Annotated in this window: 44 protein-coding genes and 2 pseudogenes; 15 read left to right on the top strand and 31 right to left on the bottom strand. The window is 67.6% G+C overall.

Annotation, left to right across the window (positions count from 1 at the left end; translation table 11 throughout):
* A partial coding sequence (locus JMF86_RS02850; RefSeq protein ID WP_201316702.1) for an outer membrane protein assembly factor BamE occupies positions 1–561 on the bottom strand: 561 nt, incomplete at its 3' end.
* Positions 562–702: 141 nt separating this feature from the next.
* Between JMF86_RS02850 and fur the strand changes: the two genes are divergently transcribed.
* Positions 703–1131, top strand: coding sequence for a ferric iron uptake transcriptional regulator (gene fur / locus JMF86_RS02845; RefSeq protein ID WP_006400349.1), 429 nt, complete (start codon positions 703–705; stop codon positions 1129–1131).
* A gap of 93 nt (positions 1132–1224) precedes the next feature.
* Here fur and JMF86_RS02840 read toward each other — a convergent pair whose 3' ends face one another.
* The 3 genes from JMF86_RS02840 to JMF86_RS02830 form a co-directional block, all read right to left on the bottom strand.
* Positions 1225–1758, bottom strand: a complete 534-nt coding sequence (locus JMF86_RS02840; protein WP_011544566.1) for an ureidoglycolate lyase — start codon at positions 1756–1758, stop codon at positions 1225–1227.
* 14 nt (positions 1759–1772) lie between these two features.
* A complete protein-coding gene (gene alc, locus JMF86_RS02835) occupies positions 1773–2780 on the bottom strand; it encodes an allantoicase (RefSeq protein WP_125380850.1) in 1008 nt (335 codons plus the stop codon).
* A 103-nt stretch (positions 2781–2883) separates the two neighbouring features.
* Complete coding sequence (locus tag JMF86_RS02830; RefSeq protein WP_077179149.1) at positions 2884–4203, bottom strand: C4-dicarboxylate transporter DctA; 1320 nt, start codon at positions 4201–4203, stop codon at positions 2884–2886.
* 210 nt (positions 4204–4413) lie between these two features.
* On the opposite strand from JMF86_RS02830, the gene JMF86_RS02825 reads away from it, so the two are divergent.
* Positions 4414–5136 carry a FadR/GntR family transcriptional regulator gene (locus JMF86_RS02825; protein ID WP_027812438.1) on the top strand — a complete coding sequence of 241 codons (723 nt, stop codon included), beginning with the start codon at positions 4414–4416 and terminating at the stop codon, positions 5134–5136.
* Between the two features lie 30 nt (positions 5137–5166).
* On the opposite strand, the gene cynR is transcribed toward JMF86_RS02825, so the two are convergent.
* A complete protein-coding gene (gene cynR, locus JMF86_RS02820; protein ID WP_011544562.1) occupies positions 5167–6057 on the bottom strand; it encodes a transcriptional regulator CynR in 891 nt (296 codons plus the stop codon).
* Between the two features lie 312 nt (positions 6058–6369).
* Here cynR and JMF86_RS02815 point away from each other — a divergent pair, with 312 nt between their 5' ends.
* Positions 6370–7569 carry an MFS transporter gene (locus tag JMF86_RS02815; protein ID WP_201316701.1) on the top strand — a complete coding sequence of 400 codons (1200 nt, stop codon included), beginning with the start codon at positions 6370–6372 and terminating at the stop codon, positions 7567–7569.
* Between the two features lie 125 nt (positions 7570–7694).
* On the opposite strand, the gene JMF86_RS02810 is transcribed toward JMF86_RS02815, so the two are convergent.
* Positions 7695–8753 carry an L-idonate 5-dehydrogenase gene (locus JMF86_RS02810; RefSeq protein WP_201316700.1) on the bottom strand — a complete coding sequence of 353 codons (1059 nt, stop codon included), beginning with the start codon at positions 8751–8753 and terminating at the stop codon, positions 7695–7697.
* A gap of 13 nt (positions 8754–8766) precedes the next feature.
* Complete coding sequence (locus tag JMF86_RS02805; RefSeq protein ID WP_069616843.1) at positions 8767–9540, bottom strand: SDR family NAD(P)-dependent oxidoreductase; 774 nt, start codon at positions 9538–9540, stop codon at positions 8767–8769.
* A 152-nt stretch (positions 9541–9692) separates the two neighbouring features.
* Here JMF86_RS02805 and JMF86_RS02800 point away from each other — a divergent pair, with 152 nt between their 5' ends.
* Positions 9693–10583 (top strand): LysR family transcriptional regulator, encoded by an 891-nt coding sequence (locus tag JMF86_RS02800; RefSeq protein ID WP_175781238.1) that lies wholly within the window; start codon positions 9693–9695, stop codon positions 10581–10583.
* 159 nt (positions 10584–10742) lie between these two features.
* Complete coding sequence (locus tag JMF86_RS02795) at positions 10743–11432, top strand: hypothetical protein (RefSeq protein WP_201316699.1); 690 nt, start codon at positions 10743–10745, stop codon at positions 11430–11432.
* A gap of 246 nt (positions 11433–11678) precedes the next feature.
* On the opposite strand, the gene gap is transcribed toward JMF86_RS02795, so the two are convergent.
* Positions 11679–12689, bottom strand: a complete 1011-nt coding sequence (gene gap, locus JMF86_RS02790) for a type I glyceraldehyde-3-phosphate dehydrogenase (protein ID WP_201316698.1) — start codon at positions 12687–12689, stop codon at positions 11679–11681.
* 91 nt (positions 12690–12780) lie between these two features.
* Positions 12781–14853 (bottom strand): transketolase, encoded by a 2073-nt coding sequence (gene tkt / locus JMF86_RS02785; RefSeq protein WP_006485709.1) that lies wholly within the window; start codon positions 14851–14853, stop codon positions 12781–12783.
* A gap of 215 nt (positions 14854–15068) precedes the next feature.
* Between tkt and speE the strand changes: the two genes are divergently transcribed.
* The 3 genes from speE to JMF86_RS02770 all read left to right on the top strand — a co-directional run bounded on the left by speE (position 15069) and on the right by JMF86_RS02770 (position 17216).
* Positions 15069–15926 carry a polyamine aminopropyltransferase gene (speE, locus tag JMF86_RS02780; protein WP_011544557.1) on the top strand — a complete coding sequence of 286 codons (858 nt, stop codon included), beginning with the start codon at positions 15069–15071 and terminating at the stop codon, positions 15924–15926.
* Positions 15927–16014: 88 nt separating this feature from the next.
* Positions 16015–16431 (top strand): glyoxalase/bleomycin resistance/extradiol dioxygenase family protein, encoded by a 417-nt coding sequence (locus JMF86_RS02775; RefSeq protein WP_011544556.1) that lies wholly within the window; start codon positions 16015–16017, stop codon positions 16429–16431.
* Between the two features lie 17 nt (positions 16432–16448).
* The gene (locus JMF86_RS02770) at positions 16449–17216 is read left to right on the top strand and encodes a 16S rRNA (uracil(1498)-N(3))-methyltransferase (RefSeq protein WP_201316697.1); all 768 of its coding nucleotides are present in this window, start codon (positions 16449–16451) and stop codon (positions 17214–17216) included.
* Between the two features lie 153 nt (positions 17217–17369).
* On the opposite strand, the gene JMF86_RS02765 is transcribed toward JMF86_RS02770, so the two are convergent.
* From JMF86_RS02765 to JMF86_RS02755, 3 genes are all read right to left on the bottom strand, one after another.
* On the bottom strand, positions 17370–17933 hold the full coding sequence (locus JMF86_RS02765; protein WP_006476945.1) for a barstar family protein: 564 nt from the start codon (positions 17931–17933) through the stop codon (positions 17370–17372).
* A gap of 16 nt (positions 17934–17949) precedes the next feature.
* Positions 17950–18381: a ribonuclease domain-containing protein gene (locus JMF86_RS02760; RefSeq protein ID WP_006476946.1), complete on the bottom strand. Its 432-nt coding sequence runs from the start codon at positions 18379–18381 to the stop codon at positions 17950–17952.
* A gap of 375 nt (positions 18382–18756) precedes the next feature.
* The gene (locus JMF86_RS02755; RefSeq protein WP_012327882.1) at positions 18757–21099 is read right to left on the bottom strand and encodes an NADP-dependent malic enzyme; all 2343 of its coding nucleotides are present in this window, start codon (positions 21097–21099) and stop codon (positions 18757–18759) included.
* A 134-nt stretch (positions 21100–21233) separates the two neighbouring features.
* On the opposite strand from JMF86_RS02755, the gene thiL reads away from it, so the two are divergent.
* Genes thiL through JMF86_RS02740 form a run of 3 tightly spaced genes read left to right on the top strand, consistent with a single transcriptional unit; the run spans position 21234 to position 23299 of the window.
* Positions 21234–22232 (top strand): thiamine-phosphate kinase, encoded by a 999-nt coding sequence (gene thiL / locus JMF86_RS02750; protein ID WP_201316696.1) that lies wholly within the window; start codon positions 21234–21236, stop codon positions 22230–22232.
* Positions 22222–22767: a phosphatidylglycerophosphatase A gene (locus JMF86_RS02745; RefSeq protein ID WP_006476949.1), complete on the top strand. Its 546-nt coding sequence runs from the start codon at positions 22222–22224 to the stop codon at positions 22765–22767. The genes thiL and JMF86_RS02745 overlap by 11 nt, the downstream gene beginning before the upstream one ends.
* Before the next feature lie 31 nt (positions 22768–22798).
* A complete protein-coding gene (locus JMF86_RS02740; protein WP_011544551.1) occupies positions 22799–23299 on the top strand; it encodes a CinA family protein in 501 nt (166 codons plus the stop codon).
* Positions 23300–23337: 38 nt separating this feature from the next.
* On the opposite strand, the gene JMF86_RS02735 is transcribed toward JMF86_RS02740, so the two are convergent.
* From JMF86_RS02735 to mpl, 18 genes are all read right to left on the bottom strand, one after another.
* Positions 23338–24396: a haloacid dehalogenase-like hydrolase gene (locus JMF86_RS02735; RefSeq protein ID WP_124476077.1), complete on the bottom strand. Its 1059-nt coding sequence runs from the start codon at positions 24394–24396 to the stop codon at positions 23338–23340.
* Positions 24397–24620: 224 nt separating this feature from the next.
* Positions 24621–25448 carry an orotidine-5'-phosphate decarboxylase gene (gene pyrF, locus JMF86_RS02730; protein ID WP_011544549.1) on the bottom strand — a complete coding sequence of 276 codons (828 nt, stop codon included), beginning with the start codon at positions 25446–25448 and terminating at the stop codon, positions 24621–24623.
* Between the two features lie 39 nt (positions 25449–25487).
* Positions 25488–26549: an aldose 1-epimerase gene (locus JMF86_RS02725; RefSeq protein WP_201316695.1), complete on the bottom strand. Its 1062-nt coding sequence runs from the start codon at positions 26547–26549 to the stop codon at positions 25488–25490.
* Between the two features lie 50 nt (positions 26550–26599).
* Complete coding sequence (locus tag JMF86_RS02720) at positions 26600–27415, bottom strand: SDR family NAD(P)-dependent oxidoreductase (protein WP_053525679.1); 816 nt, start codon at positions 27413–27415, stop codon at positions 26600–26602.
* A 27-nt stretch (positions 27416–27442) separates the two neighbouring features.
* Entirely contained in the window at positions 27443–28459 is a 1017-nt protein-coding gene (gene araH, locus JMF86_RS02715; RefSeq protein WP_011544547.1) for an L-arabinose ABC transporter permease AraH, read from the bottom strand.
* Between the two features lie 78 nt (positions 28460–28537).
* Entirely contained in the window at positions 28538–30049 is a 1512-nt protein-coding gene (gene araG, locus JMF86_RS02710; RefSeq protein WP_201316694.1) for an L-arabinose ABC transporter ATP-binding protein AraG, read from the bottom strand.
* A 67-nt stretch (positions 30050–30116) separates the two neighbouring features.
* Positions 30117–31112: an arabinose ABC transporter substrate-binding protein gene (locus JMF86_RS02705; RefSeq protein ID WP_006476957.1), complete on the bottom strand. Its 996-nt coding sequence runs from the start codon at positions 31110–31112 to the stop codon at positions 30117–30119.
* Positions 31113–31223: 111 nt separating this feature from the next.
* Complete coding sequence (locus JMF86_RS02700) at positions 31224–32003, bottom strand: SDR family oxidoreductase (protein ID WP_201316704.1); 780 nt, start codon at positions 32001–32003, stop codon at positions 31224–31226.
* Complete coding sequence (locus tag JMF86_RS02695; protein WP_201316693.1) at positions 32003–32680, bottom strand: 2-dehydro-3-deoxy-6-phosphogalactonate aldolase; 678 nt, start codon at positions 32678–32680, stop codon at positions 32003–32005. Before JMF86_RS02695 ends, JMF86_RS02700 begins: the two co-directional genes overlap by 1 nt.
* 22 nt (positions 32681–32702) lie before the next feature.
* A complete protein-coding gene (locus JMF86_RS02690; protein WP_006476960.1) occupies positions 32703–33728 on the bottom strand; it encodes a 2-dehydro-3-deoxygalactonokinase in 1026 nt (341 codons plus the stop codon).
* Positions 33725–34624, bottom strand: a complete 900-nt coding sequence (locus JMF86_RS02685) for an IclR family transcriptional regulator (protein WP_011694140.1) — start codon at positions 34622–34624, stop codon at positions 33725–33727. Before JMF86_RS02685 ends, JMF86_RS02690 begins: the two co-directional genes overlap by 4 nt.
* Before the next feature lie 350 nt (positions 34625–34974).
* Complete coding sequence (locus JMF86_RS02680; protein WP_053525896.1) at positions 34975–35379, bottom strand: EF-hand domain-containing protein; 405 nt, start codon at positions 35377–35379, stop codon at positions 34975–34977.
* A gap of 79 nt (positions 35380–35458) precedes the next feature.
* Positions 35459–37069, bottom strand: a complete 1611-nt coding sequence (locus tag JMF86_RS02675) for a S10 family peptidase (protein ID WP_069232163.1) — start codon at positions 37067–37069, stop codon at positions 35459–35461.
* Between the two features lie 423 nt (positions 37070–37492).
* Positions 37493–38230 carry a monofunctional biosynthetic peptidoglycan transglycosylase gene (mtgA, locus tag JMF86_RS02670; protein ID WP_011544539.1) on the bottom strand — a complete coding sequence of 246 codons (738 nt, stop codon included), beginning with the start codon at positions 38228–38230 and terminating at the stop codon, positions 37493–37495.
* A 14-nt stretch (positions 38231–38244) separates the two neighbouring features.
* A complete protein-coding gene (aroE, locus tag JMF86_RS02665; protein ID WP_011544538.1) occupies positions 38245–39111 on the bottom strand; it encodes a shikimate dehydrogenase in 867 nt (288 codons plus the stop codon).
* On the bottom strand, positions 39108–41198 hold the full coding sequence (locus JMF86_RS02660; RefSeq protein WP_074801332.1) for a ribonuclease catalytic domain-containing protein: 2091 nt from the start codon (positions 41196–41198) through the stop codon (positions 39108–39110). The genes aroE and JMF86_RS02660 overlap by 4 nt, the downstream gene beginning before the upstream one ends.
* Before the next feature lie 80 nt (positions 41199–41278).
* Positions 41279–41848 (bottom strand): YqiA/YcfP family alpha/beta fold hydrolase, encoded by a 570-nt coding sequence (locus tag JMF86_RS02655; RefSeq protein WP_011544536.1) that lies wholly within the window; start codon positions 41846–41848, stop codon positions 41279–41281.
* Complete coding sequence (gene mpl / locus JMF86_RS02650; RefSeq protein WP_229773051.1) at positions 41845–43323, bottom strand: UDP-N-acetylmuramate:L-alanyl-gamma-D-glutamyl-meso-diaminopimelate ligase; 1479 nt, start codon at positions 43321–43323, stop codon at positions 41845–41847. The genes JMF86_RS02655 and mpl overlap by 4 nt, the downstream gene beginning before the upstream one ends.
* 153 nt (positions 43324–43476) lie before the next feature.
* Here mpl and JMF86_RS02645 point away from each other — a divergent pair, with 153 nt between their 5' ends.
* The gene (locus JMF86_RS02645) at positions 43477–44121 is read left to right on the top strand and encodes a UDP-N-acetylmuramate--alanine ligase (RefSeq protein WP_201316692.1); all 645 of its coding nucleotides are present in this window, start codon (positions 43477–43479) and stop codon (positions 44119–44121) included.
* A 1-nt stretch (position 44122) separates the two neighbouring features.
* Here JMF86_RS02645 and JMF86_RS02640 read toward each other — a convergent pair.
* Positions 44123–44725, bottom strand: a pseudogene (locus tag JMF86_RS02640) (RNA-guided endonuclease InsQ/TnpB family protein); the annotation flags it as partial.
* A 38-nt stretch (positions 44726–44763) separates the two neighbouring features.
* Between JMF86_RS02640 and JMF86_RS02635 the strand changes: the two are divergent.
* The 3 genes and pseudogenes from JMF86_RS02635 to JMF86_RS02625 form a co-directional block, all read left to right on the top strand.
* The gene (locus JMF86_RS02635) at positions 44764–45315 is read left to right on the top strand and encodes a TlpA disulfide reductase family protein (protein ID WP_201316703.1); all 552 of its coding nucleotides are present in this window, start codon (positions 44764–44766) and stop codon (positions 45313–45315) included.
* Positions 45316–45509: 194 nt separating this feature from the next.
* Positions 45510–45962: a type II 3-dehydroquinate dehydratase gene (gene aroQ / locus JMF86_RS02630; RefSeq protein ID WP_006476970.1), complete on the top strand. Its 453-nt coding sequence runs from the start codon at positions 45510–45512 to the stop codon at positions 45960–45962.
* Positions 45963–46028: 66 nt separating this feature from the next.
* Positions 46029–46268, top strand: a pseudogene (locus JMF86_RS02625) (acetyl-CoA carboxylase biotin carboxyl carrier protein); the annotation flags it as partial.

The following is a 46268-nucleotide window of genomic DNA, read 5'->3' as shown; positions in this document are numbered from 1 at the left end:
CGCCGCGCGCGCCGCCTGGGCGTTCGCATCCTGGTCGACCACCGCGCCGGACGCCGGCACCGTGGCCGGGCTCGCGGCAGCGGCAGCCTGCGCGGCGCTTGCGGCGCTCGCGGCCGCAGCGGCTTCGGAAGCCTTCTTCGCCGCGGCAGCGGCCTTCGCCTTCTTGCCGCCGCGATCGCCGTCGATGTCGGCCAGCAGGTCGAGTTCGGACGGCAGGTTGTCGGCGCCGGTCCAGCTCGCGACGCGATCGCCGGAGAAGTTGACCACGAGGTCACGCTGCTGGACGATCGACGTCGAGCCGCGCTTGAAGTAGAAGAGGTAATCCCAGCGATCCGCGTGGAACATGTCCGCCAGCAGCGGCGTGCCGAGCAGCGCGCGGACCTGCTCGCGCGTCATGCCGGCCTGCAACTGTGCGGCTTTCTCCTGCGACACGAAGTTGCCCTGCACGACGGTGATCCGATACGGCGTGATGCTCTGCGCAATGCGCTGCGTCACGCTGTCGTACGACGAACAACCCGCCAGCGCGACAACGGCGGCGGCAGCGATGATGGCACTCCGCATGCGACTCCTCTGAAAGTGCGAAAGCGATTCTGGGATCATTTCCTTCACCGTGCTGGCCCGCGTGCAGGCCGCGCGTATATCTGGAACGGCGAAAAGCCGGTAACATTGAAGCCCTGCATTGTACTCTAGGGATGCCTAGCCATGACCAATCCGACGGATCTCAAGAATATCGGGCTAAAGGCCACCCTACCGCGCCTCAAGATTCTCGAGATCTTCCAGCAGAGCCCCGTGCGCCACCTGACGGCCGAAGACGTCTACCGCAACCTGCTCAACGAGCAGCTCGACATCGGGCTCGCCACCGTCTACCGCGTGCTGACGCAGTTCGAGCAGGCCGGCCTGCTGTCGCGCAGCAACTTCGAATCCGGCAAGGCGGTGTTCGAGCTGAACGAAGGTTCGCACCACGACCACCTCGTGTGCCTCGATTGCGGCCGCGTCGAGGAATTCTTCGACGCCGAGATCGAGAGCCGCCAGCAGGCGATCGCGAAGGAGCGCGGCTTCCGGCTCCAGGAGCATTCGCTCGCGATGTACGGTTCGTGCACGACCGAGAACTGCCCGCACCGCAAGCACTGAAGCGCGCCACCCGTACACGCGGCACGGCCCGGCCGGCATCTCGCCGCCCGGGCCGTCTGCTTTTTCGGCGCGCCTGCCGCGCGCCCGGCATGCTTACGAAAGCCCTTCGGCGCCCGCGCAGGCCGGCTCGAAATCGAGCGCCCACGCGCGTTCCAGCGGGATCTCGTCGCAGTTCGGCTGCGGGCCGCCGCGATCGACGATCACGAAATCGCTGACCGCGTCGAGCGCGAGCAGCGGATGGTGCCAGACGCCCTTCGCATAATTGACGCCCTGCCAGCCCTCGGCCAGGAACGCGCGCATCGCGTCGGGCCGGAATTCGCCGGCCGGCGCGACGACGATCGCGTAGCGCGACACGGCGGCCAGCGGAATGAACGCCTGGCTGCCGTGCGGATGACGCTCCATCAGCGTGACCGCGACCGGCAACGCGCGCGGCTGCGCGCGAAACACGCTGACGAGCGGCCGGCCGCCGTCCGCGCAGACGTCGATCGTCGCGAGATCGTGAAAGCGCTCGGTCGTGCCGCCGTTGATCGGGAAATGCCGCGCGCCTTCGAGCGCGATCACGTCGCCGAACGGCGCGAACGCTTCGCGGGTCAGGCGCTCGACGCGCAGGATCGGAGTTCCGCTCATGCCGCTGCCCTCCTTCAAGCCGGCTCGCCCCACAGACGCAGGCGCGACACGCCGCCGTCCGGGAAGATGTTGAAGCGCACGTGCGTGACGGGGCCGAGCGCCGCGAGCGCGTCGAACGTGTGGACGTGGTCCATCTGCAGCTTCTGCTCGCCGAGCAGTTCGGCCCAGAACATCGCCTGCGTGACGAGCGAATCGTCGGTGCCGCCCGTGACGTGCGCGGCCTGCAGCGAGCAGCGGTCGGGGAAATTACCCTTGAAGAACGCCGTGTCGACCTCGACGCGCCGGATGATGCCCGGCCGCGCGAGCGCGACGATCGCCCAGTCGTTGCCGGGCTCGCGGCGCCGCCGCGTTTCCCAGCCGTCGCCCATGTTCACGCCGCGCCCCGGCATCAGCATCTGCGACGCCGGGCCGAAGTGCTGGTTGTTCGCGGCCACCAGATAACCGCCGTTCTCGATCGCCGCGAGATCGACGAGCTCGCCGGCCGGCACGTGGCGCCAGTCGCGCTGCGGCTGGCCGTACACGCGCAGCCGCGCGAGCCCGCCGTCCGGGTACAGGTTCACGCGCAGGTGCGTGACCGGCCGCGCGTCGTCGACGCTCACGTAGTGATGCGAATTGCCCTGCAGCGTCGTCGCGGGAACGATCGTGCGCCATTCCGCGTCGTCCGGCGGCGTGTCGCCGTCCACCGCGCAGGCCTCGATCGACGCGGCCGGCGGGAAGTTGCCGGTGAAGTGGCTCGTATCGAGATCGACGCCGACAATCACGCCCGGCCGCGCCAGACGCACCATGCAGAAGTCGTGGCCGGTCGTACGCTTGCGGCGCGTTTCCCAGCCGTCCATCCACTTGCCGTGGTCGTCGTACTTGCCGGGAATGAACACGGCCGGCTCGGGATTGAGCATGCGCTCCTTCGGCGCGAAGAATTCGTCGCTCGCGAAGAGCGCCTGCGCGCCCAGGCGCGGATCGGCGAGGTTCATGTAGCGCCGCGTGAAAGCCGGCGCGTTCGGATCGAGGATGGGGGCTGCCATATCGTCTCCATTATTTTGAAAAGGCCGGCGCGTCATCGCGCCAGGCGCAGGAAATTCGATCGCGCGAGGCGGCCGGGGAAGCCGCGCCGCGCGCGTGTCGGGTTCAGAGCGCGTGGGCCTGATCGCCCGCGACCGGGGCGGCGCCGCCCGGCGCGTCGGCCACGTAGCGCAACTCGCGGTTCAGCACGCGTTTCGCGCGGGCACGGTCGATGTCGTTCTCCCACACCGCGACCACCACCGTCGCGACGCAGTTGCCGATCAGGTTGGTCAGCGCGCGGGCGATGCCGACGAACCAGTCGACCGGCAGGATCAGCACGAGGCCGAGCACAGGAATCGCGGGGATCGCCGACAGCGTCGCCGCGAGAATCACGATCGCCGAGCCGGGAATCCCGTGCGCGCCCTTCGACGTGACGAGCGACACGAGCAGCACGACGATCAGGTCGTGCGTGGACAGCGGCGTGTTGGTGGCCTGCGCGATGAACAGCACGGCGAGCGTCAGGTAGATCGAGAAGCCGTCGAGGTTGAACGAATAGCCGGTCGGGATCACGAGGCCGACCGTCGAATCCTTGATCCCCATGTATTCGAGCTTGCTCATCACCTGCGGCAGCACCGCGTCCGACGACGCCGTGCCGAGCACGATCGACAGTTCCTCGCGCAGGTAGCGGATCAGCTTGAACACCGAGAAGCCCGCGAGCCGCATCACCGCGCCGAGCACGACCGTGACGAACACGAAGCAGCTCAGGTAGAACACCGCGACCAGGTAGCCGAGCTGCTTGAGCGACGCGACGCCGTACTTGCCGGTCGTGAACGCGATCGCGCCGAGCACGCCGAGCGGCGCGAGCTTGATGATGAAGCCGATGATCTTGAAGAACACGTGCGACAGCTCCTCGATCAGGCTGTTCACGCGCTGCGCCTTGTCGCCGAGCAGCGACAGCGCGGAGCCGAACAGCACCGCGAACACGAGGATCTGCAGGATGTCGCCCTTCGCGAACGCGTCGATCGCGGTCTCGGGAATGATCTTCATCAGGTAGCCGGCCGTGTCCTTCAGGCTTTCGGCGTTCTTCGCGTACGTCGACAGCGACGCCGCGTCGAGCGAGCGCAGGTCGATGTTCATCCCGACGCCCGGGCGCGTGACCCACGCGAGCACGAGCCCGATGCCGAGCGCGAGCGTCGTCATCACCTCGAAGTAGACGACGGCCTTCAGGCCGACCCGGCCGACCTTCTTCAGATCGCCCGCATTGGCCATCCCGCTGACCACGACGCAGAACACGATCGGGCCGATCACCATCTTGATGAGCTTCAGGAAACCGTCGCCGAGCGGTCGTAGCGACTCGGCGACGTGCGGGAAGAACGCGCCGAGCGCGACCCCCAGTATCAATGCGACGACTACCCGGCCAAACAGCGAATTGAGGAATTTCGACACGGCGCTCTCCCGATCCAACGGTTGCAGTTTCGTCTGTTCATACTGGTAAGACCAGTGATGTTATGGTGGATAGTAGGAAGCCGATATAGTGGCGTCAAGGACGGACAAAATAGGGATTTCCCGCCCCTGCGCGCCGTTTGCGCGCCCCGCAAAGGGGCGGATCGTGGCTTTCCCGTAGGGTGGTCATGCACCGCCCGCGTGCGGATTACAATGCCGGTCAGACCGGCCATCGCTCACATCATGAAAAATGTTCCGCATACCGTGACCGACGCCGCCATCGCGACGATCCGCGACCGGATCGAGGCAGGCGTCTATCCGGTCGGCAGCCTGCTGCCGGCCCAGCGCCAGCTCTCCGAGGAGCTGGAGATCAGCCGCGCGTCGCTGCGCGAGGCGCTGTCGACGCTCGAGGCGCTCGGGATGCTGCGCATCCGCGCGGGCAAGGGCGTGTACGTCGAAAGCGCGCAGGCGTCGGCCGCGCATCCGTGGCAATTCGCCGAGCAGTCGTCGCCGCCCGATACGTACCAGATGCGCTATGCGCTCGAAGGCTTCGCCGCGCGGATGGCCGCGCACGTCGTCAGCGACGAAGACATCGCGTGGTTCGAGGACAATCTCGCCGACCTGCACGTCGCGCTGACCGAAAGCGCGCTCGACGAGGCATCGCGGCTCGACTTCGACTTCCACATGCGGATCATCCATCTGGCCGGCAACGCGGCGATCGAATCGATCCTGCGCAGCAGCGCGGACATCATGAAGGAAAGCCAGCGCATGCCGTTCTACCGGCGCGAGCTGCTGCTGTCGACGTGGCACGAGCACCGCGCGATCGTCGACGCGCTGATCGCGCGCGATGCGGCCGCCGCCGGCACCGCGATCGAAACGCACATCGCGAACGCGGCGCAGCGCGCGGGCGTCTTCTTCCCGACGCCCGGCGCGTAATCCTCCCGCGCCGCCGCCCGGCCGGTCCGGTCACCGTTCCGACGGATCGCGATACGCGAGCACACGCTCGATGAATGCGCGCGCCGCGACACTGCGGTACGCGCCCTTGCGCGTGAGCAGCGCGGCCGTGCGCGTCGGCAACGGCGGATCGATCTCCAGCGCGCACAGGTCGCCGCTCTCGCGCGCGACCGCGTCGGGCAGCACCGTCGCGAGCCGGCCGCGCCGCACGAGTTCCAGCACCGAAGTGACCGTATTCGTCTCGATCGCGACCAACGGCCGCGCGCCGTGCTCGACGAAATACCGGTCGATGCGCTCGCGCGTCGCGAACGCGCGGCTCAGCAGCACCAGCGGCTCGCCGCCGAGCTCGGCCGGCGTGAGCGCACGGCGCCGGCGCGCGAGACGGTGCGTGCGGCCCGTCACCAGCGCGAGCGGCTCGTCCCACAGCGGCAGCGCTTCGATGTCCGGCGCACGCGGCGGCATGAACGCGAAGCCGGCGTCGAGCCGGTCGTCGGCGAGCAACGCCTCGATGCGCTCCTGCGGCATCGCGTCGATCGTCAGCGCGACGTTCGGATGGTCGGCATGGAATGCGTCGATCAGCGAGCCGCTCAGGTAGGCCGCGAAAGTCGGCATCATCGCGAGCCGCAACGAGCCGCTGCCAAGCTCGGCGACGTCGTGCAGCGCGCGCTGCCCGATATCGAGCGCGTGCAGGGCGGCGCGCGCGTGGCGTGCATAGACCTCGCCGAATTCGGTGAGCTGCACCGTGCGGCCCGAGCGGTCGAACAACTGCACACCGAGCGTGTCCTCGAGCTGACGGATCTGCTGCGACAGCGTCGGCTGCGACACGTGCAGCGCGTCGGCCGCGCGCGTGAAGCTGCGCTGCTCGGCGACGGCAAGGAAATAGCGGATGTGGCGGAGAAGCATCGCGGCCAACGTATTGGTTTTGCCAATGGAGACCATAACGATCCAGTCTTGGACGCTATGAGTCGATGCCCGCATCATACGCACATCCGCTTCCGTGCGACGCCATTGCCGGCGCACCGGAGCGGCACGCCCGGGCCTGCCCTGCCTTCGCCCGCCGCACGACGATCCGCCGCCCGCCCGATCCGGGTCCGGCCGCGATCCGCCCGGCGCGCATCGGCTCACCGCCGATCCGTCGACGCCGGCCCCGATTTCCGTCACCCCGCGCAGCCGACGGCCCCGTGCCGCCGGTCGGCGCCGCCGTTTTTCGCGACCATGGAACCGCATCACGACAACCACCCTCCCCTCACCCGCGGCATGACGCTGCTGTTCGCGTGCGCATGCGGCATCGTCATCGGCAACATCTACTACGCGCAGCCGCTGCTCGCCGCGATCGCGCACAGCTTCGGGCGGGCGCCGACCGAACTCGGTTATCTCGTCACGCTGACGCAGCTCGGCTATGCGGCCAGCCTGCTGCTGATCGTCCCGCTCGGCGATGCGGTCAACCGCCATACGCTGATCGTGCGGCTGCTGATGCTCAACGTCGTCGCGCTGGTCGCCGTGACGTTCAGCACGAACTTCACGATGTTCGTCGTCGCGAACGTCGCGGTCGGCTTCGTCACCTGTTCGACGCAGCTGCTCGTGCCGTTCGCGGCGTCGCTCGCCGACGCGCGCTCGCGCGGCCGCGCGGTCGGCACCGTGATGAGCGGCCTCCTGCTCGGCATCCTGCTCGCGCGTGTCGCGGCCGGCGCGATCGCCGACGGGTTCGGCTGGCGCGCGGTGTACGGCATCGCCGCGGCGATGGTGCTCGCGCTGACCGTCGTGCTCGCCGTGAAGCTGCCGAAGGATCGCCGCGACGCGCGCGTCGACTATCCGGCGCTGATGACGTCGCTCGTCGCGCTGGTGCGCGCGCAGCCGCTGATCGCGCTGCGCTCGACCTACGGCGCGCTCGTGTTCGCGTGCTTCAGCCTGTTGTGGACCGGCCTCACGTTCCTGCTGAGCCAGCCGCCGTACAGCTACTCCGAAGGACAGATCGGCCTGTTCGGCATCGTCGGCGCGGTGGGCGCGCTCGCGGCGACGTCGGCCGGCCGGCTCGTCGATCGCGGCCACGGCAATGCGGCCACCGGCCTGTTCGCGGCGGCCGTGCTCTGCTCGTTCGCGCTGTTCGCGACCGGCGCGCATTCGCTCGCGGCGCTGATCGCCGGCATCCTGCTGCTCGACGTCGGCGTGCAGGGCATGCACATCTCGAACCAGAGCGTGATCTATGCGCTCGCCGGCCAGGCGCGCAGCCGCGTGACGACGATCTACCTGACGAGCTACTTCATCGGCGGCGCGCTCGGCTCGTTCGCGGCGAGCGTCGCGTACGGCCTCGACGGCTGGCGCGGCGTGTGTATCGCGGGTGCGGCGCTATCGGGCGTGCTGATCGCGCTGTGGCTCGCATCGCAGCGCGTCGGCTCGCGGCAAGTCACGCAGTGAGGCGGTAGACCGGCAATCCGGCGATCCGTTTGCGCCGCACGACGAAAAAGGCACGCGCCGCGCATCGCGGGCGTGCCTTTTTGCCGGGGGCGCCGCCGCCGTCGCGACGCGCTAGCGCCGCACCGTCACGCGGCCTCGTTCGCGAAATCGATCAGCACCTTCATCGCACGCTGACGGTCGCCCGCCAGTTCGAATGCGAGGTTCGCGTCGCGCATCGGGAACACGCGCGTGACGGCCGGCCGCAGGTCGACGCGCCCCGCGTTGATCAACTGCACCGCGAGCGCGAATTCCGCGTGGAACCGGAACGAGCCGCAGATCGACAGTTCCTTCGCGACCACCACGTTCTGCGGCAGGCTCACGTCGCCGCCCAGCCCGAGCTGCACGACGACGCCGCGCGGACGCATCACGTCCAGCCCGTCGCGCAGCGCGCGCGCATTGCCCGAACACTCGATCATCACGTCGAACGTGCCCTTGTCGGCGCCGTAGCGCTCGACCCAGCCGGCATCGGCCGCCACATTGATCGTGCGGTCCGCGCCGAGCGCGCTCGCCACTTCCAGCGGCGCCTCGACGACGTCGGTCGCGACGATCTCCGCGGCACCGTGCACGCGCGCCGCCGCGACCGCCAGCACGCCGATCGGCCCGCACCCCGACACGAGCACGCGCTTGCCGATCAGCGGGCCCGCGCGCGACACCGCATGCAGCCCGACCGCGAACGGCTCGGCGAGCGCCGCGAGCGACAGCGGCACGTGATCGGCGACCTTCACGCACTGCACCGCGTCGCACACGAGCGCGTTGCGGAACGCGCCCTGCACGTGCGGCATCCGCATCGCGCTGCCGTAGAAGCGCATGTCGAGACACTGGTTCGGCAGCCCTTCGAGACAGTAGCGGCACGCGCCGCACGGCCGGCTCGGATTGACCGCGACGCGATCGCCGACCTTCACCGACGTCACGTCCGGCGCCACTTCCGCGACCGTGCCGGCGACCTCGTGGCCGAGCACCATCGGCTGCTGCAGGCGGATCGCGCCGAAGCCGCCATGCCGGAAATAATGCAGGTCGGAGCCGCAGATGCCGCCCATCGCGACGTCGACGCGCACCTGGCCCGGGCCGATCTCGCCCGCGTCCTGCTCCTCGACCCGCAGGTCGTTCGGCCCGTGGATCACCACACACATGCAACGCAACCGCATGACGCGCTCCTGGTTAGACGGCACTGGTCAGCCCGCCGTCGACGAACAGCGTCTGGCCGTTTACGAAATCGGACGCGGCCGACGCGAGGAAGATCGCCGCGCCGCACAGCTCGTCGACCTGCCCCCAACGACCGGCCGGCGTGCGCTTGCACAGCCAGTCCGAAAACGCCGCGTCGTCGACCAGCGCGCGATTCAGTTCGGTTTCGAAATAGCCGGGCGCGAGGCCGTTCGCCTGGATGCCGTGGCGCGCCCAGTCGGCGCACATCCCTTTGGTCAGCATCCGCACCGCGCCCTTGGTCGCCGCATACGGCGCGATCGTCGGCCGCGCGAGTTCGCTCTGCACCGAGCAGATGTTGATGATCTTGCCGCGGCCGCGCGCGATCATGTGCCGCGCGACGGCCTGCGCGACGTTGAACACGCCGTCGAGATTCACGCGCATCAGTGCATGCCAGTCGTCCGGGTCGAAAGCGTCGAGCGGCGCGCGGCGCTGGATGCCCGCGTTGTTCACAAGGATGTCGATCGCGCCGACGCGCGCCTCGAAATCGTCGACCGCCGCACGTACCTGCGCGTGCTCGGCCACGTCGAACACCGCATGGTCGGCCGCGAAGCCTTCGTCGCGGAACTGGCGCGCGAGCGTCGCGGCCTTCTCTTCATTGCGATCGTTGATGACGATCGCCGCGCCCGCTTCCGCGAGCCCGCGGGCGAGCGTCAGCCCGATCCCGCGGCCGGAACCGGTAATCAGCGCGCGGCGGCCGTCGAGGCGGAATCGGTCAAGCGCATGGGTCATGGAGGTCTCCTCGTGCCAGTCGAGCCGGCTGCCTTGTCGCGGCCGGTCTCGCGTTCACGCTATCTTCGGCCGTCGGCCCGGCCCGCGCCAATGGTCTTTTTTGATCCGGTTATCATGAAAATTGATTACCGCTCTCTCTCGCCCGCCGCCACATGGAACTCAAGCAATTGCGCGCCTTCGTCACGCTCGCGGAAGAACTGCATTTCGGGCGCGCCGCGCAGCGCCTGTGCATCGTGCAGCCCGCGCTGAGCATGCAGATCAAGGCGCTCGAGGCGGAACTCGGCGCACGCCTGTTCGAGCGCGACCGGCACAAGGTCGAACTGAGCGACACCGGGCGCGTGTTCCTGCCGGAAGCGCGCGCGACGCTGCAGCAGGCCGCGCGCGCGGAGCAGTTGGCGCGGCTGTCGAGCCGCGGCGAAATCGGCACGCTGCGGATCGCGTTCGTATCGTCGGTGTTGCCCACGCTGCTGCCGGCCGTGCTGCGCACGATGCGCGAGCGCTATCCGCTGATCGTGCTCGAACTGAAGGACATGCCGACGCCCGACCAGATCGCCGCGCTGCGCGACCGGCGGATCGATTTCGGGATGATCCGGCTGCCGGCCGCGTATGCGGGCATCGACACGCGGGTGGTGCTCGAGGAAGGCTTCGTCGTCGCACTGCCGCTGGACCATCCGCTCGCCGCGTACGATACGATCGCGCCGGCCGCGTTGCGCGACCACCCCGCGTTCGTGCTCGCGCGCCGCTACGCGCCCGGCTTTCACGACGACATGCTGCTCGCGCTGAGCCGCGCGGGCACGACGCTCGAGATCGCGCAGGAATTCGGCGAATTCACGACGATGCTCGCGCTCGTCGCGGCGGGGATGGGGATCGGGCTGATTCCGGCGCAGGCGGCCAACGCGCTGCCGCCGAACGTGCTCGCGCGACCGCTCGACCTGGCCGGTCACCGCAGCGGCATCGGGCTCGCGTGGACCGATCTCGACAGCCCGCTGAAGCGCGCGTTCGTCGATGCGGTCGAGCACGTGACGGCCGATTCTCAGCCATAAAAAAGAGCGTGCGCAAATTTCCGTAGATGTCGCACAACGAGGCACATCAATCGTCCAAGTAAGCACAAGTTTCGCCTACGCACGAAAACGGCTAGGGCGCATATGAACTTCCTTCGGTATCGGTACGGCAATCTCACTCGAAAAAACCATAGACCTAACATGGCAACCAACGAAAACATCAGAGAACGAAATTTTTATTCGGGTTCCAAATCCCAGTTACCGTATTTAGTTGAACAGTACAGTACGTTCCAACTTCCTCATCCCCCTAGCATCCCTGGCTTAATCAACGGCGTGCTGGTTGCAGTCGAAATCGAGAATCGCCTTCGACATCTGGCCATGTTAGTTGATACGGCAACCGATGCCTATCAAGCCAAGGACATATTTAAATACTTTTTCACGGTCGAAGCGGTGCTCCTGTCCATGCGGCGGGTAATCGACGATCTTGTCATGTCGCTTTACTGCAGATCTCGGTCGGAAGAAGTAGCAAAAACTCGGCGCATTGAGGTTGACGGATATGGGATGCTATTTCGTTCCGGCAGCCCGACCGCGTTTGGCGCTGAAATTATCCGTGAGTACATTCAACCGAACGAAGAAATCGCGGAGATCCTCATAGAGTTATCGAATTCGTATAAGCACAGCTATCTACTGCCCGAAGCACGCGCCTGGGGCGCCGATGGTCCGACAGTACTTGCTATCTATGCCCATCGAAACGACTATTCAAAGTCCATAACCATTCACAATCACAGCTTGGGGCAGCTGGTCATTGGTTTCAATTCACTCATTCAGCGAATCGTACAAAACTCGCGCAAGCATAATGTCTCGGAAAACGAAGGCAAGGAAGCTATCTAACGCCTAGCTTTTCAATCGATGCGGATGGTTACCGGCAGACCTACGCCCAACTCCCGTGCGCCGGTCACCTTGGCGTCAAATGTTCGTTCTTCTAGACGACCACCATCAATTTTTGACCGAACGCGGACAACCCACCCCTTGCTCTCCGAGAATTTACGCCGGGCAATAAAAAACCCGGCCGGGAAACCCCGGGCCGGGTTCGTTCGCCACGCCGGCCGCGTTGCCGCGGCCGCGCGACGTGCGGGATTACTTCGCGTTCGCGAATGCGATTGCCGTATCCAGCATGCGGTTCGAGAAACCCCACTCGTTGTCGTACCAGCTCGATACCTTCACGAGGCGGCCCGACACCTTGGTCAGCGTCGCGTCGAACGTCGACGAAGCCGGGTTGTGGTTGAAGTCGATCGACACCAGCGGTGCGTCGTTGTAGCCGAGGATGCCCTTCAGCGCGCCTTCCGATGCTTCCTTCATGATCGCGTTGACTTCCTCGACCGTCGTGTCGCGCTTCGCGATGAACGACAGGTCGACGATCGACACGTTGATCGTCGGGACGCGGATCGCGTAACCGTCGAGCTTGCCGTTCAGTTCCGGCAGCACGAGGCCGACGGCCGATGCGGCACCCGTCTTCGTCGGGATCTGGCTGTGCGTGGCCGAACGCGCGCGGCGCAGGTCTTCGTGATAGACGTCCGTCAGCACCTGGTCGTTCGTGTACGCGTGGATCGTCGTCATCAGGCCGGTTTCGAGGCCGATCTTGTCGTTCAGCGGCTTGACGAGCGGCGCGAGGCAGTTCGTCGTGCACGATGCGTTCGAGATGACCGTGTGCTCGGCCTTCAGCACGTCGTGGTTCACGCCGTAGACGATCGTCGCGTCGACGTCCTTGCCGCCCGGCGCCGAGATGATCACCTTCTTCGCGCCGCCCTTCAGGTGCGCGCCCGCCTTTTCCTTCGTCGTGAAGAAGCCCGTGCATTCCATCACGACGTCGACGCCCAGCTCGCCCCACGGCAGTTCGGCCGGGTTGCGGTTCGCCAGCACGCGGATCTTGTCGCCGTTCACGACGAGGTAGTCGCCGTCGACCGACACTTCGCCCGGGAACTTGCCGTGCGCGGTGTCGTACTGGGTCAGGTGCGCGTTGGTCTTCGCATCGCCCAGGTCGTTGATCGCGACGATCTCGAGATCGTGCTTCTTGCCGTTTTCATAGAACGCGCGCAGCGTGTTGCGGCCGATACGGCCGTAGCCGTTGATTGCGACGCGAATCGTCATGGTCTATCTCCTGATGGCTGAAAAAATTCGTTTCGTGCAGCTTCACGGTGCGACGCGCGCAACGGGTGGCGCGCGCCGCGTATGCTTTTATTTAGGCCAGCACGGCCTTGGCCGTCTCGACGACGTGCTCGACGGTGAAGCCGAAGTACTTGAACAGCACGCCGGCCGGCGCCGACTCGCCGAACGTGTCGATCCCGACGACGCCGCCTTCGAGGCCGACGTACTTGTGCCAGAAGCTCGTCACGCCCGCTTCGATCGCGACGCGGCGCACGCCGTGCGGCAGCACGCGTTCGCGGTATTCGGCGTCCTGGCGGTCGAACACGTTGGTCGACGGCATCGACACGACGCGCGCCGCGATGCCCTGCTGCGCGAGCGGCTCGACGGCCTTCATCGCGAGTTCGACTTCCGAGCCCGTCGCGATCAGGATGATCTTGCGTGCGACGATTTCCTCGTCCCAGTCCTTCAGCACGTAACCGCCCTTCTCGATGTTGGCGATCTGCGCATCGGTACGCGGGTTGAACGCGAGGTTCTGGCGGCTGAAGATCAGGCTCGACGGACGGTCGGCGGCGACCGCGTGGGTCCACGCGACGGCCGTCTCGACCGTGTCGGCCGGACGCCAGACGTCGTGGTTCGGGATCAGGCGCAGGCTCGACACGTGCTCGATCGACTGGTGCGTCGGGCCGTCTTCGCCGAGGCCGATCGAATCGTGCGTGAACACGAAGATCGACGGCACCTTCATCAGCGCGGCCACGCGCAGCGCGTTGCGGCTGTAGTCGGAGAACGTCAGGAACGTGCCGCCGAACGGCTTGTGGCCGCCGTGCAGCGCGAGGCCGTTGATCGCCGCGCTCATGCCGAATTCGCGCACGCCGTAGTTGATGTGGTTGCCGAGCAGCACGCCCGCGCCTTCCGGATTCGCGCGCACCGCCTTCGACGCCTTCCAGTTGGTCAGGTTCGAGCCGGTCAGGTCGGCCGAGCCGCCGAGCAGCTCCGGCAGCGCGGCGGCGAGGCCCTCGATCGCCTGCTGCGACGCCTTGCGGGTCGCGACCGTCTCGGCGCGCTCGTTCGCACCGGCGATGATCGCCGCAGCCTTCTCGGCCCAGTCGGCCGGCAGCTTGTTGGCCATCCGGCGCTCGAATTCGGCGGCTTCTGCCGGGAACTTCGCGCGATAGGCGGCGAACGTCGCGTCCCACTCCGACTCGGCGCGCTTGCCGGCTTCCTTCGCGTCCCAGGCCGCGTAGACTTCCTGCGGAATCACGAACGGCTCCCACTTCCAGCCGAGCGCTTCGCGCGTCTTCGCGATTTCTTCCGCGCCGAGCGCCGCGCCGTGCACGTCGTGGCCGCCGGCCTTGGTGGCCGCGCCCTTGCCGATCACCGTCTTGCAGCAGATCAGCGTCGGCTTGTCCGACAGCTTCGCCTTCGCGATGGCCGCGTCGACCGCGTCGACGTCGTGGCCGTTCACGTTCGGGATCACGTTCCAGCCGTACGCTTCGAAGCGCTTCGGCGTGTCGTCGTGGAACCAGTTGACGACGTCGCCGTCGATCGAGATGCCGTTGTCGTCGTACAGCGCGATCAGCTTGTTCAGCTTCAGCGTGCCCGCGAGCGAGCAGGCTTCGTGCGAGATGCCTTCCATCAGGCAGCCGTCGCCGAGGAACACGTACGTGTGGTGATCGACGATCTTCGCGCCGTCACGGTTGAATTCGTCGGCCATCAGCGCTTCGCCGAGCGCCATGCCGACCGCGTTCGCGAGACCCTGGCCGAGCGGGCCGGTGGTCGTCTCGACGCCCGGCGTGATCCCGTATTCCGGGTGGCCCGGCGTCTTCGAGTGCAGCTGGCGGAAATTCTTCAGCTCTTCGATCGGCAGGTCGTAGCCGGTCAGGTGCAGCAGCGAGTACAGCAGCATCGAGCCATGGCCGTTCGACAGCACGAAACGGTCGCGATCGGCCCAGTGCGGATTCGTCGGGTTGTGCTTCAGGTGGCGCGACCAGAGTGCGACGCCGATTTCGGCCATGCCCATCGGCATGCCGGGGTGGCCGGAGTTCGCTTGCTGGACGGCGTCCATCGCGAGCGCACGGATCGCGTTGGCCATCAGGGTGGTGGAGGCGGGAGACGAAGTCGTCATGTCGAGTCCGGAGAACGAGTCGAGGAAACGGGGGCACGGCGGCATCCGGAAGCTCGAGCGTCAATCGTTCCCGGCGCGCGGTGCGGCGCCTGACGGACGCGAAGCGGACGGAGCCAACGGACGGGGCTGCAAAGCTCGTCATTTTAACAGATGGGCTGACATTTCCCTTGTCGGCGCGTAGTGTTCCGGCACGGTTTTCCGCCAAACCGCCTGCCTCCTATAATTCAGGCGTCGGAACTGCCTGCCCCAGCGGCCCGCTCGTGAGCACCACCCTTCTCTTTCACCCGACGCCCGACGCCACCTACGGCTTCCCGAACGCGCGGCGGCTCGCGCACGTCGCGTCCCCGCACCAGCAGATCGAAGTCTGGGAAACCCCGCAGCTCGGCCGGCTGTTCACGCTGGACGGCCGGCCGATGACGTCGGTCGGCGACGAATTCGTCTATCACGAGTGCATGACGCACCCGGCCGCGCTCGCGCATCCGGCGCCGAGGAAGGCGCTCGTGCTCGGCGGCGGCGACGGCGGCGCGGCGCGCCAGCTGCTCAAGCACGCGTGCATCGAGCGGATCGTGATCGCCGAACTCGACGACGAGGTGGTCGGGATGGCGCGCCGCTATCTCGACGACGTGCACCAGGGCGCGCTCGACGACCCGCGCGTCGAGGTCGTGATCGGCGACGCCGCGCACTTCGTCGATTCGACGATCGAACATTTCGATCTCGTCGTGTTCGACCTCACGCCGCCCGATTCGCCGGCGGCCGGCCTCTATACGCGCGCGTTCTACGCGCGGCTCAAGCGAATCCTCACGCGCTGCGGCGCGATCTCGATGCATCTGGGCTCGCCGGTGTTCCATGCCGCGCGCATCGCCGCGCTGCTCGACGACCTGCGCGCGAGCTTCGCGGTCGTCGATCCGCTGTCCGCGCACGTGCCGCTGTACGGCTCGCAGTGGCTGATGGCGATCGCGAGCGACACGCTCGACGCGGCCGCGCTGTTCGCGCACGACGTCGACGCACGGCTCGCGGCCCGCCGCGTCGACGGCCTGCGCTACTACGATGCGCGGCTGCATGCGTCCCTCTTTGCCCTGCCGCGCGCGCTGCGCGATACACTGGGCGTTCGCCGCTGAACAGCCGGACGGTCGCAACGTTCCGTTGTTCCAGCATGAGACCGGCGCAGGCGCGAGAAGCGCCGACACCGTGCAACAGGAGATTTTCATGACCGATCCACGTCCGGCCAACGTGCCTTGGTTGACGCCCTACCTGGCCGTACGCAACGCGCGCGCGGCCATCGACTTCTTCCAGGCCGCATTCGGCTTCACGCTGCGCGACGTGCACGACGAGGACGGCGTGATCATGCACGTCGAGATGGCCTATCGCGGCCAGTTGATCGTGATGTTCGCGCCCGAAGGCGCGTTCGGCTCGCCCGCGCTCACGCCGAAGCGCGCGAACGCCACCGCGCCGCAATCGTTCTATCTGTATGTCGACGACGTCGACGCTACCTGGCAGCGCGCGCTCGACGCGGGCGCGAAATCGCTGAGTGCGCCGCAGGATCAGTTCTGGGGCGACCGGTTCGCGCAGATCGAGGATCTCGACGGTTACCGCTGGGCGCTCGGGTGCCGTCTCGACGCATGACCGCAACCGCCACACGCATGAACGAAACCACCACCACCGCGGCCGTGCCGCGCTTTTTCGTCGACGCCGCGCTGCGCGCCGACGCCACGCTCGCGTTGCCGGCCGACGTCGCGCGCCACGTGCAGGTGCTGCGCCTGCAGCCCGGCGACGTGCTCGCGCTGTTCGACGGCACGGGCGGCCAGTACCGCGCACGGCTCGTCGAAGTCGACAAGCGAAGCGCGCTCGTGCAGGTCGATACGTTCGAGCCCGCCGAGGCCGAGCCGCCCTATCGCGTGACGCTCGCGCAGGGGATCGCCGGCGGCGACAAGATGGACTGGGTGATCGAGAAAGCCGTCGAGCTCGGCGTCGCGGCGGTCGTGCCGCTGTCGACCGCGCGCGGCGTCGTGAAGCTGTCCGGCGAGCGGGCGGACAAGCGCGTCGCGCACTGGCGCGGCGTCGTGCGCGCGTCGTGCGAGCAGTGCGGACGCAACCGCGTGCCCGACGTCGCGCCGGTCGCCGGCTTCAACGCGTGGCTCGACGCGCTGCCGGCCGCGCCGGCCGACGGCGAGCTGCGGCTACTGCTGTCGCCGCGGGCGAGCAGCCCGTTCGCGTCGCTGCCCGACGCGCCGCCCGCGGCTACCGTCACGCTGCTGATCGGCCCCGAAGGCGGGCTGTCGCCCGACGAGGAACATGCGGCCCGCGCACGCGGGTTCACCGCGCTGTCGCTCGGGCCGCGCGTGCTGCGCACCGAAACCGCCGGCGCGGCCGTGCTCGCGGCGCTGGCGGCGCGCTGGGGCGGGTGGTAAAGCGCGTCGGCGCGCCGCGTTCAACGGCTCGACCCCGCACCTGCTTCGCGCGCCACGCCATGCAGCCGAGCGCGAATCGCAGACACAAAAAAGCCCGCTCGAAGCGGGCTTTTGACCGGTCGTTCGGCGAATCGGCCACGCGGGCCGATGCGCTTACGCGAACGAGTAGAACACCCGGAACGCGACCTTGCGCTCGGCCCAGAATTCGGCCGCCTCGCGGAACACGTCGAGCAGCGTTTCGCGCCCTTCCTTGTCGAATTTCTGCGCGATCGGCAGCCCTTCGAGGACGATCACGAAACCGGGCTGCGCGCCCGCCTTCGCGACGAGGTCGGTGAGGCAGTCGTACAGCGCGTCATAGTTCTTCCCGAAATGCTTCGGAAACAGGAACGAGGTCGCGATCGTTTCCATCACTTCCTGCTTCGACTGGGCGGCGCCGCAATACGCATACAGGAAATGCTGGCCGAGCCGACCGGCTTCGTCGGCGAGATCCTGCACGCGGAACGCGCGGATCGACTGCACGAGATTGGGTCGCACGGTCGTGAAAAGGCTCATAGGCTCCTCGTTCGATGAAAGCCCGGGCTCGGCTTCCTGTTGCTCCGGCGTGCCGCCGGCCTGCGCCGCCGCGTGCAGCTGAATCACACGCTGAAACAGATTGCCGTCGCCGGCCGCGAACAGTTCCGCCGCCGCCGTATCGTGCGCGTAGATGGAGTCGCTCATGCCATTCGTCCCGAAGTCATTCAACAATACGTTTAAAACTGTTGTAGTGGTCGCCCGTGTAATAACAGTTGTCGATCCGGCGCAACGGCCCGCCACAGACGATCCGGCGCGCGCCGCGATTGCGCGCACGCGGCGTCGGCACCGTGTACTCATGGTAGTAGCCGCGCTTCGCCTTCGGCAGGATTCGCTCGCGATTGCCGAATACGACGCCGTCTTTCTCGTACGGATAGGGGCCGCCGGCGCCGATCAGGCCCAGCGTGGTCACGGCCTCGCGCGGAAGACTGGCAGTCGGGATCGTATCGAGCCCGCTGGCAGCCACGTCGGCCGGAACGGCCTCCCGTGCGTAAGCGGCGGAAACCAGACTGCCCGTCGGCGTGCCGACGATACCCATCGCGAACATCGCGAAGACGGACGCGAGCGCGCCGTTGCGGAGCCACTTGCGTGCCATGAACCAGGGTTCCCGCTGTTAAATCAAGTAGTTGACGACCAACAAAGGCGTTAGCGTAGCGTTATTGGCCGCGCGAATCAATGTCCGTTTGGGAATCGAAAGCCTCGTGATGCACCGGATACCGTATTTCTTACCGAAATCACACTACATTTATCTTACATAAGATAAAATGCGTGCGGCACCTCTCGGTTGGCAAGAACTGCCTCCTTGCCTCGCTCGCTGCCTGGAGTGGAGAGATGCTGCTGTTGCTTTGCGGGAAGCGCGTGTGCGCCCTGCCCGGCGGCGTGCCCATTGCGGGCACGCCTCTTTTTGCTTTTGTTTACAATTTTCCCGCGCGCGCCGAGCCGTTCGACCGGCTGGCGCGTTCGTTTTGGCTCAGCGCGCGGCGTTCACGTCGGCCACCAGCAGCGCCGCCATGTTGACGATGCGACGAACGGTCGCCGATTCGGTCAGCACGTGCACCGGCTCCGCGGCGCCCAACAGGATCGGCCCGATCGCGATGTTGTTGCCGGCGGCCGTCTTCAGCAGGTTGTACGCGATGTTGGCGGCGTCGATGTTCGGCAGGATCAGCAGGTTCGCGTCGCCTTCCAGCGTCGATTCCGGCAGGATTTCCTTGCGCAGCGCCGCGTCGAGCGCGACGTCGCCGTGCATTTCGCCGTCGACCTTCAGTTCCGGCGCGGTTTCCTGCAGGATCGCGAGCGTATCGCGCATCTTCTTCGCCGAAGGTGCATTGCTCGTGCCGAAATTCGAGTGCGACAGCAGCGCGACCTTCGGCTCGATGCCGAACCGGCGCACTTCTTCCGCGGCCATGATCGTGATCTCGGCCAGCTCTTCCGGGGTCGGATCGACGTTCACGTGCGTATCCACGAGGAAAATCTGGCGGCCCGGCAGCACGAGGCCGTTCATCGCCGCGTACACGCTGCAGCCCGGACGCTTGCCGATCACCTGGTCGATGAAGTGCAGGTGGCGGTGCGTGGTGCTGATCGTGCCGCAGATCATCCCGTCCGCTTCGCCCTTCTTCACCAGCATCGAGCCGATCAGCGTCGTGCGGCGGCGCATTTCGACGCGCGCGAGCTGCTCGCTGATGCCCTTGCGCGCCATCATCTTGTGGTACGTCTGCCAGAAGTCGCGATAACGCTCGTCGTGCTCGGTGTTGACGACCGTGAAATCGGTGCCCGGCGTGAGGCGCAGGCCGTAGCGCTGGATACGGTGCTCGATCACCGACGGGCGGCCGATCAGGATCGGCTTCGCGAGTTTTTCGTCGACGATGATCTGAACGGCACGCAACACGCGCTCTTCTTCGCCTTCCGCGAACACGACGCGCTTCTTCTCTTCCGGCGCGGCGCGCGCGATCTGGAAGATCGGCTTCATCGTCGTGCCGCTGTGATACACGAATTGCTGCAGGTGGACGCGGTACGCTTCCATGTCCTCGATCGGGCGCGTCGCGACGCCGCCGTCCATCGCGGCCTGCGCGACGGCCGGCGCGATCTTCACGATCAGGCGCGGATCGAACGGCTTCGGAATCAGGTATTCGGGCCCGAACGACAGATCCTGGATGCCGTACGCGGTCGCGACGATGTCGCTCTGCTCGTGCTGCGCGAGCTCGGCGATCGCATTGACGGCCGCGATCTCCATTTCACGCGTGATCGTCGTCGCGCCGACGTCGAGCGCGCCGCGGAAGATGAACGGGAAGCACAGGACGTTGTTGACCTGGTTCGGGTAATCGGTGCGGCCGGTGGCGAGCACGGCGTCCGGGCGCACTTCGAGCGCGAGCTCCGGCAGGATTTCCGGCGTCGGATTCGCGAGCGCGAGGATCAGCGGGCGCTCGGCCATGCCCTTCACCATCTCCTGCTTCAGCACGCCGGCGGCCGACAGGCCGAGGAAGATGTCCGCGCCGTCGATCACTTCGGCCAGCGTGCGGGCGTCGGTTTCGCGCGCGAAACGCTCCTTGTCCGGGTCCATCAGCTCGGTGCGGCCCTTGTAGACCACGCCGGCCAGGTCGGTCACCGTGATGTTCTCGAGCGGCAGGCCGATGTCGACCAGCAGGTCGAGACACGCGAGCGCGGCCGCGCCGGCGCCCGACGCGACGAGCTTGACCTTCTTGATGTCCTTGTTGACGACCTTCAGGCCGTTCGTGACGGCCGCGGCCACGACGATCGCGGTGCCGTGCTGGTCGTCGTGGAACACCGGGATCTTCATCCGCTTGCGGGCTTCGCGCTCGACGATGAAGCAGTCCGGCGCCTTGATGTCTTCGAGGTTGATCCCCCCGAAGGTCGGCTCCAGCGCGGCAATCACGTCGACGAGCTTGTGCGGGTCCGATTCGTTCAGTTCGATGTCGAACACGTCGATGCCCGCGAACTTCTTGAACAGCACGGCCTTGCCTTCCATCACCGGCTTCGACGCGAGCGGGCCGATGTTGCCGAGACCGAGCACCGCCGTGCCGTTCGTCACGACGCCGACCAGGTTGCTGCGCGCGGTGAAGCGCGCGGCGTTCAGCGGGTTCTCGACGATCTCCTCGCACGCGTACGCCACACCCGGCGAATACGCGAGCGCGAGATCGCGCTGGTTGATCATCTGCTTGGTCGGGGCGATCGCGATTTTGCCGGGAGTCGGAAATTCGTGATAGTCGAGCGCGGCTTCGCGGAGCTTGGCTTTGGAGGAGGCTTGGGTGGACATGTGTCTCGAGACGGGCGGATTAGAATAACTGTTCGACGGCATTGTAGCGCCAATCATCGGCCGCCAGACCGGCGATTCGGGTGCAACAGTCGCGACAAAAATGAACTGGACGGTACAGGAGCGCCGTCGCCCGCCTCGTACAATGCCGTTCCTTCAACCGTTTCGGATCGCCCGCCGTGCCAGCCGCCCTCTCCGAGTTTTCGCTGATCGAACGCTTCTTCACGCGCCGCGCCGCGCTGGGCGCCCGCGCGTCGACGCTCGGCATCGGCGACGATTGCGCACTGATTGCACCCCGATCCGGGAAATTGCTGGCCATTTCGACGGACATGCTGGTGGAAGGCCGTCATTTCTTCCCCGATGTCGCGCCCGATGCGCTTGGCCACAAGACGCTCGCGGTCAACCTGTCAGACCTCGCGGCGATGGGCGCCGAGCCGCGCGCGTTCACGCTCGCGTGCGCGCTGCCGCGCGCCGACGCCGCATGGCTCGAGGCATTCAGCAACGGGCTGTTCGCGCTGGCCGAGCGATACGGCTGCGAACTGATCGGCGGCGACACGACGAGCGGGCCGCTGAACCTGTGCGTGACCGTGTTCGGCGAAGTCGCGCCCGACGCGGCGCTGCGGCGCGATGCCGCGCGCGACGGCGACGACGTATGGGTATCCGGCACGCTCGGCGATGCGCGCGCGGGCCTCGGCGTCGCCCGCGGCGAATGGACGGCCGGTGCGGATGAAGCTGCCGCGTTCCGGCGCGCGCTCGAGCGGCCCGAACCGCGCGTCGCGCTCGGCCTGGCGCTCGCGGGCGTCGCGCACGCGGCGCTCGACCTGTCGGACGGCTTGGCCGGTGACCTCCAGCACATCCTGACGCGCTCGAACGTGCGCGCCGAGATCGACGCCGACGCGGTGCCGCGCTCGGCGGCGCTCGCGACGCTGCCGGCCGACGTGCAGCGCCGCTGCACGCTGGCGGGCGGCGACGACTACGAACTGTGCTTCACCGCGCCGGCGGCGGCCCGCGCGGCGGTCGAAGCGGCCGGCGCCGCGGCCGGCGTGCGGGTCACGCGAATCGGTACAATACGCGCGTTGTCCGCGCCGTCGGCGCACCCCGCCATCGCGTGGCGCGACGCCGCCGGCGCGCCCCTCGCTCTCACGTTGCACGGCTTCGACCACTTCCATGCAGACTGATCCGACGCCCGCACACGCCGCGGCCGAGCCCGGCGCCGCGCCGCCCGCGCCGACCCGCGTGACGGCCCGCTTCATGCTGTCGCACCCCGCGCATCTCGTGTCGCTCGGCTTCGGCAGCGGGCTCGCGCCGATCATGCCCGGCACGTTCGGCTCGCTGTTCGGCTGGCTCACGTTCGTCGTGCTCAACCGCTACCTGACGGTGCCCGAATGGTGGGCGCTGATCGCCGTCGGCTTCGCGGCCGGCACGTGGGTGACCGGTTTCACCGCGAAGAAGGCCGGCGTGGCCGATCCGGGCGCCGTCGTCTGGGACGAGATCGTCGCGATCTGGCTCGTGATGCTGTTCGTCACGCCCGCGACCTTCGTCGGCCAGTTGTGGGCGTTCGTCGCGTTCCGCTTCTTCGACATGCTCAAGCCGCCGCCAATCCGCTACTTCGACCGCCGCCTGAAAGGCGGGCTCGGCATCATGGTCGACGATCTGGTCGCCGCGTTCATGACGCTGCTCGTGATCGCGCTGTGGCGCTCCGTCGTCGGCTGACCGATTTCCCGACTCCCGTTTCCCGACGCGCATGCCAACCGATTCCGTCGTCCACCAGCTTGCGATCCGCGCAGGCAACAAGCTGCGTGACGAGCATCTCACGCTCGCCACCGCCGAATCCTGCACCGGCGGGATGATCGCCACCGCGATCACCGACATTTCCGGCAGCAGCCAGTGGTTCGAGCGCGGCTTCGTCACGTACTCGAACCAGGCCAAGATCGAGATGATCGGCGTGCCGGCCGACCTGATCGACAAGCACGGCGCCGTCAGCGAGCCCGTCGCGCGCGCGATGGCCGAAGGCGCGCTGCGCAACAGCCGCGCGCAGGTCGCGCTGTCCGTCACCGGCATCGCGGGCCCGGGCGGCGGCAGCGAGAAGAAGCCGGTGGGCACCGTGTCGTTCGCGTGGAGCAACCGGCTGCATACCGATGTCGAGACGCGGGTGTTCAAGGGCGACCGCGAACAGATCCGCACGCAGGCAGCCGCGCATGCGCTGCGCGGGCTGCTGAAGCTGCTCGACGAGCGCGAAGGCTGATCGGGCCGGGCGCACGTGTCGCGCCCGCCCTCGCTTCCTTACTGGATCGCGTCGGGCTTCACGACGATCCAGTTCTTGTCCGCCGTCACCGGCAGGCCGAGCGCCTTCTGCTTCGCGGCCGATTCGTCCGACCACGCGCGGATCTGCGCCATCTGCTTGTCCTTCTTGTTGACCCACACGCGCACGCCGCCGCGCGCGACATCGGTCGCGTTCAGCAGCATGTAGCCGTCGGACGTCGGCGTGTCGCCCGCGACGAGCACCGGCTTCTTCCACTGGTCGATCCAGCCGACGATCGAACCGAGCTTGCCTTCGTACCACGTCATCGGGTTCATCAGGAACGGCGTGATCACGAGGTCGCGGTTCGCGGCCTCGTCGTACTTGCCGGCCTTGATCTGCAGCCGCGACGTGGTCAGCGCGCCGGTCGCCGGGTTGCGCAGCAGCGTCGTCACGCCGATCACGTTCTGCGGCTTCACGTTGTAGCCGTACTTCGGGTCGGCCAGCACGAGCCGCGCGAGCTCCTCGTGCGCGGCCGTCATCACGTAGACCTCGATACCGTTCTCGCGCAGCGCGTTGTACAGCTCCTGCATCCCGCGAAAGAAGCGCGGCGGGTTCACCGTACCGTCGACGACCTTGTCGCCCTGCCAGTAGCGGATCGGGATCGGCTTGCCGTCGGCGAGCATCGCGTCGATGTGGCGCTTCAGGTCGGCGAGCGACTGGCCGGCGAACGCCTGCGCGATCCACGGATAGCAGACCAGATCGTCGATCTCGCACAGCCGGTAGTAATAGCTCGTCAGCGATTCCTTGTAGTCGGCGGAATCCTTGAACGGGATCAGCTTCAGCGACGGGTCAAGCGAGTCGCGCGTCAGCACGCCGTGGTTCTCGAGGTACGGCAGCAGTGATTCCTCGAGGTCGTAGCGGTAGGTCGTGTTGTCGGCGTCGAACACCGCGTAGTCGCCGCGGTTCGCGTGCGCGGCGATCATCGCGTTCAGCGCCTTCGCGCTGTCGGCGGGCCAGTGCGACAGATCCGCCGCATGGGCGAACGTCATGCACAGCGACGCGGCGAATGCGCTCAGAAGACGGCGGGAAAGCTTGGGCATGGCGTCGCTCCTTTTCTTGACATTTTTGTGACGGATCGGTGACAAGCGGCAGCATCGCGCGAATAAATTGCGCCCATGCGATACGGAAGCGACGGAAAGTTGTTCGCGTGCGCCAGGGAGAATCGAGGAAAGCGAAGGGGGAATGCGAGAGGCGGCGCCGGCCCTCGGCGCGGGGCCGGCGCCAACCGCCCGGCGGGCCCGCCGGGCGGTGTCGTGCGATTCGATCAGCGATGCGCGTTGATCGTGTCGCGGGTCTTCTGCGCGGCGAGCGCCGCGGCTTCGGCGAAATCCTCGCCCTTGCTCGCGTACAGGATCGCGCGCGACGAGTTGATCATCATCCCGGTGCCGTCGGCCGTGCGGCCTGCGTTGACGGTCGCCTGCACGTCGCCGCCCTGCGCGCCGATGCCGGGGATCAAGAGCGGCATGTCGCCGACGATCCCGCGCACGATCTCGATTTCCTTCGGGAACGTCGCGCCGACCACGAGGCCGAGCTGGCCGTTCCGCGCGTTCCACTTGTTCGCCGCGAGGTCGGCGACGACCTGGTACAGCGGCCGGCCGTTGGTGTCGAGGAACTGCAGGTCCGAGCCGCCCGGGTTCGACGTGCGGCACAGCACGATCACGCCCTTGCCTTCATGCTCGAAGTACGGCTCGACCGAGTCGTAGCCCATGTACGGGTTCACCGTGACGGCGTCCGCGCGATAGCGCTCGAACGCTTCGCGCGCGTACTGCTCGGCCGTGCTGCCGATGTCGCCGCGCTTCGCGTCGAGGATCACCGGCAGGCCCGGATGCTGCAAATGGATGTGCGCGATCAGCCGCTCGAGCTGGTCTTCCGCGCGATGCGCGGCGAAGTACGCGATCTGCGGCTTGAACGCGCTCGCGTACGGCGCGGTCGCGTCGACGATCTGCCGGCAGAATTCGAAGATCGCGTCGGGCTGACCGTCGAACTGCACGGGAAAGCGCGACGGCTCGGGATCGAGGCCGACGCACAGCAGCGAATTCGTGCGCTGCCACGCGGCGCGCAGCGATTCAATGAAAGTAAGCGGGGAAGACATGGCGGGTACTCGCGGCAAACCGTTGGTAGACCGCGTATTTTACCCGCGTCGCCGGGCTCCCTCGCGGGTCGTGGCATTGCTGCGCGCATCGGCGCGCTCGACGGTGAACGCGAAGCGCCGCGTGAGCCGCTCGCCGGGCGCGAGCAGCGTCATCCCGTGCGCGGCCGCGCCGCCCGGCAAGTTCACCGCATTGATCGGATGATCGACCGGCTCGAAGCAGAAGAAATCCTCGCCCGGCGGCGTATAGAGCACGTACGCGTCGGCGTCGGCCGCGACGGTCAGTAACAGCCGGCGGCGCGGCCAACTCACCGTCGCGTGGCCGCCCCAGCCGGTGAACGCGTGATTGACGAGCGTGGCCGGCAGCGGATACGCGACGCCGAACTGCCAGGCCGGCGGCACGCTCACGTGCCGCACCGGCAGGAAATCGGCGCCCGACAGCCACAGGCCGCCCGCCGCCGCGGCCAGCTCGGTCACCGCATCACGCACGAGGAACGGATGCACGCCGAGCCCGAACGGCAGCCGCGTGCGTCCCGCGTTCTCGATCGTCAGCGCGATCGACAGCGTCGCGTCATCGAGTTCGAACGACTGGATCGCGCGGAACGCATACGGCGTGCCGCCGGCACGGTCGAGCGACAGTTGCAGCGACGTGTCGGTCGCATCGTCCACCTGCCACCGCGCGAGCCAGCCGTCGCCGTGGATCGGCAGTGGCTCGTCGCGGCGGTTGCGCGGCACCGCGACCTTGCGCCCGTCGCATTCGAAGCGCCCGTCGCCGATCCGGTTCGAGTACGGCAGCAGCGGATAGCACGCGAGCTCGTTCGGGTCCGTCGCCGTCTCCGGGTGCTCGCAACGGCGAAACACCGGCACCAGCGCGCCGTTCTCGCCGCGCCAGTCGAAGCGCGCGATGCCGCCGCCGAGGTGCGGCAGCACGTCGAGCCGCAGCGACGCGTTCGACAGCGTGACGGCCGCCGCATGCGCGGCGCCGACGCCCTGCGCGAACACGGCCGTCTGCGGGCCGGGGCTGACCGGCTGGGCGGCGGCGGCCAGGCGCGCGCGGCGCGACTGGCTGGTGGACGACGATGCGCGCGAGGACGTGGCGGTCATGGTGAGCTCCTTTCCTTCGTCGAAGAAACGATGCAGGTCGGTGCGAACGGTCAGGCCCAGCCGCCATCGACGATCACGTCCTGCGCGGTGATCATCCGGCTGTCGTCGGCCGCGAGAAACAGCGCCATCCGGGCGAGGTCGGCCGGCAGCAGTTCGGCGTCGAGGCACTGGCCGGCCTTGATCGCCGCGCGGCCCGCGTCGTCGAGCCACAGCCGGCGCTGCTTGTCGGTCATCACCCAGCCGGGCACCAGCGAATTCACGCGGATGCCGAACGGGCCGAGATCGCGCGCGAGGCCGCGCGTGAGGCCCTGCACGGCCGCCTTCGCCATCACGTAGACCGGATAGCCGCCGTTCTTCAGCATCCAGCTGATCGAGCCGAGATTGATGATCGCGCCGCCGCCCTGCCGCTTCATGTCGTCGATCACCGCCTGTGCGGCGAAGAACTGGTGACGCAGGTTCACCGCGATGCCCGCGTCGAACGACGCGGGCGTCACGTCGCCGATCGCGTGGCGCGCGTCGTTCGCCGCGTTGTTCACGAGTACCGCGATCGCGCCGATGCGCGCGCGGATCGCATCGATCGCATGGCGCAGCGCGTCGACGTCGGTCAGGTCGCACGACAGGAACAGCGGCGCATGGCGTACGTGCGCGAGGCGTTCCGCGAGCGCGGCGCCGGCCGCCGCATCGAGGTCGACGAACGCGACGCGCGCGCCCTGTTCGGCGAAGTGCTCGACGAACGACGCGCCGATGCCGGTCGCGCCGCCCGTGATCAGCACCGCGCGATCCTCGAGGCTCGGGTAGCGCGCGAAACGCGCGTCGCTCGCGGCGTGCGTAGCCTGCGAGTCAGGCGCGGAAGTATCGATGGTCATGCGGGTCGTCTCCGTGGAAACAGTCGGTCAGTCGCGTACGCCGCGGTTCTTCAGCTGGTCGAGCAGCACGGCCGCGAGCAGGATCGCGCCACGCACCAGGTACTGGTAGAACGCATCGATGTTCAACAGGTTCATCACGTTCTCGACAGTGCCCATGATCAGCACGCCGATCACGACGCCCGAGATCGTCGCGCGGCCGCCCATCAGCGACACGCCGCCGAGCACGCACGCGGAGATCACGTTCAGCTCGAAGCCCTGCGCGGCGTTCGGCTGGCCCGACGTGATGCGCGACGCGAGGATCACGCCCGCGAGCGCGGTGACCGCACCCTGGATCAGGAAGATGTACACGCGCGTGCGTTCGACGTTGATCCCCGCGAGCCGCGACGCTTCCGGATTGCCGCCGATCGCGAGCGTGTTGCGGCCGTACACGGTCTGGTTCAGCAGCACGCCGAAGCCGATGAAGCACAGCAGCGTGACCCAGATCGGCAGCGACACGCCGAACATCGACAGCCCGCCGAGCGCGATGAAGGTGTCCGACGACACGCCGACCGCCTGCCCCTTCGACACGATGAAGCCGAGCCCGCGCACGATCTCCATCGTCGCGAGCGTCGTGATCAGCGCGTTGATGCGCAGGTACGCGATCACCGCGCCATTCACGAAGCCGATCGCGGCGCCGGCCGCGACCGCCGCGACGATCGCGACGAACGTGTTGTCGGTCGCATTCAGCACCATCGCGCACAGCACGCCCGAGAACGCGACGGTCGAGCCGATCGACAGGTCGAAGTCGCGCGACGCCAGGCAGAACATCATCGTGCACGCGACCATGCCGATCTGCGAGATCGACAGCGCGAGGCCGAGCATGTTGTCGATCGAGAAGAAGTGATCGACGGTCAGCGACATCGTGATGAACATCACCGCGAAGATCGCGATCAGGCTGTATTCGGTCAGATGCTGCCACCACTTCTGGCGGTCGCTCTGCTGCGGAACCAGCGCGTCGGCCGACGGCTTCCCGGCGGCGCTGGCAAGGTTTTCGTTGACTTGCATGGTGTGTCTCCTGCTCCTGCATCGCGCGGCCCGCGCCGCGCGTGTTCGATTCGAATGTTCCGGGTGTATCCGGCCGCGTCAGGCCGCCTCGACCGCGCTCGTCTGCGGCAGCGCGAGGTTCAGCACCGCGTGCTCGTTCGCCTCGGCGCGCGGCAGCTCGCCGGCGATCCGGCCTTCGCGCATCACGACGATGCGGTCGGACACGCCGAGCACTTCCGGCAGTTCCGACGACACCATCACGATCGCGCAGCCGCGCTCCGCGAGCCGGTAGATCACGTCGTAGATCTCGTGCTTCGCGCCGACGTCGATCCCGCGCGTCGGCTCGTCGAGGATCACGACCTTCAGGTCGGGCTCCGCGAGCCAGCGCGACAGGATCGCCTTCTGCTGGTTGCCGCCCGACAGGAAGCGGATCTTCTGGCGCCGGTTCGGCGTCTTGATCTTCAGCCGCTGGATGAAACGGTCGGCCGTTTCGCTTTCGGTCTTGCCGTTGATGAACAACCCCGCGCGCAGCGAATGGCGGCGGCAGCTGATGTTGATGTTCTCGGCGACCGACGCGATCGCGATGATCCCTTCTTCCTTGCGGTCCTCGGGGCACAGCACGATGCCGTGGCGGATCGCGTCGCCGGTGCGCTTCACGTCGATGCGCTTGCCGTCGAGCGTCAGCGTGCCCGCGCGCCGGCGGTCCGCGCCGTACACGAGCCGCATCAGCTCGCTGCGGCCCGCGCCGACGAGCCCGAAGAAGCCGACGATCTCGCCCGCGCGCACCGAGAAGCTCGCCGGTTCGCGCAGCGCCGGGCCGTCGATGCCTTCGGCGGAGAACCGCACGTCGCCGAGCGCGCGCGGCGCGTAATGGTAGATGTCCGCGATCTCGCGCCCGACCATCTCGGCGACGAGCCGCTCGCGCGGCACGTCGGCCAGCGCTTCGTGCGACGCGATCTTGCGCCCGTCGCGAAAGATCGTGCACGCGTCGCACAGCCGATAGATCTCGTCCATCCGGTGCGAGATGTAGATCAGCGCGCGGCCCTGCGCGCGCAGATCGTCGACCAGCTTGAACAGCACTTCCGTCTCGCGATGCGACAGCGAGCTCGTCGGTTCGTCGAGCGCGATCACGCGCGCGTTGCGCATCAGCGCCTTGCAGATCTCGACCATCTGCCGCTGCGCGATCGACAGCCGCCCGAGCCGCGCGTCGGGATCGAGATCGACGCCCATCTCGGCGAGCCGCTCACGCACGTAACGCTTCGCCTCGCGCTTCTTGACCCAGCCGAACGCGTTCGGCAGGCGGCCGAGCAACAGGTTCTCCGCGACCGTCAGGTCGGGCACGTACTGCAATTCCTGGTGAATCACCGCGATGCCGGCCGCGATCGACGCGGCCGCATTCGCGAACTGCACGGGCCGGCCGTCGACCAGCACGCTGCCCGCATCGGGCTGGTATTCGCCGCCGAGAATCTTCAGCAGCGTCGACTTGCCCGCGCCGTTCTCGCCCATCAGGCCATGCACCTCGCCCGCATGCACGTCGAACGAAATGCCGTCGAGTGCGCGCACGCCGGGAAATACCTTGCCGATATTGTCAAAACGCAGTGCCGCTGACACGTCGTCTCCCCACTTCCAGATCGATCGACCGCCGGCCGCCGCATCGCCGCGGCAGCCGGCGGGCCGCTTACTTCGATGCGAGCCCCATCTCCTCGCGCACCTTCGCCACGTTGTCGCGCGTCGCGAGCATGCCCGTCGTCAGCGTCAGCGGCGGCGGCGCCTTGCCCTGCGTGATCCACGTGTACATCAGGTCCGAAGTTTCCTCGCCGTGGCGCTTCGGGCTGATGATCACGGTGCCGTAGAAGCCCGTCGGCTGCGGCTTCTTGAACTCGTTCAACGCCGAATCGGAACCGCCGATGCCGATACCGATCATGTTGTCGGCCTTGAAGCCGCGCCCTTCCGCCGCGCGCACCGCGCCGAGCACGGCCTCGTCGTTCAGGCCGTACGCGACCCAGTGCTTGAACTGCGGGTTCTTCGTGAGCGCGATGTTCGCCGCGTTGAACGCGTTCTCCGTATCGGTCTTCGCCTGCGGCGCGGCGATCACGTTCGCCTTCGGGAAGCCCGCGGCGACCAGCGCGTCGGTCGCGCCGCTCGTGCGGTCGTGCGCGGTCGGCAACTGCTCGTAGGTGATGTCGATCGCGCCGACGTCCTTCATGTCCCAGCCGCGCTTCTTGATCTCGGCCGCGATGCCGTCGCCGACCTGCTTGCCGATGTTGTACGCGGAAATCCCCATGTGCGGCACCGACTCGATCGGCTTGCCCGCGCCGTCGACGAGGCGGTCGTCGACCGTCATCATCTTCAGGTTGTGCGACTTCGCCTTCGCGACGATGCCCGGCCCGAGTTTCACGTCGGGCGTGCAGATGACGAAGCCCTGCGCCTTCTGCGCGGACAGGTTGTCGATCGCGCTCATCACCTTCTCGCCGGACGGCGCGCCGATCTTCACGAGCGTGAAGCCCTTCTGCTTCGCGGCGATCTCGGCGAATTTCCATTCGTCCTGGAACCACGGTTCTTCAGGCTGCTTCACCAGGAAGCCGATCTTGACCGGGTCGGCCGCGTGCGCGACCGGGCTGCCCATCACCACCGCCGCCGCGGCGGCCAGCGTTACGAACGTTCTGCGTTTCATCTCCAGTGTCTCCTTGTTTTCATCGAACAGGATGCAGCCGCTTGTTGGTTTCGACGCAGCGTGCGCGCGGCCGTCGCACATGCGGTCTTTCGAATCGTTACGTCAATCGTGTCAGTCGTGATACAGCGCCGCGCGCCCGCCATCGACGGTGATGCACGCGGCATTGATGAACGGCGCCTCGTCGGACGCCAGGAACACGGCCGTCATCGCGACCTCCTCCGGTTTCCCGATCCGCTTCATCGGCTGCAGCGCGAGCGTCTCCGCGCGCGCGGCGGCCGGATCGGGCTGCGCGTCCCACCAGTCGCGCGTCAGCTGCGTCTCGATGTAGCCCGGGGCGATCGCGTTCACGCGCACGTTGCGCGCCGCGTATTCGATGCCGAGCGCGCGCGTGAGACCGAGCACGCCGTGCTTCGCGACCGGGTACGGAAAGCAGCCCGGGATGATCCTGAATGCATGCGTCGACGCGATGTTCACGATGCTGCCGCGGCCGCGCTCGACCATGCCCTCCAGCGCCGCGCGACAGCCGTGCCATACGCCGTCGAGATCGACCGCGAAGCAGCGCCGCCAGTCGTCGTCGGTCATCGTCAGCGGATCGGCGAATACGTTGATGCCCGCGTTGTTCACGAGCACGTCGAGCGGGCCGAACGTCGCTTCCGTCCGCGCGAGCGCCTCGCGCACCGCCTGCTGCCGCGCAACATCCGCCTGCAGCGGCAGCACGCGCGCGCCGTCGCATTCGTGTGCGATCGCGGCAGCCGTCTGCTGCGCCTGCGGGAAGTCGAGATCGACGAGCGCGACGGCCGCGCCTTCGCGCACGAACGCACGCGCGATCGCGGCGCCGATGCCGCGGCCCGCGCCCGTCACCATCGCGACCTTGCCCGCGAGGCGGCCCATCATGCGGCTCCGCCGCGCGCGACGCGCAAGCCGGCCTGGAACGCGCGCGCATGCGCCGCGGTCGTGTCGGCCGACTGGCCGGGACGGTACAGCGCCGAGCCGAGCCCGAAGCCGTTCGCGCCGGCGTCGAGGAACGGCTGCATGTTGTCCGGCGAAATGCCGCCGACCGGGATCAACGGCACCGCGCGGTCGACCACCGCGCGCCACGCCTTCACGACCGTCACGCCGAGCTGCTCGGCCGGGAACATCTTCAGCACGTCGGCGCCGTTCGTCAGCGCCGCGAACGCTTCGGTCGGTGTCGCGACGCCCGGCGCGCTCGCCAGCCCGCGCTCACGGGCGCGGCGGATCACGGCCGCGTCGCTGTGCGGCATCACGATCAGCGCGCCGCCCGCGTCCTGCACGCGATCGACGTACTCGGCGCGCAGCACCGTGCCCGCGCCGACGATCGCATCGTCGGGCAACGCACGGCGCAGCGCCGCGATGCTGTCGAACGGATCGGGCGAGTTGAGCGGCACCTCGACGATCCGGAAGCCGGCTTCGTACAGCGCGCGGCCATGGTCGGCCGCTTCGGCGGGCGTGATGCCGCGCATGATCGCGATCAGCGGACACGCGTCGAACGCACGCATCAAGGCGGCGTGGGGCGTGTACGGTGCGGGCAATGTCAGGTCGGACGGCATCGAGAATTCCTCTGCAAGCAGTTCATTGATCGGCGCAGACGGGCTCGCCGTCCGCGCGCACGAGCCCGGCGCGCGACGCGATCCGCCACAGGCCCAACTCGGTCGCATGCGCGGCGACCCGCGCATGCGCATGGCCGAATACCCGGAGCGCATCGACGTAGCGCGAACACAAGCCGTCGTCGCCGATCAGCAGCAGCGGCTGGTCCGCGAGCGCGATGCCGCGCTCCGCGAGCATCGCGTCGAGCGCATTGAGCTCGTGACCGATCAGCAGGCCTGACAAGTAGTCGCCCTGCGCATCGGGCGCGAGCCGGTCGGTCAGCCCCAGTGTGCGCGTGCTGAAAATCGTCGCGAGCAGCCCTGTGTGCCGCGCGCCGCGTGCGACCGATACGCCGCGCACGAACGCGTCACGATCGGGCGACGCCCCCGTGCGCATCGTGCGGCCGAGGATCGTGTGATCGCGTAGCACCGCGAACAGCTCGCCCGTCATGAAGGTCTGGAAGCGCTCGATCAGTCCGTCCTTCACCCACGCCCATTTCGCATGCGTGCCCGGCAGGCCGATCAGTACCCCTGAACGATCGGCGCCAAGCGTGGGATCGCTCGCGAGCGCACCGACGATCTGCGTTTCTTCGCCGCGCATCACGTCGGGCAATTCGCCCGTCGCGATCACGCCCGGCACGATCGAGACCGTCGCGCCGCGCGCCGTCGTCACGGTGATGAGGCCCGCGACAAGCGCGTCGGCGCCGGCCGGCACCGCGACGTACGGCGCCTCGCGCCAGCCCTGCGCGCTGCCGACCATCCCGGCGGCGAGCACCGGCAGGCCGGGCGTACGGTCGAGCCAGTCGCCGCACGCTTCCTCGAACACCGCGTCGAACGCGCGCGCGCCGCCGCCCGGCACGTGCATCACGCCGGCCGGCCGGCTGCGCGTGTCGATCGGCACGCCGTGCGCGTCGTACAGATACGCGCGCAGCGACGTGGTGCCCCAGTCGAGCGCGATCAGCGACGGGGAGGCGGAACTGGCATCCGGAGCGGGCCGGGTCGAAGTCGTCATCGTTTGATCCTGCGGGTACCCTGCGGCGGGCTCCAGCCCAGTTCCGCGGAAATGGCTCGCGCTTCGCGCTGCACGAGCGGAATCAGTTCGTCCATGCGGTCGTGCGGCATGTACGGAATCGTGCTCGCGACCGACACCGCCGCGACGATCGCGCCCGACGCGTCGCGGATCGGCGCGGCCACGCAGCGGATCGACGCCTCGTTTTCCTCGAGATCGAACGTATAGCCGCCGGCCGCGTAGTGGGCCATGCGCTGCAGGAACGCGCTCGTCTCGGGCCGGTTGTCGGGCTTGAAGTTGACGCCGGCCAGCGCGCGCCGCGCGGCTTCGAACAGCGAGCGCCACAGGTCCGGATCGAGGTCGAGCATCATCGCCTTGCCGATGCCGGTCGACGCGAGCGGCATCCGGTGGCCGACGCGCGAGCGCATCTCGAGGCCGCGCGTACCGGGAATCTTGTCGATGTACAGCACGTCGTCGCCGTCGCGCACGCCGAGATGGATCGTGTCGAGCGTCGCTTCCGCGAGCGCTTCCAGATGCGGACGCGCCACCGCGGTGAGCGGCATCTGCTCGAGCGCGATCGTGCCGAGCTCGATCAGCTTCGGGCCGAGCAGGTAGCCGCCCTGCACCTGGCGCAGATAGCGCGCCTGCACGAGGCTGCTGACGAGCCGGTGCGTCGTGCTGCGCGTCGTGCCGAGCGCGGCGCCGATCGCGCGCATGTCGCGCGCGCCATTGGCGATCGCCTCGAGGATCGCGAGGCCGCGCAGCAATGTCTGCGTGCCGGCCTGCTGCGCGGCGAGGTCGAGCGGCGTGCTGGTCGCGCCGATGCTGTCGGTCAGCGACGTATCGGCCGGCATCGCGCGCCGGGCGTCGAGGGCAAGAGAGTCTGGCATCTTGGTCATGGGACGGGGCTTCTTCAACGGAATCGGTGAAGCCGCTCGCGCGGCGCCGGAACTGCGTCCGATGCGGCGGCGTGGCGGCGGTCGATGCACCGAGTAAAGCGCCCGGCGAACTTCATGGAAGGTGTCTCCGTGTGCGACGGGCGCCGCGCGATGCGTGGGTCCGAAGCTGTCGATGTGCTTCGGATTGTAGGAGCGCACGCACTCGTCTCCAATATTTGAATGCGTTGTCCAGATAATGAGAATACCGACGTGATTGGCTGCGGGTTCGACACGCCGGCCGCGCCATGCGCACGGGGGCGGAACCCGCCCTGTCGCAGGTTCCGCCCCCGTTTGCTCACCGCGTGCGGCGCTTACTGCTGGCTCGTGCTGCTGCGCGCCTGCATGTAACGCTGTACGTCGGCGAACGACACGCGGCCGTTGCCGCTCGCGTCGATCTGCCGGAAGTGGTTCGCGACATAGCCGAGGCCGGCCGCGCGCGCCTGCGACTCGGTGATCGACCCCGTGTTCTGCGTGTCGGCCGCGCTGAACTGCCGCGCGAGCTTGCGCACCACCTGCGCGTGCAGCGCGGCCCCGGTCGTCTGCGTGCCGGCGGTCGCGTGGCGCGCGGCCGGCGGCACGTACGGATCGCCGAGCTGTGCCTGGCGCGCACGCGCCGGCGCGGCGGCGGCGTCGCTCGCCTGCGCAAACGCGGAGAGGGATGCTGCGGCGCCGACGCATGCGAGCGCCGCGGCAACGACGATGAAACGATTCTTCATGTCAGGCTCCAGTCTGGAATGAGGTCGTCGACGGCCGGCGAGCGGCACCGCGAAGGGCGCCCGTCGCCGGCTGGGCGCGTCAGTGCGCGGCCGCGTTGTAGAAGGTCACGAGGTCGGCTTTCTCCTGCGGACGCGACGTATCGTCGAGATAGACCATGTGCCCGCCCTGATAGTCCTTGATCGTCAGGTTCGGCTGCGTGCCGAGCCGCGCGAGGTCGAGCTCGGTCTGGTAGAACGGCGTCGCGATGTCGTGATACCCGTTCAGCGACAGCACCTTCAGCTGCGGATTCAGCGTCAGCGCCGCGGCCAGATCGGGGATCGTGTCGGGCATCGCGAGGCCGTCGTGCGTCCAGTCCCACGTGTTGATCGCATTGCTGCTCACCGAGTAGGCCGACTGCGCGGTGTACTTCAGCTCGTTCGGCAGGTAGCTGCCGATCGTGTCGGTGAACGGTTTCGTGATGAACGAGCTGGACGGATCGCCGTCGGCCGCGAGCGGGCTCGACACGGGCACGTTCACGCGTGCGTCGTAGCGGCCGATCAGCGTGCCCGGCACCAGCGACAGCTGGAAGCTGTTGTCGAAGAAGGTCGGGACCACGTTGAAGTCCGCATTCCACAACGCCTGCTTCACGCCGGTCGAATTCGCCATCGTCGTGACGAGATTCGGCGGCGGCGGCGTGTGGCTCGCGAGGTACGCGTTCACGGCCGGCGCGTAGCTGCCGGCCGTCAGCAGGCGCATCTGGTCCGCATACTGCGGCAGGTTCGACGGGTTCGGGTTGTCGAGCTGGTAATACGCGCCGACCGTGCCGTACGACGGCACGAAGCCCGCGCAGCTCACCGGGCTCGCGCCGTTGTTCGAGTTGCCGACATAGTCGCTCGCCATGTCGCAGTTCGTGTTGTAGTTCAGGATCGACGACTGCAGCACGATGCCGTCGAGCTTCACGCCGGCCGTCTCGAGCAGGTTCGCGAGCACGTCGGTGCGCGGCGTGCCGTACGACTCGCCGAACAGGTATTTCGGCGAAGCGCTGCGCTGGTTCACGCTCAGGTAGCGCGTCACGAAATCGCGGAACGCGCCGGCGTCCTGATCGACGCCCCAGAACGTCTGGTTCGTGTTCGGCGCGACCGCTTCGGAGAAGCCGGTGCCGATCGCATCGACGAACACGAGGTCGGTCGTGTCGAGCAGGGTTTCCTGGTTGTCGACGAACGGGAACGTCGACGTGTTCGCGTTCGGGTCGCCGGTCTGGATCCGGCGCGGGCCGAACGAGCCGAGGTGCAGCCACACCGAGGCCGAACCGGGGCCACCGTTGTACAGGAACGTGACGGGCCGCTTCGCCGCGGGCTGGTTGTCGGCCGTGTAGGCGACGTAGAAGAACGAGGCTTCGGGCGCGCCCGTCTGCGGATTGCGGGCGACGAGGTGGCCGGCGGTGGCCGTGTACCGGATCGTCTTGCCGTTCAGCGTGATCTGATGGTGCGTGACGGCGGCCTTCTCGACCGCGGCGGATGCGTCGAGCGACGCGTTCGCACTCGACGAATAACTGTTCGGATCGTTGTACGCGCGGTCGACCTGACCGGCAGGATCGGCTGAATTCGCGGCGCTCGCTGCAGACGACGACGTCACGTCGTCATTGCAGGCCGTCAGAATCAGCGAAGAACACACCACTCCCAACAACAGCTTCGCTTTGCTCGCTGGCATCGTTGCGTTCCTTCTTCTCGGATGTTTTTTGTGTCGAGCAGCCGGATAAGCCACCCCCCGCCTCGATTGCGGCCGATGAGCCGAGGCGCTGGCCAATATACGCGAGCCGATCAGCTTTGAAAAATTTGGAAATATTTCGCACGCAAGCGGTGCAGCGCACACCTTTCAGGAATGCTTCGATTCGTGAAACGTTTGCATTTCACGTCGCTTTCAGCGACTTTCGCGTTTACCCGCAGCGGCTAAAAATGCACGGATTTCGTGCGATGCCGGTCAACAAAATCGCGCGGTCGCCGGTATTGCTCAGCAAAGCGAAATAGACGGATTCGTCTAACGGATGTGACCCGAAATGGTCGCGACACGCATGCGCTGCAGCGCACCAATCGTGCCTCGACGGCGGAATGGACAATGCAGCAGCGCTGCCGCTCACTCCGATTGCGGCAACTCGGCCGCGCCCATCCGGCGCGCGATGACCGCCGCGCGCTGGGCCTGGTAGGCCGAGCCGCGATGCGCATCGAACCAGCGCGGCTTCGGCAGCATCACCGCGAGACGCGCCGACTGCCACGCGCCGAGCCGGCTCGCGGGAATCTTGTAGTAATAGCGTGCGGCCGCTTCGGCGCCGTACACGCCGCGCCCCCATTCGACCGAATTCAGGTAGATCTCGAAAATGCGCTCCTTGTCGAGCACCGTTTCGAGCATCCACGTGATGATCAGCTCCTGCCCCTTGCGGATGTAGCTCTTCTCGCGCGACAGGAACAGGTTGCGGGCGAGCTGCTGCGTGATCGTCGAACCGCCCGCGACGATCCTGCCGCGCGCCTTGTTCTTCTCCCACGCCTGCAGGATTGCGTCGACGTCGTAGCCGTTGTTGGTCGCGAAGGTCGAATCCTCGGACGCGATCAGCGCGCGCTTCAGGTTGCGCGAGATCTGGTCGTACGGCACCCACTGGTGCCGGATCTGCGCGGGCGGCGTGTCGCGCGACAGCCACCACGCGTCGGTGCGCATGAACGCGGTCGAGCCCGGGTTCACGAACAACCACAGCGCGATCTGCGCGAGATAGAACAGCTGCGTCGCGAGCCATGCGCCCGCGAACACCGAGCCCGCGTAGACGGCCCAGCGAGCGAGGCTCACCGTCCGCGTGCGCTGCGTGCCGCTCACCGCCACCACGTGCCGCGCTCCGTTCAGCTCGCCGCGAGCGCCTGGCGCAGCGCGGCCAGCACCGGTGCGCCGTCCGGCCGCACGCCGCGCCAGATGAAGAACGACTCGGCCGCCTGCTCGACGAGCATCCCGAGACCGTCGGCCGTGCGCGCGCCGAGCGATGCCGCGTGCTGCATGAACACGGTCGGCTGCGCGCCGTACATCATGTCGTACGCGAGCGTGCCGGCGCCGAACGCGGCTGCGTCGCATTCCGGCAGCGCGGCATCGAGGCTGCCGGCCGTCGCATTGATCACCACGTCGTAGGGCTCCGCCCGCACGACGCCGGGGCCACCGCCCGCGAGCGTGCAGCCCGCATCGTGCGCGGCCTGCATGAACTGACCGACGAGCGCTTCGGCCTTGCTCGCAGTGCGGTTGACGATTGCGATCGACAGCGGTGCGCGGTCGAGCAGCGGCAGCACGACGCCGCGCGCGGCGCCGCCCGCGCCGAGCAGCAGGATGCGCGCGCCGGCGAGCGACACGCCGAGATTCGCTTCGATGTCGCGCACGAGGCCGACGCCGTCGGTGTTGTCGCCGTGGATGCGGCCGTCGGCGTCGATGCGCAGCGTGTTCACCGCGCCTGCGGCCGCCGCGCGCGGCGACAGCGTGTCGGCGAGCGCATGCGCGTCGAGCTTGAACGGCACCGTCACATTCGCGCCGCGGCCGCCTTCGGCGACGAACGCGCGCACGGCCGCCTCGAAACCATCGACCGGCGCGAGCCGGTGCGTGTACTCGATCGGCTCGCCGGTCTGCGCGGCGAACTGCGCGTGGATGAACGGCGACTTGCTGTGCGCCACCGGGTTACCGAACACGACATAGCGGTCGGCGCCGCTCGTCGACGCAACTGCGTTCATGATGCGCGCCCCGTTTCGCCGTCGTTGCCGCTCGCGGCTTCGCCGCCCTCCGCCGTCGCGTCGCCCGATTCGGCCAGCGCTTCGGCCTCGGCTTGCGCCGATGCGTCTTCCGCGTCGACCAGCGTGTCGTCGCCGCCTTCGGCGTCATCCTCTTCGTCGGCCTCGGCCGTATCGCCGCTCGTCACGGTCGGCGCGTCGAGCACGTTCAACAGGCGCACCGACGCCTCGATCGTCAGCTCGTCGAGCGACATCACGTCGAGCAGCACGCGCGTGCCGCGCGCATGCACGCCGAGGCCCGGCACGTGCAGCAGCAGCGGGATTTCCTCCAGGCGCACGAGATCGCCCTTCACGACGCTCGCGACGACCTGTTTCTTCTGCTCCTGCTTGAGCCAGCGCAGGCACCAGAAATATTCCATCCGGCGCTGGTAGTCGGCGTAGGCCGTGTACGTATCGTCGAAGCCCTGCACGACCGCGTAGAGATCGGCGTCCTTCGGCTTGAACGGCGCGGCGAGCTTCGCGGTGACGCCGTGCTGCACGCACGCGAGCAGTTGCCACTGGTTCACGAGGTCGACGTAGCGGCGCAGCGGCGACGTGCTCCACGCGTACTGCGCGACGCCGAGGCCTTCGTGCGGCGCGGCCGTCGTCTGCATCCGCGTGCGCTTCGGGCCCGGCGCGCCGAAGCCGCGCTGCGAGCGGTAGATGCCCGGCACCGTGTGGTCGTGCAGGAACGCGCCCCAGGTCGAGTTCGCGAGAATCGCGAGCTCCGACACGATCAGGTCGAGCGGCGAGCCGCGGCGGCGCGGCGTGATCGTCACGTGCTCGCCTTCGACGTAGAAGTTGTAATCGGTGTTGCGCTGCACCTCGCGCTTCAGCCCGTAGCCCGCGCGCGCGACCTGGCGCTTCTCGAACAGCGCCTGCGCGAGCGGCCACAGCACGGCGATGTCGTCCTTGTGCGGATAGTCGCCGGTGCCGGCCGCGAGCGTCTCTTCGGTGACCAGCTCGTCGAGCGTGTTGTGGCGCAGGTTGTTCTTCACGAACACGAGCTCGGCACGCGTCTCGTTCGCGACGATGTCCTGCGTCTCGCGGTTGACGATGATGTACAGCGACAGCGCCGGGCGGTAATCGCCCTCTTTCAGCGTGAACACGTCGACGACGTCGTCCGGCAGCATCGTGATCTTGTCGCCCGGCATGTAGACCGTCGACAGGCGCGCGCGCGCGATCGCGTCGACCGGATCGCCGCGCACGATGCCGAGCGCCGGCGCCGCGATGTGCACGCCGATCCGCACCCGGCCGTCGGACAGGTGCTCGACCGAGAACGCGTCGTCGATTTCGGTGGTCGTGACGTCGTCGATCGAGAACGCCTCGACGTTCGCGCGGGGCAGGTCGTCCGGCAGCGGGCCGACCGTGACGGGTGGAAAGCCCGTGCCATGCGGAAAGAATTCCGCGAGGAAGCGCGCTTCGTGCAGCGCGCGCGGCGACTCGATGCCGCCGCAGTCGAGCATCAGCCGCGCCGGCGACACGCCGCGCGCGCCGGCCGCCGCTTCCATCGCCTTGTATTCGATCGAATTCTTGTCCGGCCGCGTCAGCAGCCCGAGCACCTTGCCCGCGAACGCTTCCGGCAGCTTGCCGGCCTTCAGTTCCTCTTCATACTGCGCCTGCACCAGCGCCTGCTGGCGCTTGCGCTCGAGCGATGCGAGCGCCATCTTGAGCTGCTCTTCCGGCGCCCGCTGGTACTGGCCGCGCCCCTTGCGGCGGAAATAGACGGGCGAGCCGTGCAGCCGCAGCACCAGCGCCGCGCGCTCGACCGGGCCGTACGTCGCGCCGAAGTACTCGGCGGCCAGCGCCGTGTACGCGAACTCGTCGGCCGGCGCGCATTCCCACAGGAAGTCCAGATCGATCTGCTGCGCGGCCGTGTCGGCCTCCTGCATCAGTTCGCCCGCGGCCGGCTTGTCGAATTCGATCAGCACGTCTTTCGCGCGCACCTTCGCCCGCCGCCCGCCGGGCAACTCGACCTGAAATGCGTCGCCCTGGCGCGACAGCACGCTGCCCGCCTTGAAACTGCCCGATTCCTCGAAGAAAACGTTCACTCAGTACTCTCGTTCAGACTGCCGGGCGCCGCGTCAGCGGCGCCGCATGATGATGGGAATTCGATCGGCACGCGGCCGGTTTAAGACGTCTTTCCGTCGCAAAACGCGAGAACGTCGTCGACATAGTCGGCAAATTCGCTGATCCCGTGATCGCTGCCGTCGATCACGCGAGTTTTCGCGCGCGGGTAGTGGGCGAGCATCTCGCGGTAATCGAGCACTTCGTCGCCGGTCGCCGCGAACAGATAGTAGCGGTCGGCGCGCGTGATCGCCGGCACGCGCAGCGCGTCGAGTTCGTGCAGGTGACGGCGCTCGACGACAATCGTGCCGCCGCCGTGCCACAGCGACTGTTCGCCCAGATACTGTTCGAGATCGCGCTGCGGCACGATGGCCGGATTCAGCAGCACGGCCTTCCAGCCATGCTTTTCGGCGAGCCACGTCGCGTAATAACCGCCGAGCGAGCTGCCGATCACGGTGACGTCGCGTGCGCCCGCGACCTCGGCTTCCGCGACGGCGATCGCCTCGAGCGGCGATACCGACAGCGACGGGCACCGCCACTCGCCGGTGCGGCCGAGTTCGGCCATGCGCGCGGCGAGCAGTCGCGACTTCTGCGATTCCGGCGACGACCGGAAGCCGTGCAGATACAGGATCACGGGCGGCTCCCGAGCGCATCGAGCAGCTTCTGGTGCACGCCGCCGAAGCCGCCGTTGCTCATCACGAGCACGTGATCGCCCGGACGCGCGGCCTCGACCACCGCCTTCACCAGCAGATGCAGATCGTCGAAGGCGCGTGCGCGGTCGCCGAGCGGCGCGAGCGCTTCGGCGAGATTCCAGCCGAGCGCATCGCGCCCGGTCGGCGCGCCGTAGCCGAACACGAGATCGGCGTCGGCGAGGCTCGCCGGCAACTGCGACTTCATCACGCCGAGCTTCATCGTGTTCGAGCGCGGCTCGAGCACGGCGAGGATGCGGGCATTCTGGCGGCCGATGCGCGCACGAAGGCCGGCGATCGTGGTGTCGATCGCGGTCGGATGGTGCGCGAAGTCGTCATAGACGGTCACGCCGTCCACGCTGCCGCGCACTTCCATGCGGCGCTTCACGTTGCGGAACGAGGCGAGCGATTCGGCCGCCTGCGCCGGCGGCACGCCGACGTGGCGCGCGGCGGCGATCGCCGCGAGCGCGTTCATCCGGTTGTGGTCGCCCTGCACCTGCCATGCGACTTCGCCGACGCGCCCGGCGTGCGAATACACCGCGAAGCGTTCGTCGACCGGCACGCCGTCCTCGGCAGGCAGCGCCTGCCAGCCGCCGTCGACGCCGAAGCGTTCGACCTCGCTCCAGCAGCCGCGCGCCAGCACGCGCTCGAGCGCGTCCGAGCGGCCGTTCGTGACGATCCGCCCGACGCCGGGCACGGTGCGCACCAGATGATGGAATTGCGTTTCGATCGCGGCAAGATCGGGGAAGATGTCGGCGTGATCGAATTCGAGGTTGTTCAGGACTGCGGTGCGCGGCCGGTAGTGCACGAACTTCGAGCGCTTGTCGAAGAATGCCGTGTCGTACTCGTCGGCCTCGATCACGAAGAAGCTCGAATCGGTGAGCCGCGCGGACACGCCGAAGTTCAGCGGCACGCCACCGATCAGGAAGCCCGGATTGAGACCTGCGTCTTCCAGCAGCCACGCGAGCATCGACGACGTGGTCGTCTTGCCGTGCGTGCCCGCGACCGCGAGCACCCATTTGCCGGCCAGCACGTGCTCGCCGAGCCACTGCGGGCCCGACACGTAAGGCAGGCCGCGATCGAGAATCGCCTCCATCAGCGGATTGCCGCGCGTCACGACGTTGCCGATCACGAACAGGTCCGGCTTCAGGTCGACCTGCTCGGCGCCGTAGCCCTCGATCAGCGTGATGCCCTGCGCCTCGAGCTGCGTGCTCATCGGCGGATAGACGCCCGCGTCGCAACCCGTCACCGTGTGGCCCGCCTCGCGTGCGAGTACGGCGAGACCGCCCATGAAGGTGCCGCAGATGCCAAGAATGTGGATGTGCATAGAGGAATGCTTTCGCGCCGCCGGGCGCCGTCGATTCGGAAAGGATGCGTGTGTGTCGCGCCGGACGGGCCGTGCGGCCGGCGCCCGGCCCACGACTTTGCCGCGACACAAAGAACACTATTGTAACTGACGGCCTGCGATGCCCGGCGGCCCGAACGATGCGCGCGAACGGCGTCGGCACCCTCGGGCGGCGGGCCGCCGCACCCGTGCTCGGGCGCCGCGACGATCGAGTATGATTGCCGGATCATGTCTCGCAAACCTCTTGTCGACCCGCGGCGCGTCCGCGAGGAAATCGCCCAGTCCGCCGCCCGCCTGATCGCGGAGGACGGCCTGGACTACGCCGGCGCGAAACGCAAGGCCGCGCGCCAGTTGCTGGGCGATTCGCGCGTTGCCGGCGAATGGCTGCCGGATAACGACCAGATCGAGGAAGAACTGCGCGAGTATCTGTCGCTGTTCCAGAGCGACACGCAGCCGGACGAACTGCGCCGCCTGCGCGAGATCGCGCTCGACTGGATGCGCCGGCTCGCCGAGTTCCATCCTTATGTGACGGGCGCCGTGCTGAACGGCACCGCGAACGCGCATTCGGATATCCATTTGCAGGCATTCACCGACAACCCGAAGGACGTCGCGATCTACCTGCTGAACCAGAACGTCCAGTACGACGTATCCGAGACGCGGCATTTCGCGGGCCGCGGCGACGTCGAGACACTCAGTTTCCTGTGGCGCCCGCGGCGCGACGTGGACGCGATCGGCATCCATCTCGCGCTGTATGCGAGCGACGACCTGCGCGGCGCGGTAAAGGCCGACGCGCGCGGCCGCATCGCCCGCGCGGACGCCGCCGCGCTGCGCGCGCTCGTCGAGGCAGACCAGGCCCCTTCCGAACCGGAATGATTCAACGTTGACGTCCTCCTCCGCCCAAAAGGCAGAGGATTCCCACACCTGGCGATGCACGTCCGCATCGGAGAATGTTCAGCGCAGCGTTGGTATCTCGATCATGCTCGACACCACAGTCACTGCAGACCCACTCCCTTATTCTCAGTCCCGCGATACCTTTCGGCCGCGTCGTGCTGTCTTTCGACCCGCACGCCGAGCAGAACTGGGTCGAACCGCTTTCGTCGACTTCCTCGAACAGGGCCCCGTGCGCGATCGCTTTGTAGCGGAGCTTGTTTCGGAAGGACGACCAGGATGCGTCGTAGACGCTCTTCGCCATCCTGGTTCTGGCGAGTTTGACGGCAGATACGTTGCCAACCGCGATGTAATCGAAACGCCGCACCAGATCGAGCGCGAGCTTATGCTGGAAATCGACACGGGCATTTGCCATCTTGGCGTGCAACTTCGCGCTATGCCGCTTGTGCTTGTGCGCACGCTGCGCCTTCGCCAGCTTTTCCGCCGCTCGTCGACCGAACGGGTCATTGGGCAGCTTCTCGCCGGTCGAAAGTGTGGCGAAGGTGATCCTAACCCGTGGAAGAAGCTGCCTGTCAACCCCACTCCTTTCCTTCCCGCCATCAATGGCGGGGTTTCTCGGAGCAAATTCTGATGATGAAACGCATGTTGGCGCTCGCAGTGGTCGCGGCCGCCGCCGTCGCCGGCGGGATTGCCGCCGGCCACTGGTTCCGCGGCACGGCCGACGACGGCGTCGCCGTCGCGGCGCCGACCGCCCACGGCAACCCGGTCGACCAGCTGTGGGCGTCATCGCTCACCGGCGTCGACGGCAAGCCGGCCACGCTGGCCGCCTTCAAGGGCCAGAAAGTCGTCGTCAACTTCTGGGCGTCGTGGTGCGGCCCGTGCGTCGAGGAGATGCCCGAGCTCGTCGCGCTGTCGCACCAGTACAAGCAGAAAGGCATCCGTTTCGTCGGGATCGGCGTCGATTCCGAGCAGAACGTGAAGAACTTCCTGCAGAAGGTGAGGGTCGACTATCCGGTCTTCATCAGCGGCTATGCAGGCGCCGATCTGGCCCGTAACTTCGGAAATACCGCCGGCGCGCTGCCGTTTACCGTCGTCATCGACGAAACCGGCAAGATTCGCGAGACAAAATTAGGACAAATCCAACCGGCCGAGCTGAAAAAGACGCTCGACGCGCTGTAATCTGTCCGAACGGCAGTCCGCGCGTTGGCGGCGATTTGCAGGTCGATCGCCGCAATTTCGCGTGAATTCGCCGATACTTTGCGCCTGCGCCGGTAATTCTTGCAGGTCCGCCGCGCCTGGCCGTTCGGCAAAACTAGACAAATTTCTCTAAATAGCGCTAAAGTTCGCGCAATTCCGCAGAAATAGAAGCGACCATGACACGATTGCTGGTGCTGCACGGCCCCAACCTGAACCTTCTCGGCACCCGGGAACCGGAGGTGTACGGCCGCGTCACGCTCGCGCAGATCGATCAGGCGCTTGCCGCGCGCGCCCGGGAAGCCGGCGCCGACCTGTCGTCGTTCCAGAGCAACCATGAAGGCGCGCTGGTCGACCGCATCCAGGCCGCGCGGGAGGAACAGACCGATTTCATCCTGATCAATCCGGCAGCGTATACGCATACGAGCGTTGCGATCCGGGACGCGATCGCCGGCGTTGGCATCCCGTTCGTCGAGGTTCACCTGTCGAACGTGCATCGCCGCGAAGCGTTCAGGCACCACTCCTACTTTTCCGACCAGGCCGAAGGCGTGATCTGCGGGCTCGGCTGGAAAGGTTATCTGTACGCGCTCGAGTACGCGCTGGACAAGCTGCAAGGCGCGTCGCGCGGCTGATTTCGCGATCTAGATTCAGCGCCGGCCCCTAACCGGCGCTTTCACGTATTGAAAGGGGAATTCCCGATGGATCTTCGTAAGCTGAAAACTCTGATCGACCTCGTTTCCGAATCCGGCATCTCCGAGCTGGAAGTGACGGAAGGCGAAGGCAAGGTGCGCATCGTCAAGAACGCGCCGCCGGTCTACGTGCAGCCGACGGCTGGGTATGCCCCGCAAGTCAGCGCGCCGGCGCCGTCGGCCGCGCTGCCGACCGACGGTGCCGCGGCACCGGCCGCCGGCGCCGCAGCCGCGCCGGCCGCTCCGCAG

It is taken from the genome of Burkholderia sp. E168m15, from assembly GCF_016586105.1.
Lineage (GTDB): Bacteria > Pseudomonadota > Gammaproteobacteria > Burkholderiales > Burkholderiaceae > Burkholderia > Burkholderia orbicola.
The sequence above is the reverse complement of the archived record's forward strand: the minus strand, read 5'-3'. Positions and strand labels throughout refer to the sequence as shown.

Excerpts from the sequence above, each read along its gene's own strand:
- fur (WP_006400349.1), top strand. The coding sequence starts at position 703 with ATGACCAATCCGACGGATCTCAAGAATATCGGGCTAAAGGCCACCCTA.
- JMF86_RS02840 (WP_011544566.1), bottom strand. The coding sequence starts at position 1,758 with ATGAGCGGAACTCCGATCCTGCGCGTCGAGCGCCTGACCCGCGAAGCG.
- alc (WP_125380850.1), bottom strand. The coding sequence starts at position 2,780 with ATGGCAGCCCCCATCCTCGATCCGAACGCGCCGGCTTTCACGCGGCGC.
- JMF86_RS02825 (WP_027812438.1), top strand. The coding sequence starts at position 4,414 with ATGCCGGTCAGACCGGCCATCGCTCACATCATGAAAAATGTTCCGCAT.
- cynR (WP_011544562.1), bottom strand. The coding sequence starts at position 6,057 with ATGCTTCTCCGCCACATCCGCTATTTCCTTGCCGTCGCCGAGCAGCGC.
- JMF86_RS02815 (WP_201316701.1), top strand. The coding sequence starts at position 6,370 with ATGGAACCGCATCACGACAACCACCCTCCCCTCACCCGCGGCATGACG.
- JMF86_RS02810 (WP_201316700.1), bottom strand. The coding sequence starts at position 8,753 with ATGCGGTTGCGTTGCATGTGTGTGGTGATCCACGGGCCGAACGACCTG.
- JMF86_RS02805 (WP_069616843.1), bottom strand. The coding sequence starts at position 9,540 with ATGACCCATGCGCTTGACCGATTCCGCCTCGACGGCCGCCGCGCGCTG.
- JMF86_RS02800 (WP_175781238.1), top strand. The coding sequence starts at position 9,693 with ATGGAACTCAAGCAATTGCGCGCCTTCGTCACGCTCGCGGAAGAACTG.
- JMF86_RS02795 (WP_201316699.1), top strand. The coding sequence starts at position 10,743 with ATGGCAACCAACGAAAACATCAGAGAACGAAATTTTTATTCGGGTTCC.
- gap (WP_201316698.1), bottom strand. The coding sequence starts at position 12,689 with ATGACGATTCGCGTCGCAATCAACGGCTACGGCCGTATCGGCCGCAAC.
- tkt (WP_006485709.1), bottom strand. The coding sequence starts at position 14,853 with ATGCCGCCGTGCCCCCGTTTCCTCGACTCGTTCTCCGGACTCGACATG.
- JMF86_RS02775 (WP_011544556.1), top strand. The coding sequence starts at position 16,015 with ATGACCGATCCACGTCCGGCCAACGTGCCTTGGTTGACGCCCTACCTG.
- JMF86_RS02770 (WP_201316697.1), top strand. The coding sequence starts at position 16,449 with ATGAACGAAACCACCACCACCGCGGCCGTGCCGCGCTTTTTCGTCGAC.
- JMF86_RS02765 (WP_006476945.1), bottom strand. The coding sequence starts at position 17,933 with ATGAGCGACTCCATCTACGCGCACGATACGGCGGCGGCGGAACTGTTC.
- JMF86_RS02760 (WP_006476946.1), bottom strand. The coding sequence starts at position 18,381 with ATGGCACGCAAGTGGCTCCGCAACGGCGCGCTCGCGTCCGTCTTCGCG.
- JMF86_RS02755 (WP_012327882.1), bottom strand. The coding sequence starts at position 21,099 with ATGCCGTCGAACAGTTATTCTAATCCGCCCGTCTCGAGACACATGTCC.
- JMF86_RS02745 (WP_006476949.1), top strand. The coding sequence starts at position 22,222 with ATGCAGACTGATCCGACGCCCGCACACGCCGCGGCCGAGCCCGGCGCC.
- JMF86_RS02740 (WP_011544551.1), top strand. The coding sequence starts at position 22,799 with ATGCCAACCGATTCCGTCGTCCACCAGCTTGCGATCCGCGCAGGCAAC.
- JMF86_RS02735 (WP_124476077.1), bottom strand. The coding sequence starts at position 24,396 with ATGCCCAAGCTTTCCCGCCGTCTTCTGAGCGCATTCGCCGCGTCGCTG.
- pyrF (WP_011544549.1), bottom strand. The coding sequence starts at position 25,448 with ATGTCTTCCCCGCTTACTTTCATTGAATCGCTGCGCGCCGCGTGGCAG.
- JMF86_RS02725 (WP_201316695.1), bottom strand. The coding sequence starts at position 26,549 with ATGACCGCCACGTCCTCGCGCGCATCGTCGTCCACCAGCCAGTCGCGC.
- JMF86_RS02720 (WP_053525679.1), bottom strand. The coding sequence starts at position 27,415 with ATGACCATCGATACTTCCGCGCCTGACTCGCAGGCTACGCACGCCGCG.
- araH (WP_011544547.1), bottom strand. The coding sequence starts at position 28,459 with ATGCAAGTCAACGAAAACCTTGCCAGCGCCGCCGGGAAGCCGTCGGCC.
- JMF86_RS02705 (WP_006476957.1), bottom strand. The coding sequence starts at position 31,112 with ATGAAACGCAGAACGTTCGTAACGCTGGCCGCCGCGGCGGCGGTGGTG.
- JMF86_RS02700 (WP_201316704.1), bottom strand. The coding sequence starts at position 32,003 with ATGGGCCGCCTCGCGGGCAAGGTCGCGATGGTGACGGGCGCGGGCCGC.
- JMF86_RS02695 (WP_201316693.1), bottom strand. The coding sequence starts at position 32,680 with ATGCCGTCCGACCTGACATTGCCCGCACCGTACACGCCCCACGCCGCC.
- JMF86_RS02690 (WP_006476960.1), bottom strand. The coding sequence starts at position 33,728 with ATGACGACTTCGACCCGGCCCGCTCCGGATGCCAGTTCCGCCTCCCCG.
- JMF86_RS02685 (WP_011694140.1), bottom strand. The coding sequence starts at position 34,624 with ATGACCAAGATGCCAGACTCTCTTGCCCTCGACGCCCGGCGCGCGATG.
- JMF86_RS02680 (WP_053525896.1), bottom strand. The coding sequence starts at position 35,379 with ATGAAGAATCGTTTCATCGTCGTTGCCGCGGCGCTCGCATGCGTCGGC.
- JMF86_RS02675 (WP_069232163.1), bottom strand. The coding sequence starts at position 37,069 with ATGCCAGCGAGCAAAGCGAAGCTGTTGTTGGGAGTGGTGTGTTCTTCG.
- aroE (WP_011544538.1), bottom strand. The coding sequence starts at position 39,111 with ATGAACGCAGTTGCGTCGACGAGCGGCGCCGACCGCTATGTCGTGTTC.
- JMF86_RS02645 (WP_201316692.1), top strand. The coding sequence starts at position 43,477 with ATGTCTCGCAAACCTCTTGTCGACCCGCGGCGCGTCCGCGAGGAAATC.
- aroQ (WP_006476970.1), top strand. The coding sequence starts at position 45,510 with ATGACACGATTGCTGGTGCTGCACGGCCCCAACCTGAACCTTCTCGGC.